The organism is Rhodococcus sp. NS-SX18 (assembly GCF_057367935.1).
In genome coordinates, this window is sequence record NZ_CM170633.1 from 4,452,685 (window position 1) to 4,509,879 (window position 57,195).

Here is a 57,195-nt window from a genome sequence, read left to right on the forward strand (position 1 = left end):
GAGCATGGTCGGACTCGGCAATCTCGATGCCACCGACACCGCCGTCGCCCTCCCGGCGCTGGCCGCGCTCGGGCAGGTGTGGGCGGTGCAGTACGACAACAGCGGTCTCGACACCGCGGTGGTCAGCCGGATGATCGTCGACCACGCGGAGCAGGCCGGGGTGGAACGCGTCGTGCTGACCGGGCACAGCATGGGCGGCATCATCGCCCTCGAGGTGGCCGGGCACGTCGTCGCCGACCCGGACCTGGATCTGCTGGCGGTGATCCTGGACTGCACGCCCGTCGATCTGCACGCGGTGCGGGCCGACAAGCGCGACGCCGGGGAGGATCTGCTGCGCTGGGTGGGGTGGGTGCCCGGGGCGCGTGAGAGCCGCACCCTGCGACTGGTGGTCGAGACCGCCGCCCGCAAGGACCGCTACGTCGTTCCGCATCCGCACGGCTTCCCCACCGTCGATCCCGGTGGGCTGGTCGACGCGGTCACCGAAGTGCTCGAGGACAAGATCTTCGCTCCCGACGTGGCCAGTACCGGGCTGATCGAGTCCCAGTTCGAGGCCATCGTCGCCTCGGGTGCGCTCGACGATCTGGGGGCGCTGGCGTCACGTCGCGGGGACAGTCGCGGTCCGGCGGTGGTCTTCGTGCGGCCCGGGCGCGGCACCGACGACGACGTCGTCGACGTGGACTACAGCCAGCGGGTGCTGTTCGAGCGGGTCGGCGGTTCGAGGGGATCGCTGCTGGTGGTCCGGTTGGCCGGCACCGGGCACGCCGACCCGATCCAGCAACCGCAGGCCTACAACGCCGCTGTCGCCACGAAGATCGTGCCGTTCGTCGATCGGCTCGCCGAACGGGACACCCGGCCGGTGCAGGCGAGCGGGCGGTGACCGACGCCGCGGTCGACATCCGCGCCGCAGTGGATCGTCGGCGCCGAGAGGGTCAGGTGCCGGTGGCGTGCTCGCCCAGGATGGTGGTCAGTTCCTCCGCATACGCGAGCTGGGTGCGCAGACGCGCGCAACTGTCCTCGGCGCGCCGGTGGAACTCCGCCAGCACGCCGCGGGCGTCGTCGGCCGCCTGCCCGGACGTCGCGGCGTCGGCGATCCGATCGAGAGCGGCGAGCAACTCGCGCATCTCCTCGAGGGTGAATCCGAGCGGCTTCATCCGCCGGATCACCAGCAGTCGCCGCACGTCGTCGTCGGTGTAGAGCCGGAACCCGCCGCTGCTGCGGGCGGACGGGGTAACCAGGCCCACCTCGTCGTAGTGGCGGATGGTCTTGATCGACAGTTCGGTGCGCGAGGCCACCTGTCCGATCTGCATATGCCCCGAATCGATGGTCACAGCCGCACCCTTTCCTCCCGGTCCGCCTCCACCGTAGCGAGCCGTCCGACCCTCAATTCGAACTCTACCCTCACCGGAGGGTAGAGTTCCGCGGGTCCCGCGGACGCGACGACGCCGTCCCGTCCGCGCACGGGTGCCTCGCCCGGTTCCCATCCCACCGCTGGAAAGAAGACCCGACTGTGACCACTCCTGCCGGCAGCGCCCCGGCCGTTCCCGAAGCGGACGCCGATCCCGCCCTCTCGGTGCGCGGCGCCCTGCGTGCCCCGAACCGCCTGAAGACCGAGATCCTCGCGGGATTGGTCGTGGCACTGGCGCTGATCCCCGAGGCGATCTCGTTCTCCATCATCGCCGGGGTGGACCCGCGGGTGGGGTTGTTCGCCTCGTTCACCATGGCGGTCACCATCTCGATCGTCGGCGGGCGGCCGGCGATGATCTCCGCTGCCACCGCCGCGATCGCGTTGGTCGTCGCGCCGGTGGCCCGTGAGCACGGCTTCGACTATCTCGTCGCCACCGTCATCCTGGGCGGCATCTTCCAGGTGGCGCTCTCGGCGCTGGGGGTGGCCAAGCTGATGCGGTTCATCCCGCGCAGTGTCATGGTCGGCTTCGTCAACGCCCTGGCGATCTTGATCTTCACCGCGCAGTTGCCACACCTGATCGACGTGCCCTGGCTGGTCTATCCCCTGGTCGCGGCGGGGCTGGCGGTGATGTTCCTGCTGCCGAAGCTCACCTCGGTGGTGCCGGCGCCGCTGGTGGCGATCGTGGCACTCACCGCCGCCGTGCTCGTCTTCGGGTGGGAGGTGCCGAACGTCGGCGACGAGGGTGAGCTGCCCGAGTCGCTCCCGATGCTCTTCGTCCCCGACGTGCCGCTCACCACCGAGACGCTGTCGATCATCGCCCCCTACGCGCTGGCGATGGCGCTGGTCGGCCTGCTCGAGTCGCTCATGACCGCCAAGCTGGTCGACGACATCACCGACACCCACTCGAACAAGACCCGCGAGGGCTGGGGACAGGGCGTGGCCAACCTCGTCACCGGGTTCTTCGGCGGCATGGGTGGCTGCGCGATGATCGGGCAGACCATGATCAACGTCAAGGTCTCCGGGGCCCGCACCCGCATCTCCACCTTCCTGGCCGGGGTGTTCCTGCTGATCCTCGTCGTCGCGCTCGGCGACGTCGTCGCGCTGATCCCGATGGCCGCCCTGGTCGCGGTGATGATCATGGTGTCGGTCGCCACCCTCGACTGGCACAGCATTCACCCCCGCACCCTGAAGCTGATGCCGCGCAGCGAAACCCTGGTGATGCTGGTGACCGTGGTGGCCACCGTCGCAACCCACAACCTCGCGATCGGGGTGATCCTCGGCGTGGTCACCGCGATGGTGCTCTTCGCCCGCCGCGTCGCCCACATGATCAGCATCGAGAAGGTCTCCGAGGCCGACACCGACCACGACGGCACGGTCGACACCCGCGTCTACAAGGTGCACGGCGAGCTGTTCTTCGCCTCGTCGAACGACCTGGTCTACCAGTTCGACTACGCCGGGGATCCGCGCAACGTCGTCATCGATCTCACCGGCGCCGACATCTGGGACGCGTCCACCGTGGCCACCCTCGACGCGATCCGGCACAAGTACGCAGCGAAGGGCAAGCACGTGGAGATCACCGGCCTCGACGGCGCCAGCCTCGAACGCCTCGACCGCCTCTCCGGCCGGCTCGGCGACGGCCACTGACCACCGCTGGGCAGAGCGTCCTCGCCCGATCCGCGGCCCCCACCGGCACCACCCATCACGCTCCCCTCCCCGGTATCTGAGCCTGCTCGAACGCCAGCGCATTGCCACGCTACGGGCCGCTGGACACTCGATCCCGCAGGCGGCCGGGCGCTTGGTCGATCGGCGTCGACTGTCAGTCGTGGCGCACGCACGCGCTACCGGGTGCTCACTTTGATCCCGCCAGGACCGTCTGCTCGACGACACGGATGTTTGGGCGAAGGCGCAGGAAAAGCCGCGCTGCGGTGCGGGAGTGAGCGTCGGACAAGTCCACCTACCGGGAAGTCTTGGTCTTGTTCTTGGCTTTGCCCTGGGCCGTGCCCGCCGTGGGAATCCTCGTCCTGCGGGCGGTACCGGAGGAGGCGGGGACCGCCCCGGCAAGGGCGGCGTGTTGCATGTCGGAAAGCACATCGAACAGCCCTTCCGGGACCTGCGCCAGAATCTCGAGCTGCTCGGCAGTGACCTCGACACCGGGGTCGGGCTCGCAGCTCTTCAGGGCCCTCAGCAGGTAGGCGCGGGCGACGGTGGAGACGGGCAGTTCCTTCTCCGCGGCGAGGGTTTCCAGGCGCGTGTACTCGTCCTCGTTGAGCCGGATCTGGAGGACCTTCGCGCGAGGATTGCGATGGGAGATCTTCGCGGTGGCCGGGATGTCGTAGTCCTCACCCTGCGCGTCGGCTTCGGCGGCGATCCGGGCGATGAGTTCGGCAGGTGGAGTCTTCGTCATCACTGGTTCCTTTCGGTGTACCGACGGAGCAAAGGTCTCTTTCGGAGCGGGAACGCGGTAGCCACCCACAAGGATCCGTCTTCGGGTTCCTCGACGATGACGACGCGTAGGACACGGCCCCGGCTGTCGGAATAGCCGAGAACTTCGAGGGTCATGCCGGAGACGCTGCCCTGCGGGTCGGTGAACACAACTCGGTCGGGGTCGTGCAGCGTCTGGTAAACCCGGAGGCGGGTCAGCTGGTGTTTGTCGCAATGCCCCTGGTCAAGGTCCACGTCCTCGGGTCGGAAGTCGTCGGGTTCCACCACCTAAACTGTGCTACAGATGCGCAGAAATTGTATTACAAAGCGGCGGGGGCGGCCGCGCCGGAACTGCGCTATCGACCGCATCCGTCAAGCCGGACGGGGGGCGTGTCCTCACCCCCAGTTCGCACAACCGACCAACCCCACCACACGGCAACCACGCCGCCACCGACGCCGAGCAACGTGGGTTGACCCCTCGGGTGGACACGGGGTCAGGCGGGGTGCTATCACCGGAACAACCAGCCGGGACCCCGCCCCGGGACGGCCGCGACGTCGGTGACCGTCCCGAGAGGATTAGGATCGGCAGATTTGAGCACCGGTCCTTGGCGCAACCGATCTGATGATCGACAGACTTCGTCAACTCAGTTCTCATCGGTGTGATTTCGTACCAATGCTGGCCGTCGTCCGCGTACTACGCGAGCAGGTCGACCGGCCCTCCGTTTTGAGGGCCAGTCGACCTCCCCTCTGCCCATGCATACTTCGGTCTGCTCGACGACCCGCGGTCGCACCGGCCGTGGAGTGACGGACCTTACTCACAAGGACGCAGGTCTACCTGTCACGGTGCGGTTTCGGACTCAGGGTTGACGGCCGCCAGCGCGGTGTTCAAGGTCTGACTCGGCCGCATCACGGCCACGGTCTTATCCCGGTCCGGCTTGTAGTAGCCGCCGATGTCAACCGGCGCGCCCTGCACCTCGATCAGCTCCCGCACGATCGTGTCCTCGTCCCTGGCCAGCGCCTCGGCCAGCGGGGCGAACTGTTCTGCGAGTTCCGGGTCCTCGGTCTGCGCGGCAAGTTCCTGCGCCCAGTACATCGCGAGGTAGAACTGGCTGCCCCGGTTGTCGAGCTCGCCGGTCTTGCGCGACGGGCTCTTGTTCGTCTCCAGCAGCTTGCCGGTCGCTGCATCGAGCGTGTTTGCCAGGATCTTGGCGCGCTCGTTGCCAGTCTTGATGCCGAGGTCCTCCAGGCTTACGGCCAACGCCAGGAACTCACCGAGCGAATCCCAGCGCAGGTGGTTCTCCTCCACCAACTGCTTGACGTGCTTGGGCGCCGACCCGCCGGCGCCCGTCTCGTACAGGCCGCCGCCCGCCATCAGCGGCACAATCGACAGCATCTTGGCGCTCGTACCGAGTTCGAGGATCGGGAACAGGTCGGTGAGGTAGTCACGCAGGATGTTGCCGGTCGCGGCGATAGTGTCCATCCCGCGGATCAGCCGCTCCAGCGTGTACCGCATCGAGCGCACCTGCGACATGATCTGGATGTCGAGGCCCTCGGTGTCATGATCCTGCAGGTACAGCTCGACCTTCTTGATCAACTCGTTCTCGTGAGGGCGGTACGGGTCGAGCCAGAACAGGACCGGCATACCGGAGTTGCGTGCCCGGGTGACCGCGAGCTTGACCCAGTCGCGGACCGGCGCGTCCTTGACAGTGCACATGCGCCAGATGTCACCCGCCTCGACATGCTGGGTGAGCAGCACCTCACCGGTGTCGACATCGACGAAGTTGGCTTCGCCCTGCTCTGGAATCTCGAAAGTCTTGTCATGCGAGCCGTACTCCTCGGCCTTCTGCGCCATAAGCCCGACGTTGGGGACGGTACCCATGGTCGTCGGGTCGAACGCGCCGTTGGTCTTACAGAAGTTGATGATCTCCTGGTAGATGCGCGCGAACGTAGACTCCGGCATGACCGCTTTCACGTCCTTGGGTCTTCCGTCGGCGCCGTACATCTTGCCGCCTGAGCGGATCATCGCCGGCATCGAGGCATCCACGATGACGTCGCTGGGTGAATGGAAGTTCGAGATGCCGCGGGCGGAATCGACCATGGCCAACTCGGGACGGTGCTCATGGCAGTTGTGCAGATCCTGATTGATTTCGTCGCGCTGCGTGCTGGGCAGCGTCTCGATCTTGTCGTACAGGTCGCCGAGACCATTGTTGACGTTGACGCCCAGTTCGTCGAACAGCTTCTGATGCTTGGCGAAGGCGTCCTTGTAAAAGGTCTTCACCGCGTGGCCGAAGACGATGGGGTGCGAGACCTTCATCATCGTCGCCTTGACGTGGAGGGAGAACATCACGCCCGTCTTGCGCGCATCCTCCATCTGCTCCTCGTAGAAGTCGAGCAACGCCGTCTTGCTCATGAACATGCTGTCCATGATGTCGCCCTCACCCAGGTCCACCTCGGGCTTGAGGACGATCGTCTCGCCGCCCTCGGTCACCAGCTCCATCCGGACCTTGCGCGGCCGGTCGAGCGTCATCGACTTCTCGCCGTGGTAGAAGTCGCCGTGCCGCATGTGCGCGACGTGGCTGCGTGAGGCCATCGACCACTCGCCCATGCTGTGCGGGTGCTTACGGGCGTACTCCTTCACCGCCCGGGGTGCGCGCCGATCGGAGTTGCCCTCACGCAGGACCGGGTTGACCGCACTGCCGAGAATCTTGCCGTAGCGCTCCCGGATGGCACGCTCCTCGTCCGTCTTCGGGGCGTCCGGGAAATCCGGGACCTGGTAGCCCTTGCCCTGCAGTTCCTTGATGGCGGCCAGGAGCTGCGGCACAGACGCGCTGATGTTGGGCAGTTTGATGATGTTGGTCTCGGCCAGTTGCGTCAGACGACCCAGCTCGGCAAGGTTGTCCGGGACGCGCTGCTCTTCCGTGAGGCGGTCGGGGAACTCGGCCAGGATCCGCGCCGGCACCGAGATGTCGCTGGACTCGATCTCGATGCCCGCGGCACCAGCGAAGGTACGCACGATCGGCAGGAAGGCGTAGGTCGCGAGCAACGGTGCCTCGTCGGTCAACGTGTAGATGATGGTCGACTGCTTATCGGCGCTCATTCTTGTCTCGTCTCCCACGTCAGTTCGGTCCGCTTCACGAAGTGCTTTGCGTGCGGTATTGCATCGAGTATCAGGCTACGTGCGAGAACACAAGAACCATATTTACCCGCCAGTAGCGCGAACTCCGCTAACAGGCTCCGACAGCCCGCTGACGGCAAGCATCCGATCGTGCGCCTGCTCTCCCGTGACGCGAACGCGAGTCGGCGCACCCCGGGTGCACGCCCCACCGTGACCGCCGACGGCCGTCCGGCTCAAACCCGGCTGTGGATAGTCCGGTCGGCGGCGGTACCCCTCCCCTGTCGAATTTCCGAAAGCGCCCTTTGTCTCAGTGTGTTCGGTGTGATCATCGCGCTTGCCGCACCGGTCGACTCCTCCGCGCGTTGCCGACCCTCCCGACGTCGAACGATTCGATGATCCGTTGTGACGGTAAGGATTACGGTCGTCTCATCCTCGGCCCGACCCGCCTCGTCGGCATCGCCTGATCAGCATCGTCGGCGTTACACCACCCAATAGTTTTGTCGCTCTACCGGGCCTGTGCATGGGGGCAGGACTGCGTTGACCGTCGCGGCGATCCGGCTCCGCCGCACCAATCAGCAAATCGGCGAGTCGTACGCGGACTCGCTCAGCGCGGGCGAGTGGGACAGTGTTTGTTCTCGTCGGTGTCGGGCTGTTCTGGGCTGTCCCGAACTATTCAGCCGCCGTCGGAACCGGACGGGCAAATCGAACAGGTCGAGCAGTTCCCGGCACAACCGAGCGTGTCGGTCTGTTCAGCGCAGAGTCTTGGACTTTCCGCGCCAGGCGTCATCGAGCTCGACTGTAAGGACGCCGATGCGGCCTACCCCTTCCGCTACGACGGACTGAAACTCATCCTTCCGTCAGGCGACCAGTATCTGTTGTTGCCGGTCGAATGGAGCCGCGATACCGGAGTCGCCTTCCTCCTACCGCGGTCGGAGGCGATCCGCATCGACTTCTTCCCGGCGGAAGTCGCGCCGCCGCCCCACGGTGTGGCTGAGCGCCCGCGCCACGACCCGATGTCAGTCGGGCTTGCGGCCGGTACCGGAACCGGTACCGAGCCGGGCGACCGTGTTGTGCGGCACCAGCACCACCGGGCGGTGACTGTGGTGGACCAGGCGAGCCGAGACCGACTCACCGAGCAACCGGTCGATGCGGGCCATCAGGTCCCGCCGGGGCGTGCCGATGAGGATCATCGCCGCGTCGTGGGCGTCGGCGAGCGCGATCAGCACCTTCGCCGGATCCCCGGCACGACCGTGATACGTCCAGTTTCCGGCCGAGGTGGCCAGCACCGCGCACGCCTGCTCACGCTCGCGGTCCAAGGCCTCGCAGATCCGGGCCTCCCAGTCGTCCGAATCCGGATCGATCGGCAGATCCTCGGTGTCGACGACGTGCGCGACGTGCAGATACGCTCTCAGGCCGGCGCCGAGCTCGATCGCGAACTCCAGGGCCCGGCGGCTGGCCGCGTGCCGGTCGAACCCGACCACCAGGGCGGTCGAGGCCCGCGTCGGTGCGGCGGGGCCGTCGATGCGCCGCGGAACCCGCCAGTCCCACACCTGCGCCTCGGATTTCCGCTCGGAACGTTTGCTCATCACGGCCTCCTCACAGCGCGGCCAGCGCCAGCCCCGCGGCACCGGCGGCGACCGTCGTTCCCAGTGTGCCCAGAGCGTTGGCCAGCGTGGCGGCGTATCGCTGCTGCTGGATCAGCCGCACCGTCTCGAACGAGGCGGTGCTGAACGTGGTGTACCCGCCGCAGAACCCCACCCCGGCGATCGTGACGAGTGATGCAGACGCATCGTGGAACATCACCGCCCCGACCAGCACCCCGAGCAGCAACGAGCCGGTGACGTTGATCGCCACCGTCGCCCACGGGAAAGTCGACGCGAGCCGCGCCCGGATCGCCCCGTCGAGCACGAAGCGCGTCACCGCGCCACCGCTGCCGGCCAGCGCCACCCACACCGTGATCATCGCCCCGACCTCCTGTCCCGCGCCGCGCCCAGCGCGACCCCGACGGCGATTCCGGTCGCGGTGGCAACCAGACCGGCCAGCACGGTGCCGACCGCATAGGAAAGCGCACTCACTGCGTCCCCCGTGGAGCAGCAGATCGGTGTCCACGGCGTGGGTGCTGTAGGTGGTGAACGATCCCAAGGCGCCGGTCCCGGCGCCGAGACGGGCGGGGCGCCGCCACGAGGTGTCGGGGCCGAGCCGGGTGAGCGCCTCGAGCAGCACCCCGAGCAGCAGCGCCCCGACCACGTTGATCACGAAGGTGGTCGCCGGCCATGCGCCGGGCGCGGTCGGAAACAGTTCTTCGAGCCGATAGCGGGCCGTGGTGCCGACCAGCCCTCCGACAGCGACCGCGGTCACCGCGGCCGGACGAAGATGAAGCGCCCGCCTGGGTGCGGCATCGGTAGTGGCGGCGACCGCGGAGGGTGCATCGGAATCGAGCGGCAACCTCGGGTGTGAATCGGTGGGCTCGGCCATCCGAACAGACTCCTTCCTCGCAGGGGGAAGGAACCATCAGCCCCGTGGGCGGGGCGGTTCAGGCCACCGAGACGGTGACCTCGGCGGAGATCCATCGCCGCGTCCGATCGTGCAACCTCGAACGGTCCCATCGTCGGGCGACAGCCGCGGGGAGCATGTTGCCCGAATTCATGATCGTGCACGCACAGTTCACCGGCCCGACGGCGGCCGAGGCCGGGCCACGAACACATCGGTGAAGCACTTCGCCTCGTCGCTCGGGGCGGGACTACCGCACATACCCTGGCATCACGGCCATGTCTCGGTCGACCGGGGCACGAAAGCAGATGCCTCCCGCACGAGTGGGCGGGGCCGCGTCAGCGTGCCTGCGACGACATCGTGAGCAGGAAGTCGGTGCACGCCTCGATCACCTCGTCCTCGCCGAGCGGGCTGTCGCCCTCGAGCCACGCGGTGAGGACCTGGGCGAGGCCGCCGACGACGAAGTGGGCGGCGAGGTCGAGCCGGGGCGTGGAGCTCACCTCGAAGAAGTCCACCGCTTGCGCCGTCACCAGGCCCGCGAACATGCGTGACGACTCGAGTCGTCGGCTCACCAGATGCGGGTTGGCCTGGCTGACGGAGAAGACGAGCCGGCCCAGGCGCGGATCCTCGGCGACCTCGTGGACGATGTTCGCCACGCCGGCGCGGACCACCGCCCGCTCGTCGCGCGGCGCCTCCGTCACCGCCCGCAAAGTGCTCTCGGCGATGCGCTGGATGACGTGGTCGTACACGGCGACGGTGAGTTCGTCGCGGTCGGCGAAGTTCTCGTAGAAGTAGCGTGAGGCCAGGCCGGTCCGCTTGCACACGCCGCGGACGGAGAGCGTGTGATCGCCCTCGGGTCCGCCGAGGATGTCGAGGCCGGCCTCGATGAGCTGCGCCCGTCGTTCCGCCTGCCGCTGTTCTCCCCCGCGTCCTCCGTAGAGCCGTCCTGTCACCATCCGTCCATCTTCGCAGGAGACCTCTTCACCCCGATCATATATGTGAGTACAGTCGTGATCACATTCCGGATGGACGAAGGGATCGACGTTGTGACCACCCTCGAGAAACCCGCGGAGTTCGACGACGTCATGGACGGGCTCGGCCTCATGGCCGGCGCGGCGAACGTCATCATGCAGCTGTCCCACCCCGGCGTCGGCTACGGCGTCGTCGAGAGCCGCGTCGTCTCCGGACGGCTGTTCGACCACCCGATCAAGCGCACCCGCACGACCCTCACCTACCTGGCCGTCGCGGCCACCGGCACCGACGAGGAGAAGACGCTCTACCGCAAGGCCGTCAACTCCGCCCACCGGCACGTCCGCTCCACCGAGACCAGCCCGGTCGAGTACAACGCGTTCGATCCCGAACTGCAGCTGTGGGTGGCCGCGTGCATCTACCGCGGATTCGAGGACGTGCACAACGCGCTCTACGGGCCGATCCCCGCCGAGGCCGTCGACCGGTACTACCGCAAGGGCGCCGCGTTCGGCACAACCCTGCAGGTCGAGCCCGACATGTGGCCCGCGGACCGGGAGGCGTTCGAGGAGTACTGGAACGACGCGCTCGCCGAGGTCGACATCGACGACGTCGTGCGCGAGCACCTCTACGCCATCGCAACCATGCGTTTCCTGCCCCGCCCGGTGTCGCTGCTGTTCGGCCGGCTCAACCTGTTCCTCACCACCGGCTTTCTGCCCCCGATGTTCCGCGACCGCATGCGGCTGCCGTGGAGCCCGCGCGACCAGCGCCGCTTCGACCGGCTCATGCGCACCCTCGGTGCGGTCAACTCGCGGGTCCCGGTGGCGCTGCGCGAAGCGCCCTACCGGCTGCTCATGGCCGATCTGCGCCGGCGGATCCGGACGGGTCGTCCCCTGGTCTAGATCCCTGTGGCCCGGTGCGCAGCCACATCAGCAGCTGCCGGTAGACCTCGTCGTCGTTGAGCAACGTCAGATGATGCGCCGGCGCCCGGTGCATGCCGTCCTCCGTGCGGAAGCCGATGCGCCGGGTCCGGCCGTTCCCCGACGCACTCGGCACGAGGACGAGCCCGTCCCCGAGCAACCGTCCCAGCGGATGCCGCGGACTGCGTGTCAGGGTCGCCGTCACGAAGCAGTGCATCGCCCCGTCGAGCAGCGGCACCTCCCGGCACACGGCGCGGCGCAGGTCGTCCGCGTCGCGACCGGACCAGTCCTCGTCCACCACCGCGCCCCGGTTCAGGTCACGGATGCCGGCGCTGCGCCGTCGCAGCAGCGTCCCGAACGGCTTCGCCTCCGGGATCGCGACGAGCGCCGCGCTCGCATAGTGCACCGCCTGCTCCAGCGGCGCCCCCAGATGCGGGGACCCGAGCGAAACAACTTGCCGCACAAGACGAGTCCACGCCTTCTCGGTGCCGTAGAAGCAGGCACTGCGCGCGACGAGTCCACCCATCGAGTGACCGACGAGCGCGATCTGTTCGACCTCGCGCGGCCACACCCGCACGAGCGTGTCGAGCAACTCCGCCAGCTCGCGACCGTTGGCGGAGATGTGCCGGCCGGTGTTGTAGCGCACGAACACCGATACGCACCCGAGATCGTCGACGAGCCGTTCGCCGTAGGTGCGGCGACCGCCGAACCGCCACGTCGCCTCGGTCTCCATCAATCCGTGCACGAACACCACCACGCGGCCGGCCGCGTGCGGGAACGCGCGGGCGAGGGCGTCGGCCGTGAGCGGCACGGCGCGGCCGTCCACCCGCACCGACATCGGCAGCGCCAGCGGCGATCCCTCCGACTCGAGGACGTCCCCGATGAGGCCGTCGACCGCAGCGATCGCCATCGCGCCGCGAACGGTCTCCGACGGCGCCCGGGCCGCGGTGGACTCCGCGAGCCCGAACTCGGCCAGTCTCCCCGTCGCCGACGCGGCCTCCCGGATGACGGAGTAGACCCCGTCGGTGATCGCGTCGTGCGCGGCCTTGACCGCCAGCGCCGGTGTCCCGACTCCCAGCGCGACCGCCCCGAACACCCGATCGGAGATGCGGCGGTGCACCGCCTGCACGCCGCCGGTCGCCGCACCCACCTCGTCGAGCAGCAACCGAGCCAGCTCCGACGCCTCGGACCGCTCCCCCGTGGCCTTCATGCCTTCAGTGTGGGGGAACGACGCGCCGCTGTCGTCCGAGCGGGAGGATCTCGCGGCGAACGGGTGGTTTCGGACGTCGCCACTCGGCGTTTGCCGCAACCACGGCCCGCTCGACGCGGGACCATCCCGGTCGGTGTGACAACGGCCGCGCGGAGTCTGCTACAGTGTGCGACGAGCTTGGGACGAAGCCGAGAAATCGGCAAAAGCCCAGCGTGCCGATGTAGTTCAATGGTAGAACATCAGCTTCCCAAGCTGAATACGCGGGTTCGATTCCCGTCATCGGCTCTCCAGAAGGGCCCCGGCCGGCGTACTGTGCGCAGCCGGGGCCCTTCGTCGTCGGTCGGACTCGGCGCATGCCCCGCGTGCAGATGCACGGCCTAGCCGACCAGCAGAACTCCGATGAGTGCGATCGCGACGACGAGGATCGTGGAGCCGGCGGCGAGAGCGAAAGGCCGCCACCCGACACCACGCAACACGGACAGCCGGACCCCGGTGCCGAGGGCGAACATCGCGGCGGTGAGCAGCGCGGTCTGGGTCACGCGCGCGGCATCGAGCCACGCCGGTCCGAGAACCCCGGTGGCCCGCACCGCCACGCAGGCGAGGAATCCGATCAGGAACAGCGGCACCAGGGGCGGTCGCTTCGTCTGTGTGGGCGCGGCGGTGCGGCGTCGTGACGCCACCCCGATCCAGGCGACCACCGGCGCCAGCAGCGCCACCCGCGCCAGCTTGACCGTCACCGCAATGGCCAGGGCACCGCCGCCCACCGCCGCGGCCGACGAACCCGCGTCGAGCGCGCCGCCGGCAGCGACCACCTGCGCCACCTCGTGGATCGCGGCGCCGGCCCACATCCCTGCCTGAGTCGAGTCCAGGCCCAGGGCGGCCGCAGCCGCGGGAAGAGCCGGAATCATCACGGTGCCGAAGACGACGACCAGCGCGACCGTGGTCACCAGTTCCCGTTTGCGCGCGTTCACCACTCCGTCGACCGCGGCCGCGGCGGCGGCACCGCAGATCGAGAAGCTGCAGGCGATCAGCAGCCGTTGCGTCCAGCCGATCCCGAGCAACCTGCCGAGCACCATCGACCCGGCGATGCCGAGGCCGACCACGGCAGCGACCACCGCGAGCGTCCCCCACCCCAGTGCCAGCACGTTCGGGAGCAGCAGTTGCAGACCGAGCAGCGCGACTCCGATGCGGAGCAGCCGCCGCGATGCGACGGTCACACCCGGTTCGAAGACCGCCGGCAGGGTCCTCACATTCGCGACCGCTGCGCCGAGCAGGATCGCGATCAGCAGCGGGCTGATCCCGCCGAGCAAGCGTGCCGCGACCACGGCCACTGCGGCCGCGGCGGCAGACAACACCAGTCCGGGTAGCGATGCACGCGCACGTTCGAGCGAGACGTGCCGGGTGATGCCCGTGCCGCGGCCGCCGTTGCGTCCCGGCCCGGCAACCGGGCGCGTGGCCGGCCCGGCCGACGTGTCGTGGTCGGGATCTCTGCGGTCGGTCTCCGCGGCCGCGATGGCACCCTGCACGCTGCACACTCTCTTTCTTCCACGTATCGGCGCGAGAACCCGGCCCGGCCGGGGTCTTCGGCCTGTGGCCGGTTCGTCGTCCTCGCTCGGTGAGCGAGATCTGCCGGTTCGTCACGGACCCATCGCGACGACCGGCGGCTGCGATGAACGGCGCCGCGATCGAGCGGGCCACGTCGAGCGACCCCGCCGAGAGCTGTCCTTGCAGGACCTCGAATGCGACGTACCTCACGGTATCCGGATCCGGCACGGCATACTGTTCCCGTCGGGACACGATCTGTTCCATGTGGGACGCGACGTTCCCGAACCCCGACTTCCGGACCACGCCGATCCACGACGCCACACACCGCCGGTGGGATCGGCGTGAGGTCAGGAGGCGGTGCGGATCAGAGTGGGGACACGTCGCCGGTCCGAAGTGCCTCGGGAAGACACGCGCATCCGTCGGTCCGGGAGTTCGGTCTCATACCGGCACGCCCCCGGCTCCGACGCCGGCATCGATCCGGTGTTCGGCACGCCATTGCCTCGGGCTGCAGCCGAATTCGTTGCTGAACCAGCGGGAGAAGTTGCTCGGGGAGGAGAAACCGAGCAGGTCCGCCACCTCGGTGAGCGAGTAGCGCCGACCGGCGACGAGGTGTTCGGCCAGGTCCACGCGGGTGGCATTGAGCACCGCGGTGTAGTTCTGCCCCGCCTCGGCGAGGTGACGGTGCACGGTACGCCGGTCCACCCCGAGGCTGCGGGCGACCTGTTCGACCGAGCATCGCCCGGTGGGCAGCAGCAGTTCGATCAGCTCGCGCACCCGGGTGACGAGCATCGCCTCGGGCCGGGTATCGAGGGTGTCGAGGTACCGGCGCGCATACGGACCGATGGAGGGACCCGACATGGCGTTGGGCGCATCGAGATCGCTTGTGTAGAGGACGATTCCGGTGAACTCCTGGTCGAACTTGACCATGGGTCCGAACACCTCGAGGTGGGTGCTGGTGTTCTCGGGGGCGAGGTGGGTGAAGCAGACCGCCAGTGGCTGCCAGCGGCCGCCGCGGAAATCGCGCAACAGCCCGTGCAGGACCCCCATCACCAGTTCCATGGCCTGCCGGGTGTCGGCGGGCTCGCCCAGCTCGAGCGTCACCCGGATGGTCGCCACGTCCTCGGCCTCGACCAACCGCATCCGCAGGGCCTCGTTGTACATGTGCTGATAGCGCATCAGGAACTTCAGCGCGCTGCGGACGTCGGGTTCCTCCCGGAGGACCAGACTCACCGGGCCGAGGCTGGCGAAGCGCCGTCGCTCGACGAGCCGCAGCCCGAAGTCGGGGCAGCGGGCCGCGGCCGCCGAACGTTCCAGCAGACGCGCGATCGCGACGGCGGGGATCCACCGGTCCGGCAACCCCAAACCGGTGGGATCGAGCCCGACGCTGCGCAGCAACGGCGTGGGGTCCATTCCCAGCGACGCGCACAGGTCGGCATACCCGGTGATGGCGGCGTAGCGGGCCAACGGCTTCATGTCCGACCCCACATCCCGTCCCAGAGGGAACAACCTAGGTCACCTCAAGATACGCCGGCCCGGGTCGCGACACGCCCGGGCAGGTAGTGATCGAAATGGTCGGCGGGAGCATCGAGAACCACGAGCACCGGGCGCATCGGAGGCTGGTCCGCAGCCCGGGCGGACGGTGGCATGCGTCGACGATCGTCATGGCCGTCGTCCGGGTTCGCGGAGGAAGGCCTCGATGACCGGGGCGAGTCGGGCCGCGTCGGTGATCAGTTCGATGTGCCCGCCGGCGTGCCGGTGCAGGGTGGCGTGCGGCAGCAGTCGGTGCAGGATGTGGGCGTTGGCGATCGGGACGATGGGATCGTCGGTGCCGGCGACGATCAGGGTGGGCTGGCGGATGGCGGGAAGCAGCGGCAGGCTGGTCCACACGGCGCCGGCGAGCAACTGGTGCAGGTAGCCGATCGCCGATCCGGTCCGGGCCTGGGCGCCGAAGAGGGCAGCGATGTCGTGACTGTGCTCTGCCGCGGTGCCGCCGTAGATCCGGCCGGCGATCGCCGCGGCACGGCCGGGGTCGGTGAACCGGCGACCGGTGAGCATCTTGGCGAGCACCCGGGGGTGTCCCGGCACCATGAGCGCCCCGGTGGCAGTGGCGACGAGCACGAGACGCCGGCACCGGCGCGGGTTCTGGAAGGCGAACTGCTGGGCCAGCGCCCCGCCCCAGGACAAGCCGAGCACGTCCACCGTGCCGATGCCGAGCCGGTCGAGCACCCGCCCCAGGAGCCGCGCGAGGTAACCGAACCCGTAGGGCGCGAACGAGGGCGGCGACGCCCCGGCGCCGGGGACGTCGAACCGGACGATCGTGGCGGCCGGATCGAGGGCGGCGACGAAGGGGTCGAGCACCTCGAGCCCGGCGCCGATCCCGTTGCACAGCACCAGCGGCACTCCGAACCCGTGCCGGACGTGGACCCGGATGCGTTGCCGGCCCACGGCGATCTCGTGCCGCGTGGTACGAGCGTCGTCGGTCATCGGTAGACGATGACGACCTCGGCGACGCACACCGGCCGCACCCCGCCCCGGATCTCGTAGGTGAGGGTGAACACTGCCTCGATGCCGGCGGGCTTCTCCGCCGCGGCGGTGAGGGTGACCGTGGCGCGCAGTTCCGATGCGACCGGGACCGGTGCAGGAAACCGGACCTTGTTCGTCCCGTAGTTCACTGCCATACCGAGGTCGTCGAAGGCGAGTACCTCGGCGAGCACGATCGGTGTCAGCGACAGGGTGAGGTAGCCGTGAGCAATGGTGGTGCCGAACGGTCCGGCCGCGGCCCGGTCGGGCTCGGTGTGGATCCATTGGTGGTCTCCGGTGGCGTCGGCGAACCGGCCCACCTGTTCCTGGGTGATCTCGCGCCAGTCGGTGCGGCCGAGCTCGCGCCCGACCAGATCGAGCAGCGCCCGCGGGTTGTCGAGTGTGGTGGTCATGATGTGGCCTCCTGGGTGGGTCAGCTGTGGTGGACGTAGGTGCCGGGAGCGGCGTCGAGCGGGGAGTGGGTGGCACCGCCGACGGCGGCGGGTGCAGGAACGGTGGGGCCGCTGCGTGCGGCGAGCCAGGCGGCGTAGTCGGGCCACCAGGAGTCTCGGGTGACCTCCGCGCGGTCGAGCCACTGCTCCGGGGTGTCCGCGTCGACGGGCCCGACCCGGAAGGACGCCTTGGGATTTCCGGGTGGATTGACCAGCGCGGCGACGTGCCCGCTGGTGGAGAGCACGAACCGGGTGTCGGCACCGCCGAGCAGAGCGGCGCTGCGGTAGCAGCCCTGCCACGGCGATATGTGGTCGGCGATACCGCCGATCACATATGCGTCGGCGGTGACCGCGCCGAGGTCGATCGGGGTACCCGACAGCTCCATCGAGCCGGGGGCGGCCAGCGCGTTGGTGACGCCGATGCGGACCAGGTCGCGGTGCAGGCCGGCGGCCATGCGGGTGGTGTCGGCGTTCCAGTGCAGCACGTCGAACGGCGCGGGCGGGCGGCCCTGCAGATAGTTGTTGACCCAGTAGCGCCACACCAGGTCGGTCGGGCGCAGCCAGGCGAACACCTCGGCCAGCTCGTCCCCGTCCAGGTAGCCCCTGGACTGCGAGCGTTCGATTGCGGTCGCGGCGGTGCGTTCGTCGAGGGCGGCGGCTGCGAACCCGGCTCGCGCCTGGTCGAGCACGGTCACCGCCAGGGTCAGTCCGGCAACGCGGTCGCCGTGCCCGGTGGCAGCCAGGTACGCGGCGGTCGTCGCGGCCAGGATCCCGCCCGAACAGCTGCCTTGCAGGTGCGTGCGGTCGGTCCCGGCGATCGCCTGGACGGCGTCCATCGCCTCGATTATCGCTGTGACGTACGTGTCGAGGTCCCAGTCCCGATGTTCTGCGTGAGGGTTGCGCCAGGAGATGGTGAACACCTGCTGGCCCCGGGCGACGAAGTACTCGATCATGCTGCGGCCGGGGGCGATGTCGGTGATGTAGTACTTGTTGATCACCGGCGGCACCATCAGCAGCGGCACCTCGTGCACGGTGGCGGTTTGCGGCGCGTACTGGATCAGCTCGAACACCGGGGTCCGCAGCACCACCGCCCCGGGTGTGACTGCGACGGTCTCGCCGAGGGTGTAGGCACCGGGTTCGACCATGGCGGGCACCCGCGGCTTGGTGGCCATGTCGCGGGCGAATGCACGCGCCCCGCGCAGCGCGGACAGTCCACCGGTGTCGATCAGCGCCTTCCATCCGAGCGGGTTGAGCAGCGGATTGTTGCTCGGCGCGAGGCCCTCGACGAGGTTGTCGAGCACGAACCGCAGCCGTTCGGTGTCGCGCCAGTCCAGGTCGGCCTCGGCGAGCAGGGCATAGGCGGTGTCGGCGGTGGCGAGGTAGGCCTGCATGCTGCGGCGCAACCACGGGTTGTGCTGCCAGGCCGGGTCGGCGAATCGCTTGTCGCCCTTGGCGGGTGCGCGGTCGACGCGGCCGGTGGCGACGGCGGCGAGCTCCCTGGCCAGGGTGCCGCCGCGGTGCGCGAGCGTGCCGGGGCGGGTGGCCAGCTTGCCCGCGAGCCGGGCCCAGCCTCGGTCGGGGAGCATCCGGCCGGCCAGGCCGCGGGCCGAGCCGGCCAGCAGCAGGTCAAGCGGCGCGGCGGGCTCGTCGGAGCGGTGCACGGTCTCGGTGATGGTGGGGGTGGTCATGCTCGGTTGCTGCTGCTTTCGAATGTGGGGATGGTGATGTCGCGGCGCAGGATCTTGCCGGTGGGTCCTTGCGGGAGGGAGTCGAGGATCCATACGTGGCGCGGATACTTGTAGGCGGCGACCCGCTGCTTGACGAATTCGACGATCTCGACGGGGTCGGCGCTCGTGCCGGCCCTGAGCGTGACCGCGGCGCCGATCTCCTCGCCGAGGCTGTCGTGCGGGATGCCGACCACCGCGGCCGCCGCCACGGCAGGGTGCTCGTAGACGACCTCCTCGACCTCGCGGGGGTAGACATTGAACCCACCGCGGATGATGAGGTCCTTCTTGCGGTCCACGATGTAGAAGTAGCCGTCGGTGTCGATCCGGCCGATGTCGCCGGTGGAGAACCACCCGGCGGCGTCGATCGCGGCCGCGGTCGCCTCGGGCAGGTTCCAGTAACCCTTCATCACGTTCGGTCCCGCGATCTGGATCTCACCCGGTTGGTCGGCCTCGACCTCGACACCGGCGCCGTCCACCACGCGCATCCGCACCCCCTCGATCGGGGTGCCGATCGAGCCCGCCTTGCGGACGCGGTTCGGGTGGTTGAACGAGGCGACCGGCGAGGTTTCCGACAGTCCGTATCCTTCCAGGATCACCGCGTCGAAGGTCCGCTCGAAGTCCTCGAGAACCGCCACCGGCAACGACGCACCGCCGGACACGCACACTCGCAGGCTCGCCGTCGCCGCCGCGTCGAATTCCTCTGCGACACCCAGCATCGCGGCGTACATCGTCGGCACGCCCTCGAAGACGGTGACCCGGTCGCGGGCGATCACCTCGAGCGCGGTCCGCGGGTCGAACCGCGGCACCAGGGTGAGCATGGCCCCGACGAGGACCGAGGCGTTGAGCCCGCACGTGAGCCCGAAGACGTGGAACAGCGGCAGTGCGCCCATCACCACGTCGTCGGCGCCGATCTGGATCAGGGTGCGGGCGGTCACCTCGGCATTGCCGGCCAGTCCGGCGTGGGTGAGTTCGGCGCCCTTGGGCTTGCCGGTGGTGCCCGAGGTGTGCAGGATCACCGCGGTGTCCTCACCCGCCCGCGTCACCGGGGCGGCCTGCGCAGGCAGGTCGGCGATCAGCCGGGCGAGGGCGTCGTCGTCCACCAGCCACAACCGGGCGTCGGCCACATCGGCCGCAGCGCGGGCCTCCTCGGCGAACACCGGGGTCGCGAACAGCGCCGCCGCGGCGGTGTTCGTCAGGAAGAACTCGATCTCGCGGGCCTTCAGCAGCGGGTTCATCGGCACCGCGACCGCCCCGCGACGCAGAATGCCGTAGAACACGATCGCGAACGCCGCGGTGTTGGGCAGCATCACCGCGACCCGGTCACCGGGTGCGATCCCGGCCCGTTCGAGCAGGGTGGCTACCCGTGCGGCGGCCGCGTCGAACTCCGCGAACGACAGCGTGTCCTCGCCGCACCGCAGCGCGGTCTTGCCGGGGTAGTTACGCGCCGAGAAGACAAGGTTGTCACTGAGGTTGGTCATGTGGTGGGTCTCCGGTGTGATTCGAGAACGGGTCGTTGTCGGCTGGGGTGTCCTTGCGGGCGCGGGAGGGGCACGCACAGCGCCGGAGCCCAGCGGATGGAGCCGAGCACCCCGGTCAGCCACGCCGTGCGTGCAGCGGCGGGCGGGATGGGTGTCGACAGGGCGAACCACCCCCTGGGTTCGTTCGGACGAGCGGTCGGCGCGCCGGTGTTCACAGCCCGAGATCCCGTCCGATGATCTCCTTCATGATCTCGTTGGACCCGGCCCAGATCTTGGTGACCCGCGCGTCCTTCCATGCCCGCGCGACCCGGTATTCGTTCATGAACCCGTAGCCGCCGTGCAGTTGCACGCAACTGTCCAGAATCTGGTTCTGCACCTGCGAGCTCCACCACTTGGCCTTCGCGGCGTCCACCGCGGTCAGCCGGCCTTCCGTATGCGCCTGCACGCACCGATCGACGAATGCCTGTGCCACCTCGAGCGTGGTGACCAGTTCGGCGAACAGGAACTTGTTGTACTGGAACGAACCGATCGCCTGGCCGAACGCCCTGCGCTCCCGGGCATAGTCCAGAGTCTCGCCCAGGATCGCCTCGGCGTGCGCGAGATTCGATACCGCCGCGCAGATCCGCTCCTGCGGCAGCATTCGCATCATGTGCGCGAACCCGCTGTCGACCTCGCCGATCACGTTCGCCGCGGGGACCCGGACGTCGGTGAAGAACAACTCGGCAGTGTCGGACTCGGGTTGACCGACCTTGTCCAGCTTGCGGCCCCGTTCGAAGCCCGCCATACCGGTCTCGACCGCAAACAGGGTGATGCCCTTGGCCTTCTTCTCCGGGCTCGTCTTCGCTGCCACGATCACCAGGTCGGCGTGGTAACCGTTGGTGATGAACGTCTTGGAACCGTTGAGGATCCAGTCGTCCCCGTCGCGGCGGGCCGTGGTCTTCAGCCCGGCCAGGTCCGATCCCGCGGCAGGTTCGGTCATCGCGATTGCTGCGACCAGTTCACCGGTACAGAACCCCGGCAGCCACCGCTGCTTCTGTTCTTCGGTGGTCAGCTCCACCAGATACGGCGCCACGATGTCGTAGTGGATTCCGAAACTCGACGCGATCGCCGCACTCACCCGCGAGAGTTCCTCCCCCACCACCGCGTTGAACCGGTAGTCCCCTGCCGCGCTGCCTCCGTACTGTTCGGGTACCTCCAAACCGAGTAGGCCGAGCTTGCCCGCCTCGATCCAGATCTCGCGGTCGATGAACCGCTGCTCGATGATCCGCTCGTGCTCCGGAATCAAATGGCGTTGCGTGAAATCACGGACCGTGTCACGAAAGGCGAGGTGGTCGGCGGCGTAGATGGTCCTGGTCATCGGTCTTCCTGGTGGGGGTGGCGACGGTGGCGTCCGAGCACGCCGGGCAGGTAGCTGCGCCTGCCGGCGACATCGACGATCCCGGGGCTGGTGATGCGGCCCCGTCGAGTGCGGGATTCGATCGAGAACCCATGCGGGTCTTCGGGGTTGCGACTTCACAGTAGCCGAACCGCCCTCGTCGCACTTATCCCACCGGGTCGGCAAACTGTTCAGATCGGGACAGGCGCGTTCCTGCGCCGACGGCACTGTATGCCGCACGACTCCGACGCGCACCCTGCAGCCCCCCGTCGGCGCGATCGACCGACACCGCCCCGTACTACGCCCTCCACAGTGCCAGGGAAGCGATGTCGGCATCTCAGACCCGTCGATCCGGACGCAATCGAACCCGACGTCTCGAAGTGAATAGTTGATGTCCCACCAAGAGAAGTAATACCGGGAATGTGCGGGTAATGTTAGGTCCATCACAAGAGGAGCAGGCCGGTGACCGACCCCACAACCCGAACCGACGCAACCGCTTGAGCGTGAATACTGTTACACCTCAGGATTTTTCGATCAAGTAGCCGTCAGGACGCGCAGGGTCCGGGACCGACGAGAGAGATCCGCGGGGCACACATCGTTCGTTTCCATGAGCGATCCACCGGCCGGCCCGGACGCGATGGCGGCGCCCATCGATGTCGGCGGCCACCCGACACCGTACTCCACCCCAATTCTTCTAGGAGACAAAGAAATGTCTGTCACGAGCGAGACGCCCCGGCGGGCCCGAACGGTGACCCCGTTCCGGGTCGAGCCATTGACCGCCACGATCGGCGCGGAGCTGTTCGACGTGAACCTGGGGGAGGTGTCCCGCGACGACGCGCTGTTCGCCGAGCTGCAGGCCCTGCTGCTCGAGCACAAGGTGCTGTTCTTCCGCGACCAGGACATCACCCGTGCCGAGCACGTCGCCCTGGCCGAGCGGTTCGGCCCGCTCGAGGATCACCCGGTGGCCGGCAGCGACCCCGACCATCCCGGACTGGTGCGGATCTACAAGGACCTCGACAGCCCGCCCGAGCACTACGAGAACGCCTACCACTGCGACGCCACGTGGCGGGTGAACCCTCCGATGGGTTCGGTGCTGCGCGCCGTGGAGATCCCGCCGGTCGGCGGCGACACCATCTGGGTGAACATGGTGCAGGCCTACGCGCGGCTGCCGCAGTCGGTGAAGGACCGGATCGAGGGACTGCGCGCCCGGCACAGCATCGAGGCCAGCTTCGGCGCGAACATGCCCGTCGAAGCACGCCACGCGCTCCACGGGCGGTTCCCCGACGCCGAGCACCCAGTGGTGCGCACCCATCCGGAAACCGGCGAGAAGATCCTGTTCGTCAACTCCTTCACCACCCACATCGTCAACTACCACACCCCCGACAACGTCCGTTTCGGGATCGACTACGCGCCCGGCGCCGGAGATCTGCTGCGCTACCTGATCAGCCAGGCCGCGATCCCGGAATATCAGGTGCGGTGGCGCTGGACACCCGGCAGCGTCGCCATCTGGGACAACCGGTCCACGCAACACTATGCGGTGCAGGACTATTGGCCCGCGGTCCGCAAGATGGAACGCGCCGGCATCGTCGGCGACCCCACTTTCTGAGCCCCTCTCACCCTCCCACCCTCACGACAACTCCGATCGGAGCAGCACCATGCACTTCCACGACGACGCCCTGTTTCCCGAGAACCAGGAGAAGCTGGTCATCACCGTCGCCCCCTACGGCCCCGAGTGGGACATCGACGACTTCGCCGAGGATCTGCCACTGACCATGGACGAGCACGTGCAGAAGGCGGTGGACTGCTACAACGCCGGCGCCACCGTGCTGCACATCCACGTCCGTGAACTCGACGGCAAGGGTTCCAAGCGGCTCTCGAAGTTCAACGAACTGCTGGCACGGCTGCGCGAGGCGGTGCCGGAGATGATCCTGCAGGTCGGCGGCTCGATCTCGTTCGCCCCCGAAGGCGAAGGCGCGGACGCGAAGTGGCTCTCCGACGACACCCGCCACATGCTCGCCGAACTCGACCCCAAGCCCGACCAGGTCACCATCGCGATCAACACCAACCAGATGAACATCGTCGAGCTGATGACCGCCGACGACATCGCCGGCACCTCCTTCGAGCGCCCCGAGGTGTACGAGGCGTACCGGGAGATGACCGTCCCGGCCGGGCCGGCCTGGGTCGAGGAGCACCTGCGCCGGCTGCAGGCGAACGGCATCCAGCCGCACTTCCAGCTCGCCAACATCGCCCAGCTCGAGACCGTCGAGCGGTTGATCCGCCGCGGCGTCTACACCGGCCCGCTGATGGTGACCTGGGTCGGTATCGGCGGCGGCTTCGACGGTCCCAACCCGTACAACATGATGGAGTTCATCCGCCGCACTCCCGACGGCGCAGTGCTCACCCTGGAAACCCTGATGCGCAGCGTGCTGCCCGTCAACACCATGGCCATCGCGATGGGCCTGCACGCCCGCTGCGGCACCGAGGACACCCTGTGGGGTCGCAAGGGCGAGAAGATGACCTCCGTCGCCCAGGTCGAACAGCTCGTCCGCATCGCGAACGAACTCGGTCGTGAGGTCGCCACCGGGAAGGAGGCCCGCGAGATCTACCGCCTCGACGAGCACTACACCGGCGCCGAGGAGACCCTCGCCAAGATCGGCTTCGCGCCCAACCGCCGCCCCGGTCAGCGCGGCTTCACCCAGCACGCCTGACGCGGCATCCGCGTGCCCGGTGGGCGCGACGCCGCAACCCGGTGCCGCGCCCCCGGATGCGCGAAACCCCTTCCCACCCACCGTCACCATCATCGGTTCCACCTCGACCTTCGCGCTCGTCCCCTCACCTCGACTTAGGAAGATCATGTCGTCTGTCATCACCACCGCGCCGGAGCAGTCCGCGGCTGTCTCGGCGCCGTCGCGCCGCAGCGGGCGGTCCCGGTTCTACCCGTGGCTCGTGTTCGCGCTCACCTTCGGACTGCTGCTTTCGGACTACATGTCCCGGCAGGTCCTCAGCGCGGTGTTTCCGTTCCTGAAAGCCGAATGGGCGCTCTCGGATTCGCATCTGGCATCGCTGAACAGCGTGGTCGCGTTGATGGTCGGGTTGCTCACCCTGCCGCTGTCGATGCTGGCCGACAGATGGGGCCGGGTGCGCAGCCTTGTCGTGATGGCCGCGTTGTGGAGCGTGGCGACCCTGCTGTGCGCGGTGGCGGGCTCCTACGAACAGATGCTCGGCGCCAGATTCCTGGTCGGGGTCGGTGAGGCCGCCTACGGCAGCGTCGGTATCGCGGTCGTGCTCAGCGTGTTCGCACCGCGGCTGCGGGCCTCCCTCTCGGGTGCGTTCATGGCCGGCGGTTCGTTCGGGTCGGTGATCGGCGTCGCATTCGGTGGGGTCATCGCTGTGCAGCTGTCCTGGCGCTGGTCCTTCGCGTCGATGGCGATCTTCGGGCTGGTCCTGGTCGCGCTGTTCTGGGCGCTGGTCAGCGAGCGCAAGCTCGCCCGCCACGCGGTCGACGACGACGGGGCAAACCCCACCGACGCCGCCGCGCCGGGCAGCGCGGCACGTGCCCCGATCTCGAGCCTGTTCACCAACCCTGCGGTGCTGTGCGCCTACATCGGTGGCGGCCTGCAGATGTTCACCGCCGCCGCCCTGATGGCGTGGCTGCCGAGCTACTTCGGCCGCTCCTACGGGCTGGCCGCGGACAAGGCCGCCGCGACGGCAGCGATCTTCGTGCTGCTCATCGGCGCCGGCATGATCGTCTGCGGCATCTTCGCCGACCGGATCGCCCGCATCGACCCCGCCCGCAAGTGGACAGTCGCGATCGCGATCAGCCTCGCCGCCGGAGTGCTGCTGATCGTCGGGTTCCAGCTGCCGGTCGGCACCGCGCAGCTGGTGCTGCTCGGACTGGGGGCGTTCTTCTCCGCCGGCTCCACCGGCGCGGTCACCGCCATGGTCGCCAACCTGACCCACCCCACCGTGCGGGCGTCGGCGTTCGGCACCACCACCCTGGCCAACAGCCTCCTCGGACTCGCCGCGGGCCCGTTCGTGGTCGGCGTCCTCGCGGACAGGATCGGTCTCGCCGAGGCTCTGCAGCTGGCGCCGCTCGTCTACCTGGGCGCGGTCGCGGTGCTGCTGGTCGGCAAGCGCGTCTACCCCGCCGGCGTCCGAAAGCTCGCCACCCTGTCCGCCGCCCCCGCGCAACGGACCGGAACCGGGCAGTGACCACTCTCCACCCCGTCGCGGCGGATCTCGTCGGCGAGCGCGCCGAGGCTCCGCAGCCCCGACCGGCCCCCCTCGAGGGCTGATCCCGGACCGTGGCGGCGAACCCCCTGGGGTTCGCCGCCACGGTCGCCGTTCCGACGTCGGGCCCATGGTGGCAGCTGGCGGCCGTCGCCGTCCTGCTCGATGGAACGTGGAGCCCAGCACACCGCATCTTTGTCTAGTCAGACTTGACTTGATCCGTCTAGTTCGAATAGAATACGCTGGTGACGAGGCGTAGGGACATCTTGAAGCGCCTCCGCACCGCCGCCGAGTCCGCAGGCCTCCCCATCGAAGTCACCGAGGGCGGGCGTCACACCATCGTCGACATCGACGGCCTCGTGATCCCAGTCCCGCGCCACAACGAAATCAAGGAACTGACTACGACGGCGATCTACAAGGAGGCCGCCGTCAAGCTCGGAAAGAACTGGTGGAAGAAGTGAAGTACACCGCGCAAGTGACCCGCGACGACGGATGGTGGTCGGTCCACGTGCCCGAGGTGGACCGCACCACCCAGGCCCGCCACCTGCGCGAGGTCAAGGAGATGGCGGCCGACCTCGTGCACATCATGACGGGATCGCCGGTCGACGAAATCGAGATCGAGATCGAATTGCCCGAAGACCTGGCGGCCGCGGTTCGTGAATTCCACGCGGCCCAGCACGCCGCGGAGGAAGCACGCGCCCGCGCAGCGTCGGCGCAGGTCGCAGCGGCCCGAGCACTTCAAGCGCGCGGTGCAACCCTCCGCGACATCGGGGAGGTGCTGGGCGTGTCGTTCCAGCGCGTCCACCAGCTGGTGAACTCCTGACCCACCGGCCCACGACGGCAGCGTTCTCCTCGAAAGGAGGCAGGAAGCGCCGCGGGCCGAACAGCATGCGTCGCATCAAGCGCCTCTTCGTACCACTTGTCGATCCCGGCGACCTGCGTGAGGAGCTCCGCGCGTGCGGATACCGTGGACCCGACACGAACAGGTCAGGGAGCACCGGATGATCACGCGGACGAGGTTCTTCTCCGTTCATCTCTCGCGGTCGGCGCGATCGGGGCCTCCCCCGGACCCGCCGCCTCCGCCGGCGCCGTCGTCGGGCCTGTGGTGGCAGCTGGTGGCCGTCGCCGTCCTGCTCGGGGGTCTGGTGGTCGCCCTGGCGCTGCAGACCCCGACGTCGAGCACCCTGTCCTACAGCGACTTCGTGGACCGGGTCGACGCCGGCACCGTCCAGCAGGTGACGATCGACGACCGCGGATCGGCCTACGGAACCCTCTCGGACGGAACGGAATTCGTCACCCAGCTACCGACCGCACTGAACCTCGCCGGGCTCGACGCGAAGCTGCGGGCGAAGCAGGTCCAGGTCAGCGCGGAACAGACCGACGACAGCCCGTGGGCTGCGATTCTGCTCAGCATGCTGCCCTTCGTCGTGTTCGCGGGGCTGTTGCTGTGGGTCGGCCGCCGGGCGCAGCGCGCCTTCAGCGGCGGCGCCGGAGGTATCGGGGGCATCGGCGCGTTCGGCCGCTCGAAGGCCCGGGTCATCGAGGCGAACCGGCCGACGACCCGCTTCGCGGATGTCGCCGGGTACGACGGAGTCAAGCAGGAGGTCAGCGAGGTCGTCGACTTCCTGCGGGATCCGGAGAAGTACGCGGCCGCCGGCGCGAAGGGCCCCCGCGGGGTGCTGATGATCGGCCCGCCGGGCACCGGCAAGACGCTGCTGGCCCGCGCGGTGGCGGGCGAGGCGGAGGTGCGCTTCCTGTCCGTCACCGGCTCCGAGTTCGTGGAGATGTTCGTCGGTGTCGGCGCCTCCCGCGTGCGGGACCTGTTCGAGCAGGCCCGCAAGAGCCCGCCGTCGATCATCTTCATCGACGAGATCGACGCCATCGGCAGCAAGCGCGGCGTGGGGACGTACGCCGGGAACGACGAGCGGGAACAGACGCTCAACCAGTTGCTGGCCGAGATGGACGGCTTCGACCAGAGCGTCGGCATCGTGGTGCTGGCAGCGACGAACCGTCCGGAGGCGCTCGATCCGGCCCTGCTGCGGCCGGGCCGGTTCGACCGCACGGTGGTGATCCCCCTGCCCACCCAGTCGGAACGGGCCGCGATCCTGGCGGTGCACCTGCAGGGCAAACATCTCGGACCCGACGTCGACCTGAACGTGCTCGCACGGGCCACCCCGGGCTTCTCGGGTGCGGACCTGGCGAACCTGGTCAACGAGGCCGCCATCAACGCCGTCCGGGACGACCGCACCGTCATCTGCGCCGACGACCTGTCGTCCGCGCGTGACCGCCTGCTGCTCGGGCGCCGCGAGAGCGCCAATGCCCTGCTCCCCGAGGAACGGGCCTCGGTGGCGGTCCACGAATCGGGCCACGCGTTGCTCGCGGCCCTGTGCCCGCACGCCGACCCGGTGGCGAAGGTGACGATCCTGCCCGCGGGCATGGCGCTGGGATCGACCCAGCAGCTGCCCGAGGTCGAGCGGCACCTCTACAGCGAGGGGTATCTCAACGATCTGCTCACCGTCCGGGTCGGTGGGCGGGCCGCGGAGCTCGTGGTGTTCGGGGAGGGATCGACGGGCGCCGCCGACGATCTGAGCGGCGCGACCCGCATCGCCGTGCGCATGGTGCGGGAATTCGGGCTGTCCGAGGCGTTCGGCCCGGTGGGGTACGGCTCCGGCGACCCCAACTATCTGCATGCCGACACCAGTGAGCGCAGCCTCGTGCGGCCCTACTCGGAACACACCCAGCAGCTCGTGGACCGCGAGGTCGCCCGGCTGCTGCGGGCCGCCGAGGAACGGGCCGTCGCGCTCCTGACGCAGCACCGGGCGGCGCTGGACCGCCTGGCCGCGATCCTCGTCGAGGAGGAGACCGTCGACGGCGGCGTCGTACTCGACGTGCTGCGGGCGGAGGCGGACGGCGCCCGGCCGCAGCGCCTCGGCACCACCTGAGCGGCGCGCGGGCCGGAATCGCATCTTGCCGACATGATTTGCCGGGCGGCGGGGAAACCGGTCTGCATGGCACCTCTCCCCGACCCCGCGACGATCCGGCGCTACCGCATCCACGCGACTCCCGACGGTCACCGGTGGGTGATCGGCACCCACGATCCGTCGCTCGGCATCGACTTCGGGCCGGGCCCGGAGGCGGAGACCTGGGCGCAGGAGGCCTGCGCCGACCTCGAATCTCCGCCGCCGCACAGCCTGTACAACTGGCGGCCGGTGCCCCCGGGGCTCACGGGCTCGCGGTTCGGTCCCGAGCGGGGCATGCCCGGGCCGAGGAGATGACCCCCGGGCGCTGATCCCCGGCGTGGGCCTACCGTGAACGACGTGGACGCCCGTGCTCTCGTCACCGCGGCCCGCGTCGCCCGGCTGGCCACGACCGGGCCGGACGGACGGCCGCACCTCGTGCCGATCGTGTTCGCGCTCGTCGACGATGCGCTCTACACCTGCGTCGACGACAAGCCGAAGACGACGCGGCGGTTGCGACGCCTGCGCAATATCGAGAACGACCCGCGGGTGGCCGTGCTCGTCGACCACTACGACGACGACTGGTCGCGGCTGTGGTGGATCCGTCTCGACGGCACCGCCACCGTCCACGACCCACGCTCGGAGCTCGGCTCGTCCGGTCTCGACGCGCTGGCCGTCAAGTACGCGCAGTACCGCGCGGCGCGCCCGTCGGGACCGGTGCTCCGGATCGACGGGCTGCGCTGGCGGTCGTGGTCCGCGTGAGGCGACTCAGCCGATCGGGCGACGCCACGGCCCGGTGATCGCGAGGGTCAGGCCGGGTGACTGGATGTTGACGAACAGGGTCCTGCCGTCGGCGCTGAAGGCCGGCCCGCAGAACTCGCTGTCGTTGAGTTCGTTGCGCGCGATCGTGAACGGCCGGCCCTCGGCGGTGACGCCGATGAGGTGGCTGATGCCGTCGCCGTCCTCGGCGAGGATCACCCCGCCGTACGGCGAGACGGTGATGTTGTCGGGACCGTCGTAGTTGCCGGTGTCCACGGACGGGTCGGGGTTGACCCCGAACAGCGTCTTCAGCGTCACCGTCTGCGAGGCCGGATCGAAGAACCACACCTGGCCGTCGTGTTCGGCGACGCTGCCGTCGCTGGTTCGGGCGTAGCTGGCGACGAAGTAGGCGCCGCCGTCGCCCCACCACTGCCCCTCGAGCTTGCGGCTGCGGGTCACCTGGTCGGCGGCGAACTGCTCGCGTACCGGGGTGGTGGCGGCATCGCGGTCGGGAACGTCGACCCACTGCACGGCGTAGCGCACACCCGGCTCGGTGGCCTGCGACAGGTCGGGCACGTGCGCGCCGCCGTCGAAGCAGACCATCGCCTGCAGGCTGCCCGCGGTGTCACCGCCGGGCGACTGGGCGAGTTCACGCAGGGCGCCCGGGCCGGCCCGGAAACCCTGCGGAGGGCTCCACCGGTAGAACAGGCCGTTGGGCTCGTCGGCGTCCTCGGTGAGGTAGATCGCGCCGGTGGCCGGGTCCACGGCGACGGCCTCGTGCGCGTACCGGCCGAGGAACTTCAGCGGCACCGGGCTTCTGCCGCGGTTGGCGTCCTGACTCGCGGGATCGACCTCGAAGACGTAGCCGTGATCGAGCGTGAATCCCTTCGAACCGGCCCGGTCCTCGGTCTCCTCGCACGTCAGCCACGTGCCCCACGGGGTGATGCCGCCGGCACAGTTGTTCACGGTCCCGGCGAGGCTGACGTACTGGCCGGTGCGCTGCCCGTTCGGCCCCACGGTGACGGTGGTGGTGCCGCCGCGCGCGCCGGGGTCGTAGGTCAGACCGTCGACGACGGGCACCCCGAACGGCTCGTCCTTGCCGATCTCGTGGTTGGTGACGATGGTGGAGCCGTTGCCGTGCGCGAACACCCCGTTGGCGTCGGGATCGCTGGGGACGGGCGTGCCGTCGTCGAGGGTCGTCTCCCCGGAGCGCGACACCACGGTGTACGAGAAGCCTACGGGCAGAGCGAGAATGCGCTGGGGATCCGGGACGAGCGGGCCGTAGCCGATCGCCCCGCCCGGCACTGCGGACGCGAGTCCGGGACGGACGAGGGCCTCGACGCTGCCGGCGAGGGCCACGCCGAGTCCGGTCAGTGCGGTGCGCCCGAGGAATCCCCGGCGATTCAGTGGTGCCGTCGTCACGGTTTCCGATACCTCCATCGATGCGGTCGGGTCCTCCGGACCGTAGGTGCCGGAAAGCCCGGTTCCGTGGACGGCGGGTGACCGCGAATCGAACCGGAGGCGAACGTCGCGGAGTCGGTCAGGCGACGTCGGAGTCGACGGGCAGCCCGGCGAGTCGCCACTCGAGCACACCGTCGGCGGCGCGCCGGGCGGGCACGCCGTGGGTGCGCAGCAGCCGGACGGCGTCGTGGGCGAGCACGCAGTACCGGCCGCGGCAGTAGGCGACGATCTCCCGGTCCGCCGGCAGTTCGGCGAGCCGCTCGGTCAGCTCGTCCAGTGGCACGTGCAGTGCGCCCGGCAGGTGCCCCGCGGCGTACTCGGCGGCGGGCCGCACGTCGAGCAGGACCACCTCGCCCGTCGCGAGGCGGTGCAGCAGTTCCTCGGTGTCGACGGCGGTGGTGTCGTCCGGGCCGAGGTAGGCGCGCCGGGCGAGTTCGGTGTGCGGGCGGTGCCGCTGGGCCACGCGGCGCAGGGTGTCCCACAGTTCGGCAACGTCGTCCCCGGCGAGCGAGTAGAAGATGCGTTTGCCGTCGCGGCGGGACCGCACCAGCCCGGCCCCGCGCAGGGTCTGCAGGTGCGCCGAGCAGGTGCTCACGCCGAGGGCGGCGGCAGTGGCGAGCTCGTCGACGCTGCGCGGTCCCTGCGCGAGCAGGTCGAGCAGTTCCAGGCGTGCGGGGTTGCCGAGCACCTTGCCGACGGCGGCGAACTCGGTGTACAGCGCGCCCTTGGCGGCTCGGTCAGCCACGGGTGGGTCCCTCCTGTGGGGTGCGGGTGGGCCGGGGGTGCGTTTCGTACATGCGCACCGCGACGATCAGTCCGGACAGGGCGGTCAGCGTGGCCACGACCCACACGGCGGCGTGGATGCCGAACGCGTCGGCGACGATACCGGCCAGCAGGGCGCCGGCGGCGAAGCCGCCGTCGCGCCAGAGCCGGTACACGCCCACGGACCTGGCCCGCCAGGCGGGATGGGCGACGTCGCCGATCGAGGCCAGCAGGGTCGGGTAGACCAGCGCGGTGCCCGCACCGAGCGCGGCCGCGGCGATCGCCCACGGCAGGAAAGAGTCCGAGACGGCGATGACGGCCAGAGCGAGCGCCTGCAACCACATGCCGGCGACGATCATCCACTTGCGGCCCCACCGGTCCGACAGCGCCCCGGTGACCAGCTGACCGACTCCCCACACGGCCGGGTACAGCGCCGCGAGGACGCCGATCCGGCCGACGGACAGGCCGGCCGCGGCGAACAGGATCGGGAACAGCCCCCACGCGAGTCCGTCGTTGAGGTTGTTGACCAGCCCGGCCTGGCTGGCCGAGGACAGGGCCGGTTCCTTGAAGCTGGTCTGGACGAGCACCTGCCGGTCGGTGAGCTTGTCGTGCAGGTGGTCGTGGCGTCCGTCGGCGCGGGCGACGTGGCCGACGGCTTCGAGACGCGCGTGTTCGCGGGTCTCCTTCACGGCGAGGGTGGACAGTCCCAGGCCGAGGGCCGCGAAGGCGATGCCGAGCAGGAACGGCGCGGGCCGCAGACTGTAGACCTCGGCCAGGTAGCCGGTGGCCAGCGCGGTCGCGGCGACCGCGGCGTACCCGGCGGCCTCGTTCAGTCCCATCGCGAATCCCCGCCGGGCCGGGCCGACGAGGTCGATCTTCATCACCACGGTGGTGGACCAGGTCAGTCCCTGGCTGATGCCGAGCAGCACGTTGGCGAAGATCACCCAGCCCCACGAGGGTGCCCAGATCAGCAGCAGCGGTACCGGGAGGGCGACCAGCCAGCCGGTGACGAGCACCGGTTTGCGCCCGTACCGGTCGGAGAAGGTGCCGGCGAAGTAGTTGGTGATCGCCTTCGACAGCCCGAAGACGAGGATGAACGACAACCCGGCGGTGTAGGCGCGGATGCCGAACTCCTCCTCGGCGAGCAGCGGCAGCACGGTGCGTTCCTGGCCGAGCATGCCGCCGACGAGCGCGTTGACGACCACCAGCAGCGTGAACTGGGCGAGGTTGCGGCGCAGGCCCAGTCCGATCTGCTGATCGAGCGGGGTGGTGGGGGGCATGGAGGTGTTCACGAGCGCCTTCCGGGACCTGTCGGGACGTACCGTTACAACATTCTACGGAATTATGGAATGTACCCGGGTGCCTCTGCCGCGAGCCACCATCCCGCGTGGGCGAGGTTCACGCCCCGTCGACGGCGGTCATCCCGGCCGCGAAGCACAGCGGCAGGCACAGCACCAGCCAGGTGGCGGCGCCTGAGAGACTCGCCGTCACCGCAAGCGCGATCAGACCCACCGAGGAGGCGGTGTCGAAACCGAGACCGAACAGGAACCCCAGCACGTAGACGTGGCGGGGTGGCGCACCCGGCGCAGCGGTGCGGACAGGACCCGGGCCGCCGCGGACGAGTGCACCTCGTCGGTGCCGGACCGGCGGGCGGCGAGCGTGCCGCGCAGCGCGACCGCGTTGACACCGGCGACGAGCAGCAGGAAGACGCCCGCCACGGCAGCACCGAAGGCCCCCAGGACCGTGGCCGTCGTACCCTCGCCCGCCAGCAGACCGGTGACCGACCCGATCCCGGCGACGACCGCCAGTGTCGCCGGCAGCATCACACTGCTGTGCCCGAGACTGAACGCCGGTCCCACCCCGACGCGACGATGCCCCTCGGCCTCCTTGTCTACGGTCGTCTGCCGAAACCCGCCGCGATGCCCGACGCCCGTGGGCCGACCGCGAGTTCGCCGACCCCACCGCCCGTGGGCGGTCCCGGTGGGTCAGTGCAGGCTTTCCGCGTGCCGGACCGTCGTCTCGAGGTGCCGGTCGACGCTGCGCAGATCGAGGCGCGCGTCGGCCAGGAGGTCGAGAATCTCGAGGAGCGCAGCCTCGGCGGAATCGCCGTGGGAATGCCGGTCGATCCGCCCGAACTCCTCGCTCAGCTGCTGGATCCGCCGGTCGAACGCGTGCAGATCCGCGCGCAACTGCGAGGCCTGCCGGGCCAGCTCGGGAGTACTCATGGGCGGGACCGTCCTTCGAGTCGACGCGCGGGGTGTGCACTCATCGTGGTGGACCGGGTTCTCCGGCGCCACAGATTCGGCCGACGCCGGCTCTCCCGGATCGACTCGGGTAACCACGTGCTCGATCCTTGCGCGAGTGGGATAATCACGGCCGAGCGACCTGGAAAGCACCGCGGGAAGGCGTGGCGAGATGGATCCGGGACGGCACAGCTTCGGTGTGTACAGGTGGTCGGACGAGCATCTGGACCGGCTGGTGCAGGAGAACCCCACGGACGCCGTGCCCGAGCGGAGCGGGCAGGTCCACGCCGCCCGGATCGAACTGGCCCGCAGACGCGCCGGCGGAACGTTCGACTGGACGTGCCTCGTCGAGGACCCGAGCGATCCGGATCGCCGTCTCGATCCCCTGGTCCTGTCCCTGCCGACCGGCGTGACCGAGGAGCAGGTGCACACGGCCCTGCTGGCCCGCGCGCGCGTCCTGTACGGGCCGCACGTGCTGATCCGGCACATCTGTGCCCGCGACTGATCCCTCGCGACGGACGGCCCACGCTCACGGCCCGTCGAAGGTCGTGAACCCCACCTCGGACAGCGACGTGCGGAAGCGGTCGCCGGCCGGTCCGAGCCGGGTGATCCACACCAGCACCTCCGACATCGGGGCCGCCGTCGCCGCCACCGGGATGCGCGTGACGCCCTCGTCGAGCGTGGCGGTGCCCACCACCTGCGACAGGTGGAGCGGACCGCCCCCGTCCGGTGCCGTCCGGATCTCGACGTGCGTACCGGCGCTGAGGCTGTCGATCCACACCTCACCGAGCCGCACCGGTTGCGCGAACGCGACGGTCAGGCCCAGTCCGGCCCGTCCCGCGGGGAGCTGACGCGGATACAGTTCGGTGCTCCACGCCGTGTTCGGGTTCCCGTCGACCGCGAGGTCCGCCGTCACGGCGTTGTCCGCCGCGCCTTCCTGCGCATGGGCACGCACCGCGCGGGGCACGACGGGGACGGTGGTCCCGCCCACCGTCGGCGGCGACGCGGCGACGATCACCGGAAGCGTCGTCGGCGCCGCCGACTCGGCACGCGGTCCGCTCAGCGCGGTGCCGGCCACCCAGCCGACCGCGGCGAGGCACGCCACGCCCACGAGCGCCACCACTGCCGGCACCGCTGCGCTGCGCCGGGCGGTGGTGGCCGGGGACGGTTTCGGTTCCCGTACGGGCGCCGCGATCCGGGCCACCGGTTCCGGACGGTCCGGCGGTGCCCCCGGCAGCAGCCGCCCCAGTCGCTCGGCGAACACTGCTGCGGTCCGCACACTTCCGTCGACCGCCTCGTCGGCCAGTGCCCGCATCGCCGGTGCACTACCCCGGTCTCCGAGCATGCACTTCAGGGCCGCGCCGAGACCGGCGACATCGGTCGTCTCGTCCGCACCGGGCAGCGTCGCGGGGAAGGCCAGGACCGCGGCGCCGGACTCGTCGACCCGGATGCGCACGGGGTCGTCGAGGCCCAGGATCGTCGACTGCCGATGCGCGGTGCGCACCGTCTCGGCCAGTCGGAGCACCGTGCGCGCCGCGACGGCCGGATCGGGACGGTCCCCGGCGACGTCGTGCAGCGACCGGCCCGGCGTCCATTCGGACACGACCACGCAGCGGGCGGCGTCGTCGGCGACGTCGAAGACACGGGCCGCCGACCCCACCCGGGCGAACGCAGCCGAGGCCGTGCGCACACACAGCGCGTGGAAGAAGGCACCGTCGTCGCCCGCGGGGCGCGGGGCGACGGTCAGCGCGACGGTGCGATTCATGACCGTGTCGTGTCCGCGCCAGCACTGCAGGCCGACCGTGTTCCCGGCCCCGTCCACCAGCCGGTAGCGTCCGTCCGCGACGAGCGACCCGGCCCCCACCGGCTGCCGGTCCGGCGGCTCACCCGGAGTCGCGCCGTCCTGCTCGGTCATCGACGATCCCTCCCCCGGATCCGGGTCCCTGGCCGTCATTGTCCATCGCGGCGCTGCCGGATGGGCATGATTTCGGTGTCGGCGCGCCGGTCGGCAGTTGCCGCACTGCCGTCACCGGTCAGCGCGCCGGAGTTCCTGCCGCGTCCGCCTCAGCGATCCTGAGCCGGGCGGCGTTCCGGCAGCACGCGGAGACGATCGAGCAGGCGCGCGAAGTCGTCGTCACCCGACGGTTCGGCAGGCGGGTCGATCGACAGGCCGTCGCACAGCCCGCCGTACCAGGAGCCGAGGACCTCCGGCAGCTGCGCGTAGGTGCCGCACGGCACGAGGGCATGCAGGACGTCGTCGGTCATCAGCGGCGCCATCTCGGCCCAGCGCTGGTCCCGGGCGAGCGCACCGAGCCGTTCGCCGAGGCCGGCCAGACCGTGCATCTCCAGGGTGCGCCGGTAGGCGGGGGTGGAGTACAGGAACGCGAACTCCGAGCGTGCGGCGTCGGTGGCGGCGGCGACGGCGGCGTCGTCGCGTCCGGTGATCGGTTTGGGCACAACCACGACGCGGGGACCGCCGTCGTCCCGGCCGGTGCGGTCGGCACCCTCACGCAGCGCCGGCAGCACCCGCTCGCGCAGGAACAGCGGATGCGAATTCGTGGGGTGGGTGACGAAGCCGTCGGATCGCTCCCCGGCGAGCACACACATGCGCCGGTTGACCCCACCCGTCCACAGTTGCGGGGCCGCGACGTCGAGCGGACCCGGCCGGAAGTACGGCTGCAACCGGTCGAACGTGTAGTGGGTTCCGCTGTGCGACAACGGCGCTCCGGTGGCGAAGGCATCGAAGATCGCCCGTAGGGAGTCGAGGTAGTCACGCAGCTGCGCGGCAGGATCGCTCCAGGGCATCGAGAACCGGCCCACGATGTTGCCGCGGACCTGCGTCGCGATCCCGAGCTGGAAACGGCCCCCGGAGAAGCGGGCCAGCTCCCAGGCGGAGCACGCGGTGACCATCGGGCTGCGGGCGAACGCCACCACCATGCTGGTCCGCACCGTCAGCCGCGACGTGTGCTCGAGGGCCAGCGCGCACACCGCGAACGGGTCGCGCACCGTCTCCGACACGTGCACGGTGTCGTAGCCGAGGGCCTCGATCCGGCGCACCCGCTCGGCCACCCGGCTCAGCGGTGTGTCCGCCGGCAGCGATGCCACCACTTCCATCTCGGGACCTCGTGTCGATCAGAAGAGGACGATCCCGCGCAGGTTCCGTCCCTCGTGCATGTCGGTGAACCCCTGCGCGATGTCGTCGAGCTTGTAGGTGGCAGTGACCAGTTCGTCGAGCTTCAGCTTGCCGGAGGTGTACAGCTCGATCATCCACGGGATGTCGGCGGTCGGGGCGGAGGCGCCGAACAGCGAACCCTGCAGCCGCTTCTGGTACAGCACCAGCTCCATCGGACTGATCGGGATACCGACGTCGGTCATCGCACCGAGACCGGTGACCACGCACGTGCCGGCCTTGCGGATCGCGGCGAACGCCTGCGCGATGTGCTCGCCGGTCGTAACACCCACGGTCACGATCGCGGCATCGGCACCCTGACCGTCGGTGAAGGAGCGGGCGATCTCCGTCGCCTCGGCCATATCGGCGACAGCGTGCGTCGCGCCGAACCGCAACGCGCTCTCCCGCTTGAACGGCACCGGGTCGACGGCGATGATCCGGGCCGCGCCGGCGTGGGCGGCGCCCTGGACGGCGTTGATCCCGATCCCGCCGACGCCCTGCACGATCACGGTCTGCCCCGGATACACCTCGGCGGAGTTGACCGCCGCACCCCAGCCGGTGCCGACACCGCAGCCGAGCAGGCACAGCTTGTCCAGCGGCAGGTCCTTGTCGACCTTGACCGCCGAATCGACGCTCACCGTGGTGTATTCACTGAAGGTGGACAGGCCGCAGGTCTGCGCGACCGGTGCCCCGTCGAGACTGAGCCGGAAGCTCGCCGGGTCGTCGGGCCGGCTCCCGGTCATGATCGCCGCACCCCGATCGCACAGGTTCTGCAGTCCCTTGGCGCACCACCGGCACCGGCCACACGCGGCGAGGAACGAGAACACGACGTGGTCGCCTTCGCTCCAGCCGGATGTTTCCGGCCCGACCTGCACGACGACGCCGGCGCCTTCGTGACCGCCGCAGATCGGGTAGCTGCCGACAGCGTGGTCACCGGTGGCGATGTGGTCGTCGGAGTGGCACAGTCCCGCCGCCACCATCTTCACCGTCAGTTCGCCGCGCCGCGGCTCGTCCAGTTCGAGGTCGGCGATCTCGTACGTGCCGGGTGCCTGGCGGATGATCGCGCCGCGGGTTCTCATCGGGTTCCTCCGGGGTGTGGGACGGTGTCGGGTTCGGTCCGGTGTCAGGGGGTGACCTGGGCATCCATCGCGGCGCGGTAGCCGTCGCCGTACGGCGGCAGCATCCCCCACTCGCGGCGCGGATCCAGATCGGGTGCGACGAACACCGTTCGGGCGTGGCTGAATTCGAGGAATCCCTCGCGGCCGTTGTAGTGTCCCGTGCCGGAGGCGCCGACCCCGCCGAACGGTGCGTCGAGCATGCCCGGATGCATCATCACGTCGTTGATCGTCACGCCCCCGGAGGTCGTGGACTCGACCACGGTGCGCTGCTCGTCGGCGTCCCGGCCGAAGTAGTACAGGGCCAGCGGTTTCGGCCCGGCATTGATCTGCGCGATCACGTCCGCGAGATCGTCGTAGGTGCGCACCACCAGGGCCGGTCCGAAGATCTCCTCCTGCGAGATCGCCGCGGCCGCCGGCGGGTCGACGACCAGCCGCAGCGGGCGGCGCCGGTCGGTCGCGTCGATCGGCTCCGCGGGCACGGTCTCGATGCGCGCCCCCCGCTGTTCGGCGTCGCGGATGTAGCCGTCGATGCGTGCGGCGTGCCGATCGGTGACGACAGCTGTGGCGTCGGCGTTGCCGGTGGCGGTGGGCAGCAGTTCGAGGTAGGACTCGCGGACCGCGGCGACGAACGCCTCGAGGCTCTCCGAGGGGACGTACACGGTGTCCGGGTTGACGCACAGCTGACCGGCATTGGTGGCCTTGCCGACCGCGATCCGGTGCGCGGCGGCGGTGAGATCGGCCGAACGCCCGACGATCGTCGGGGACTTGCCGCCGAGCTCGAGCGTGACGGGCACCAGGTTACGGGCGGCGTTCTCCAGTACCGAGCGGCCCGCGGTCTGACCGCCGGTGAACACGATGTGGTCGAACGGCAACGCCGTGAGGGTCTGCGCGACGTCGGGACCACCGGTGACGACCGCGACGTCGACGGGGTCTAGGAACTCGGCGGCCGCCTCGGCCAGCACCTGCGCGGTGCGGGGGACGAGTTCGGACGGCTTGAGCACAGCCCGGTTCCCGGCTGCCAGCACCCCGGCGAGCGGGCTGAGCAGGGTGAACACCGGCGCGTTCCAGGTGCCGATGATCGCCACCGAACCCTTCGGCTGGTACTGCACCGAGGCGGTGGCACCCAGCTGGTCGTACGGGGCGAAGGCCGACCGCTGCTCGGGTTGCATCCACTCCTCGAGGTGATCGCGCGAGTACTTCAGCGCGGCCAGCGAACCGAGCACGTCGTTGACGGTGGAGTATCCCGGGTGTCGGCCGCCGAAGTCGGCGTCGATCGCCTCGACGATCTGTCCGCGCCGGGCGACGAGCATGTCGATCACCCGCTGGATCCGGGCGCGGCGCTCCGCCGCGGAGCTGGTCCGTCGTGCGCGAAACTCCTTCTGCTGGTTCTCGAGCAGCGCGTGCACGTCGGTGCCGATGGTTGCGGTCATGGCGCGGATGCTATGAGCGGTGCCGAACGGCCCCGGGCGCAGTCCCGTTGAGCGAGACCGCCCGCTCGGTCCGCCGAGTTCGAGGCGTGCGCCGGCGCGGGTATCCGCGCACTCGTCCCCGGCCCGCGGCGTTCCGGCTCGAGTTCGTCGTCGCGGCCAACCGCCGGGGCGAGGTCCGAGGCGACGGCGATTTCGACGAGGCCGCCCGGTGGGTGGCACGCTCGCTCATCAGTCCTGCCACGGTGCCCGGCCCTGCCCTCGGCCCCGCCCTCGGCCCCGACGACGAGGCGGCCGTGCGACGGTACGTGCATGCGGAGCTGCCCTCGTCGCGCCCTGTCGACCGGCAACCGGCGACCGGCGGGAGATCAGGCGCCGGGCGGCGGTCCGTCGAAGCCGTTCGCCCAGTACCGGCCGCGTAGGGACAGGTCCAGCAGCATGTGCGTGACGTCCTCGAGAGGAAGGACGGGCGGGTCCGACTCGATCCACCATCGCAGGACCGAGATCTGCTCGCCGACCCAGGCCCGGGCGAGAACGTCGACGTCGATGCGCGGGGTCACACCGTGGGCGTCCGCACGCTTACGGAAGATTCGTGCGACGACCTCGCTGCGGTCGTCCATGAACTCGCGCAGGGCACGGCCGTCGCCTTCCCCGCGCAGGATCACCCGGTACACGTCGCGCTCCTCGGCGGCGTGGCGGAACATCTCCAGGACCGGCTTGCCGGTGAACCCGGCCGACGAGTCCGTGACGAGCGGGCGCAATCGCTCGTTCAACTCCGCGATGAGATCCGCGACGATCTGCCCGAACAGGTCGTCCTTGTCGGTGTAGTGACCGTAGAAGGTGGCGCGACTGAGATCGGCTCGTTCGGTGATGTCCTCGACGGTGACGGCACCGTAGCCGCGATCGAGCACGAGAGCCACGAGCGCATCGCGCAACAGTCGCTTGGTGCGACGCACCCGGCGGTCTTCCGCTGCCATTGTCGGCTCCCTTCCCGTTACCAGGACGACCATGCTAGCGCAAGCCTTGACACCGACACCAGTTCCATACATCGTGTCCAATAACAGTCACTCTGTCCGCGAAGGAGCGGAAATGAACCTCGGCATCTATCTCAGTCGCAGCAGTACGTACTGGCCCGAGCACGAAGCCGTGGTGTGCGGCGACGAGCGCTGGACGTACCGCCGCCTGGAGGGCTCCACCAACCGACTCGCCTCGGCACTGGTCGGACGGGGACTCGAACCGGCACACGCGGTCGCCACCTTCGCCGGCAACCGCCCGCAGCTGGTGGAGACCGAGATGGCCCTGTGCAAGGCCGGACTGCTCCGCGTGCCGATCAACGCGCGACTCGGGGCCGCCGAGGTCGCCCACGTGCTACGGGACGCGGCCGTGCGCATGCTGTTCGTCGACGCCGAGCACGTCGAGACCGCGCTGAAGATCGTCGCCGACGCAGGCACGGGCTGCACGGTCGTCGACTACGACGACAGCTGCGACGACGCGGTGCACTACAGCGACCTGCTGGCCGAGGGCGACGAGCGCCCGGTGGCGATCGAGGTCGATCCCGAAGTCCCCGCAGTCCTGAACTTCACCTCCGGCTCGACCGGAAAACTCAAGGCCGCGGTGCAGACCCACGGCAACCGCCTGGCCAACATGCGCAAGCGGCTGATGACCCCGGACAGCTCGCTCGGCGTCGGCGAGCGCTACCTCGCGCCCGGACCGATCACCCACGCCTCGGGTATGGGTCTGCTCGCCTCCCTCTCCCGGGGATCGACCGTCGTGATCCTCCCGCACTGGGACACCGCATTGTTCCTGCGCACCCTCGAGTCCGAGCGCATCACCTCGACATTCATGGTGCCCACCATGCTCAATCTGGTGCTCGACCACCCGGAGGCCACCACCACCGACTACTCGAGCCTCCGATGTGTGCGTATCGGTGGGGCGCCCGTCTCCCCGCAGCGCCTGCGGGACGCCGTCGACCTGTTCGGACCGGTCGTCGCCCAGGGGCACGGTCAGGCTGAAACAACGAGTGGGATAACGGTACTCACGCCGGACGATGTACAGCGAGGAATCGGCTCCGACCCCGAGCTCCTGCTGTCGTGTGGACGCGCGGTGTTCGACACCGAAGTCCGGGTGGTCGACGACGAAGGCCGGCCCGTGCCGGCAGGCGAACTCGGTGAGATCGTCGTGCGCGGCCCGGACTGCGTGCACGAATACTGGCACGAACCGGAACTGTCGGCGGAGACCTTCCGCGACGGATGGGTCCACACGGGCGACATCGGGCGCCTGCGGGACGACGGTTACCTGTTCATCGTCGACCGCAAGAAGGACATGATCATCTCCGGCGGGTTCAACATCTACTGCAGCGAGGTCGAGGCCGCCCTGTACGAGCACCCCGACGTGTCCGAGGTCTGCGTCGTCGGCGTCCCCGACGAGCGGTGGGGCGAGGCCGTGAAGGCCGTCGTCGTGCCGCGCCCCGGCATCGAGCCGACGGAAGCCGCACTGATCGACCACTGCGCCCAGCGGCTCGCCGGGATGAAGAAACCACGCTCGGTGGACTTCGTCGAGTCCCTTCCGATCAACCGCAACGGCAAGGTCGACCGCCGCGCCGTGCGCGACGCCTACTGGTCCGGCGCCGAGCGCCACGTTCACTGACCGCGTTCACTGACAAGGACACTTCATGTCGTTCACCCTCACCCCGTCCTACGACGACCATCCGCGGCTCGCGACGCTGGTTCCGCGCCTGCGGGACTACCTCGACGGCGAACTCGCCGAGTACGAACACCGACTCGGCCTGGGACCGGAAACTCGGTACACCCGTGAGCAACTCGAACCGGTGTGGCGGCGCAGCCGCGAACTCGGGTTCTACGGGATCCATCTGCCCCCGGCCCTGGGCGGTCAGGCCCTGTCCTACACCGAACTCGCCGTCCTCAAGGAGGAGGTGGGGGCCAGCGGCCGGATCCTCGCCCACTCGGTCCTCGGTGACATGGGCGGGCCGCTCCGCGTCGGGTCGATCTTCGGCGTGGCCACGGACCACCAGCTCGAGAAGTACCTGATGCCGGTGCTGCGCGGCGAGCGGGCGTGCTGCTTCTCGCTGACCGAGGAGGACGCGGGATCCGACGTCCGACGGATGCGCACCGTCGCCACCCCCGACGGGGACGGCTGGCGTTTGACCGGCCGCAAGGTGTTCTCCTCGGCCGGTCCGTTCGCCGACTTCTCCGTGCTCGTCGCGCGAATGGCGCCCACCGGTGACAGCGAGGTCTATTCGGCCTTCCTGGTCGACCTCGACTCCCCCGGCTGCACCGTCGTCGACGGCGACCTGCCGATGTCCGGCCAGCACGTGGAGAGCGACATCGTCCTCGACGACTGCTACGTCGGGCCCGAGCAGCTGCTCGGCTCCGTCGGCGACGGTCTGCGAATCGGGTTGGGACGCGTGACCGTCAACCGGCTGCTGCACTGCCCGACGGTGCTGGGCAGCGCGCGGCGCGCGCTGGAACTCACCGTCGACTTCGCGAAGACGCGGCACGTGCAGGGTGCACCCCTGGCGGCACTGCAGTCGATCCAGCACAAGATCGCCGACATGGCCACCGACTACTACGCGGCCCGGAGCATGACCTACGACGCCCTCGCCGCGCTCGACGCCGGTACACCGCCGCGCGTCGAGGCGTTCATGTGCAAGCTGTTCGTTGCCGAGCACGCCTTCCGCATCGCCGACGAGGCCGTGCAGATCCACGGCAAGGCGGGCATGGTCCGCGGGGCCGAGGTCGAATGGCTGTTCCGGCGGCTGCGCATGTTCCGCATCCTGACCGGGTCGTCCGAGATCCAGAAGAACGGGATCGCCAAGCAGTTGCTCGCACAGCCGGCCGGCGAGAAGGGAACGGCATGACCAGCCCACTGTCGAGTCCGAAGGCGGCCACCCCCGCGACCGCGGCGGCCAATCGGGCCGTGCTGAGCACACTGGATTTCGCCGACCGGCGTTCCTTCGACGACGCTCGCCGCGGATTCGTCGCCACGATCAACCCGCCGGTGATCCGCGCCGAGAACGGCCGGGTGGTATGGGATCTGACCCGGTACGACTTCCTCGACGGCGACTGCCCCGAGACCGTCAACCCCAGTCTGTGGCGGCAGGCGCAACTCACCGTGCAGCACGGCCTGTTCCGGGTCACCGATCGCATCCATCAGATCCGTGGCTTCGACATCGCGAACATGACGATCGTCGAGGGAGACACCGGATACGTGGTGATCGATCCGCTGCTCATCCCGGAGACCGCCGCAGCCGGCATGCGACTCGCCCGAGAACACCTCGGGGACAAGCCGATCCGTGCGATCGTCTACACCCACAGCCACACCGATCATTTCGGTGGGGTCAAGGGTGTGGTGTCGGCCGAGGAGGTGGCCCGCGGCGACGTGCGGATCGTCGCGCCGTCGGGCTTCATGGAACACACCGTCAGCGAGAACGTCCACGCCGGCAACGCGATGAAGCGGCGCGCGCAGTACATGTACGGCTCGCTCCTCCCGGCGGACGACCGGGGTGTCGTCTCGGTCGGCCTCGGAGCCGCACTCGCCGACGGTGCACCGACGCTGCTCGCTCCCACCGACCTCGTCGCCGAGACGGGTACCGAGATGGTGCTCGACGGGGTGCGGATCGTCTTCCAGTACACCCCGGACAGCGAGGCTCCGGCGGAGATGAACTTCTTCCTTCCGGACCTGCGGGCGTTGTGCATGGCAGAGAACGTCTCTCACAACATGCACAACCTCTACACCCTGCGCGGCGCTCAGGTACGCGATGCCGCAGCGTGGAGCGACTACATCCGCGACGCCCTCGATCTCTTCGGCGACCGGACCGATGTGCTGTTCATCAGCCATCACTGGCCGGCATGGGGACGCGCGACGATCCGCGAATTCATGGAGAAGCAGCGCGATCTGTACCGCTTCATCCACGACGAGACGTTGCGGTGGGCGGCGCGGGGACTGAACGCGGCCGAGATCGCGGAGAGACTCGAACTTCCGCCCGCCCTGGCGAACTACTGGTCCAACCGCGGCTACTACGGAACCCTCGAACACAACGTCAAGGCGGTCTACCAGAAGTACCTGGGCTGGTTCGACGCCAACCCGGCGAACCTGCACCCCCACCCGCCCGCCGCGGCGGCGGAGCGGTACGTGGAGTTCATGGGGGGTGCGGACGAGGTGCTCCGCAAGGCACGGGCGTCGTTCGAGGCCGGCGACTACCGGTGGGTCGCCGAAGTGGTCGGCCGGGTCGTCTTCGCCGACCCGGAGAACGAGGATGCGCGCGCCCTGCAGGCCGACGCGTTCGAGCAGCTCGGATACCAGGCGGAGGCGGCGTCGTGGCGGAACTTCTACCTGACAGGTGCGCAGGAACTACGCTCGGGCGTCGCCTACGGCGGGGGCGGTGGGGCGCGTGGCGACATGCTCACGGCGATGACCACCGAGATGCTGCTCGACCACCTGGCGGTCCGGCTCGACGGCGCAGCAGCCGCCGCATGTGACGCCCATGTGGCACTCGATGTGGACGGCGAGGAGCGGATCTTCGTTCTGGTGCGCCACGGCGTGCTGGTCCACAGCCGCCGTCCGCAGCGCGCCGACGTGGACGCGACCGTCGCGCTGTCGCGACCGGTGCTGGCGCGGCTGGTGCTCGGGGCACTCACCACAGCCGACGCCGAGGCCGCAGACCACGTCCACGTATCCGGTGACGTTGCGGCGTGGCGGGTGCCGTTCGACCTGCGCGACAGGTTCGATCCGGCCTTCCCGATCGTCACCCCTAGGATACTCGGTCGAATGAAAGCTGTTGTTTCATAACCATTTTCATCGACCGCTTCCTTGCTATGCGACGCTCGTCACAGTAAGCTGAGTGCAACACGGGACGGTGTACGACTTCGACACCTCGTGACGATCGGCCGGAATGCGCCGCCCTTCCGTCGGGCCACCGACGACGAACGCGAGCCCGATGCCGATCGGACTACCAGACGACCGGGCCACCGATCGAGGATCGGGACGAGCCGAGGAGGATGCATGGCGACCATTCGAACCCCCAGTCCGACTGCCACGACATCGGACGTGAACCCGCCCGGGTACACCCGTCGACGCGCCCTCGCCGTCCTCGTGATGATCGTCTTCTTCATGATCATCAACTTCGGCGACAAGGCCGTCCTCGGTCTCGCGGCGGTGCCGATCATGAGCGAGTTCCGGATCGACCGCAGCATGTTCGGACTGATCGCCAGCTCGTTCTACCTGCTCTACAGCATCGCCGGCATCGTCGTCGGTTTCGTCTCCGCCCGCGTCTCGAGCCGGCTCCTGCTGTTCTCGATGGCCATGATGTGGACCGTCGCCCAGATTCCGGTGCTGCTCGTCGCCACCGTCCCGGCGCTGGTGGCGGGCCGGGTCCTCCTCGGCGCCGCGGAGGGCCCGGCCACGCCCATGTCCATGCACGCCCTGTACAAGTGGTTCCCGCCGCACAAGCGCGGGTTGCCGTCGGCCCTGCAGATCAGTGGTGCAGCGCTGGGAGTCCTCATCGCCGCCCCCCTCCTGACATGGCTCATCAGCGATCACGGTTGGCGGGCCGCGTTCATCGCACTGGCCGTCGTGAGCGGGTTGTGGGGCATCGCCTGGCTCGCGATCGGCAAGGACGGACCGTTCGACCGGGACACTCGGCACGGGCACGGCGCTGCGACCGGGAAGTCGGGTGCAGCGGGCAATCCGAAGATCTGGAAGATCCTGGTGAGCGGCACGTTCCTCGGCAGCGCGGCGAGCGCATTCGGCGGACACTGGGCCATGGCGGTCAACTCCGCATGGCTCCCCGAATACCTGCACACCACAATGCAATTCGGGCCCGGAGATGTCGCCGGTGTGATCAGCGCGATCTCCGGCACGAGCCTGGTGCTGCTGCTCACCATCTCCCCGCTGTCCGACCTGCTCCTACGTAAAGGCCTGTCGGTGCGCTGGGCGCACGGGGCATTGCAGGGCATCGCCGTGACGATCGCCGGGATCGCGATGGTGCTCGTCCCGTTCGCGGACGGGTCCGCGATCCGGCTCGTACTCATCGTGATCGCGTTCAGCGGCTCGGCCGTCGCATTCCCGCTCCACTACATGACGGCGGCTGCGGTCGTGCCGCCGGCCAAGCGCGGCGCCGTCTTCGGCATCCTCGCCGCCACCGGCACCCTCCCCGGCCTCGTCGCCCCGTACATGACCGGCCGGATCGTCGACGGCGGAGCGACGGTCGTCGCGGGATACGGCACCGCGTTCACCCTCGCCGCCGTCGTCATGATTGCGTGCGGCGTGTATGCCGTCGCAGCCATTCGTCCCGCCCACGATGCGCATCGGCTGTCCCGAGTCGGGACGACCGGCACCGCGGACGACACCACGGCCGGCCCGGCGTGACCGCACACCGCGGCAGCGAAGCGGCCCGCGCCTGCGCACGCCTCCGCTCTCGGAACTCCCGTGGACTCGCAGCCCGACCGATCCCACCGACGTGCGCCGGTACCTGAGCGCATTCTCGACCCCGCTCGCGGCGTGCTTCGATCTCCAACCTCGTCGCTCGTTCCTTCGGATCCTCCGGATACTTCCTCGGCGCTCCCATGAATCTCGCCCTTCCGTGTGATGAGACCCGCCACCAGAAGCGAGGCACATCACTGGTATCCGGTGCTCGGCTACGCCGTGACGGTGGAACCGCCGCTACGAAGGCTCACGTCCACCCTCACCGGCCGGCGTTCCCACCACGCCGAGCCGAAACAGCTCGTGCTCGCCCGCGAAGCCCTTCAACGGGTACCTGCCGGCCGGCTCCGCGGCGACCGCCGCACTGTCCAGGCGGCGCATCGCCGCACCGTCGACGAGCACCTCACCCGGTCCGGCGACCGAGGCGATGCGGCTGGCCCGGTTGAGCGGTCGCCCGATCCAGTCACCGGCACTGCGCACCGCCGTGCCCCACACGATCCCGGCATGCAACGGCGGCAGACCCTGCCGCTGCGCGGCCGCAAGGAGCTCTATCGCTACCGTGGCCAGAGCCGTCGGGTCGGCCGACAGCAGCATCACCGCATCCCCGACCGTCTTGACGAACCGCACCGGCGGGGCCACCACATCGGTGGTCAGCACATCGAGCCGATCGGCCGACGCCCCCAGCTCGCTAGGGGACAGCTGCTCCCCCAGCGTCGTGAACCCGACCAGATCGGCGAAACACGCCGCGACCTGCCGCGCCTCGGGATCATGGTGGTTCATCGCCTGCGCGTGGATCTGCTGCCGCAGAGACTGCCCCCAGCCGGGTGGTGACGGCGCGAGCGAGCAACCGGGACTGAAACTCGGCGAACCGGCGTATCTCATGGGCCTGGCGCAGCGCCCGCTCGGGATGCTCGGGGTCGGCGGCGCGCTGCGACGCCGCACTCGGTAGCGGGAATCGAACTCGACGGCAGACTCGATTCGTACAGAGGTCGGCACGGTCGGGACGCCGACCTCTTGCCGACCGGAACCGGTGGGCCGGGTCCGAACATTGCGCGCGCACAGCGGTGAGACGTTGCCTGCGTTCCCGGGCAGGCCGGGCACCGGGTCAGCCTCGAACGCACGGTCGTCACGCGCCCACCTGAGGATCGTCGAACGGCACACTGGCGCGACACCGCGCGAGCACCAAGGGGCCGGTCCCCGTGCCGGCGCCACCCAAGGTCTTCACTTTCACGCCGACGACCGGCCGTCGCCGTCACCCCGACGACCCGATCCATACAGAACAACAGCCCACACTGACTACTGTGAACCCGAGCACCTCGTCAGCCGACAGAGGAGAACACTCATGCGCACCTTCGTCCATCTGGTCCTATTCGCGTGTGCCATCGCGGTAGCGGTCGGGGCCTTCCTTCCCCTCGTCGGCGGAATACAGCCGAGCGATGTCACGCTGGTGGATCTGCGCGACGGCTTCCCCGCCGAGTTCACCTTCGAGCAGGTCGAGACTCAGGCCGTGCGGTTCTACCAGTCGATGACGGCCTTGCTGTTGCTGGCCGCGATCCTGCTGCTGATCGCTGCGCTGGTGGGGTCACGCGCGGTCGGGTGGCTCGGCGTGATCGTCGGGATCGGTACCACCGCCGTGTTGCTGTGGCGGCTCGACGACAGTTTCGGGGACTTCGTCCGCGACAACTACGCCGACTTGCTCAACGATCGCTGGGGGCTGTATCTCGTCGGCGGCGGTCTCCTGCTCGCTCTGCTGGCCTTGCTGGTGCCGAAGGAACGGTCGACGGTGTGAAGCCGACGGTGTGGAGTACTTCCGATCTCCCGGCAGTCGACAGGAACCCCTGACAAGTTCCTTCTGTCAGGCAAGCCCGACAGTTCCCGGAACAGGCACGATACCTCCCCGAAGGGTCACCGCCCGCGGTGCCGACGTGCCGCGGACGAGTCCGCCCAATGTTCCCACGCGGCCTGTCGCGTCATTCCCACCAACTCCGCCACCTGCGCCCAGGACGCCCCCTCGGCGCGCAGACGCCGCACCGCGTCGTCCAGCACCGCGGTCACCGCCTGCTGCCGGGCCGCCAACCGGTCGAGCTGTTCGAGCGAATCGAGCACCGCCGCCGTCGCCGACACCTCGTAGATGTGCCGTACCCATTGCTCCTCGAGCCTGTCCACCGTCCGGGAGCTCGGACGCGGTGCCGATCCCGCACCGATCCGCACCGCCGTCTCACCCAGCCAGGGACAGTGCAGGCACTTCGCCCGCCACGCGTGCGCCCCGCCTCCGATACCGTCGGCACTCGGCACCTCCCGCCCGGCCGCGTCCTCGCACCGGATCGTGCCGATATACGGCCCCTCTCCGGGGATCAGCAGCTCCCACTCCGGCAACGGTCTCGCCATCCCGTCAGGCTCCGCTCACCCGGTCGCGCCGTCAACCACCCGGCCATCGAAAGTCGAGTCGATCGGTGAGAGGAAGGCGCGGTCGACGCCCTCGCCTGCTCTCGGATCGGAGCGCATCTCGAGGCGATGGAGCCGTCAGCTGCTCGGTGACCCTCGGTCCGGCGATCGCTGTACTCGTCCCCGCTCCGGTCCCAGCAGGTTCACAGCCTGAGCCCACCATTTCCCCAGCATCGCTTCGTAGCGTGAACTCGACCGAATGAACGGAGAGGACACCGGTATGAGTTCACGGCACACCCACGACGGCGCCGAGCCGCACGAGCACGACCTCGGGCTGGGGCACGACCTGAAGACGATGCTGTCGCGCCGCCGGATGCTGGCCGTCTTCGGCGCGGCCGGCACCGCGGCACTCGCTGCGTGCTCGACGGGAGGGTCGACGTCCACCTCGGCATCCGCGTCGGCCACCACCGCGGCGAGCACGACCACCGCCGCGGGCGAGTGCGTGGCCGCCGCACCGCAGGAGACCGCCGGCCCGTACCCCGGCGACGGATCGAACGGCCCCAACGTCCTGATCGAATCCGGGATCGTTCGGCGGGACATCACCACCAGCTTCGGCAGCTACACCGGCACCGCCGAGGGCGTACCGACGACCGTCACGCTGCACCTGCAGGATCTGGCCGCCGACTGCGCCGCCGGCGCGGGCATGGCGGTCTACCTGTGGAATTGCGACCGCGACGGCAACTACTCGCTCTACAGCGAGGGTGTCACCGATCAGAACTACCTGCGCGGCGTGCAGGTGGCCGGGGCCGACGGCACCGTCTCGTTCACGTCGATCTTCCCGGCCTGCTACTCGGGCCGCTGGCCGCACATCCACTTCGAGGTCTATGACTCCCTCGAGGTCGCCGTCGCCGGTGACAACGCCCGGCTCACTTCGCAGATCGCGTTGCCACAGGACGTGTGCGAGACGGTGTACGCGCAGGCCGAAGGCTATTCGCAGAGCACCCGCAACCTCACACAGATCAGTCTCGACTCCGACAACGTCTTCGGAGACGGCTGGGACGCCGAACTCGCCGCCGTGACGGGCAGCGTCGACACCGGCTATGCGGTCGACATCACGATCGGTGTCGCCGAGAAGTCGGCGAACGTCCAGTCCGACGTACCCCCGCAGGGCGGGATGGGGGCAGGCCCGGGAGGCGGCCGTCCGGCAGGTCCGCCGCCCGGGCAGTGACGGGCGGGATCCACACCGATTCGGCGTCCTTTCGCGCCCCGACCGCTCCATTTCGGCCCTGCCCTGCCGGGGTGCGACGGCGGCAGACTCGCCTCATCGCCGCCGCCCCGGAAAGGACCCCCCGTGAGCGCCCCCTCCCTGACCCAGCACACGACGACCCTGCGTTTCCTCGATCCTGCCGACGGCACTCCGCTCGGCTGTGTCGCGACCTGGCCGGACCACCGGTTCACCCTCACCGACGTCGTCGACGTCCTGCGGCGCTTCGGCCTCCACGTGAGCGATCACCGGCCACTGGGTGAGCCGGGGACGCACCACTTCACGATCGCGCCGTCCGCGACCGCCGCTCCGGATCCCGAGGTACTCGAGCTGATCGCGGACGCGTTCGTCGCGGCCACCGAGGGCCGCACCGAGATCGACGACTTCTCGATGCTCGTTCTGCAGGAGAGCATCTCGTGGCGGTGGGTCGACTTCGTCCGGGCGGCCGTCCGGTTCCTGGCCCAGGCGGGGATCGGCCTGTCCCCGGCGTACATGCTCGGTTGCCTGACGGCCACTCCCGGCTTCGCGGCGGACCTCGCCGCGCTGTTCGACGCCCGGTTCCGGCCCGGACTGCCCGACCGGGACCGCGCCGCCGCCGCCACGGCCGCGGCGGTGGCCGGCCACATCGATCGCGCCGCGACATTCGACCTCGACCGGACCCTGCGAGGGCTGCGCTCGTTCGTGGACGCGACCCTGCGTACCAACTGGTTCCAGAGCGGGGGCGCCAAACCGTACGCGTCGTTCAAGCTCGATCCGTCCGCGCTGAGCGTCGGCGGTGCGGTCGTGCCGATGCGGGAGATCTACGTCCACTCCCCCGACGTGGAGGGTGTGCATGTGCGGGCCGAGCTCGTCGCGCGGGGCGGGCTCCGCTTCTCGGAGCGCCCGGAGGACTACCGCACCGAGGTCCTCGGGTTGATGGCGACCCAGGCCGTCAAGAACGCGCCCATCGTCCCCGGCGGCGCGAAGGGCGCGTTCGTGATCCGGCCCGGCTCCGGCGCGAACCTCACCACCGCCTACACCACGTTCGTGCGCGGCCTGCTCGACGTCGTCGACAACATCGTCGACGGATCACCCGTCACCCCGCCCGACACCGTCGCCTACGACGGTGTCGACGCCTACCTGGTGGTCGCCGCCGACAAGGGCACCGCCCGCATGTCCGACACCGCCAATGCCGTTGCCGCCGAATACGGTTACTGGCTCGGCGACGCCTTCGCCTCGGGCGGCTCGGCCGGCTACGACCACAAGGCCATGGGCATCACCGCCCGCGGCGCGTGGGTGGCCGTGCGGCACCGCTTCGCCGAACTCGGCCACGACGTCGACACGCAGACCTTCACCGTCGCGGGCATCGGCGACATGTCGGGTGACGTCTTCGGCAACGGCATGCTGCTCAGCGACCGCATCCGCCTCGTCGCCGCGTTCGACCACCGGCACATCTTCCTCGACCCCGACCCGGACCCGGCCGCCTCCCACCGCGAGCGCGCCCGGCTGTTCGGGCTGCCGCGATCGTCCTGGGCCGACTACGACCCCGCGCTGATCTCCGCGGGCGGCGGCGTGTGGCCGCGCACCGCCAAGTCCGTGCCGCTGTCCGCGCCCGCCCGCGCCGCCCTCGGGACCGACGCCGAGGCGCTGACCCCCGACGAGCTGATCGTGGCCGTCCTGCGCGCGCCCGTGGACCTGTTGTGGAACGGCGGTGTCGGCACGTACGTGAAGGCCTCCGGCGAAACGCACGGCGACGCCGCCGATCCCGCCAACGACCGCGTCCGGGTCGACGCCCGCGACGTGCGGGCCCGCATTGTCGGGGAGGGCGGCAACCTCGGCTTCACCCGCGCCGCCCGCATCGAGTACGCGCGCTGCGGCGGCCGCTGCGACGGCGACTTCATCGACAACGCCGCCGGCGTCGCCACCTCCGACCGGGAGGTCAACATCAAGATCGCGGTCGACCGTGCGGTGGCGGCCGGGACGCTGGCGCCCGGGCAGCGGGAGAAGTTGCTCGCCGCGGTCACCCACGACGTGGCGGAAGCGGTGCTCACGGCCTCCCGCGATCAGGTGCTCGCCCTGGGATGCAGCGAGCACGACGCCCCGGCGCTGCTCACCCAGCACGAACGCCTGATCGACGACCTGGCGCGGACCGGCCGGATACCCCGGAACGACGAAAGTCTGCCGACCGCGGACGAGATCCGGGAGCGGCGGCGGGCAGGCACCGGCCTGCTGCGACCGGAGCTGGCGGTGCTGCTGGCGCAGTCGAAGAACGTCGTCGCGAGCGAGCTGGCCGCGTCGTCGCTGCCGGACTCCGCCGCCTGCGCCCCGTGGGCGGAGAACTACTTCCCTGCCGAAATCGTCGCCCGTGCCGGAAGCGGCGTGGCCGAGCACCCCCTGCGCCGGGAGATCGTCGTCGCGTCGCTCGCGGACGAACTCGTCAACCGGCTCGGCCCCGGCGCGCTGTACCGGTTCGAGGAACGCTTCGGCGCCGCCACCGAGGACTCGGCGCGCACCTACGTGGTGGTCAGCCGGGTGCTGCACACCGAGGACATCCGGGCCCGGATCCTCGCGGACGGGTCCGACGCACGCAGTACGGTGGCGGAGCTGAGCGCGCTCGCGCGCGTCGTCGAGGCCGAGATGACCTGGTTGCTGCGCCACACCGCGCGCCGAACGCTCCGCGATGTGCTCGCAGGGACGGGCGACGAGACGGACACGCCGGAGGCTCTCGTCGCGCTCTTCGCCGCACCCGTCGCCGAGGCACTGGGCGAGCGACCCTCCGCCGAGGACTGCCGCGGCGCCTTCGCGAACGCCGCGGTGGCGCTGCGCCTGGGCATCGATCCTGCTCGTGTCGCCGCGGCCCGGGACGTACTGATCGGCAGCCTTCACATCCGTTGGCTTCTGGACGGTTTCGCCACCCGCGTCCGCGGTTCCTACTGGGAGGCCATGGGTGCGGCGGCCCTGCGCGACGAGATCGCCGACCGCCTCGACGCGCTCGTCGTCACCGCGCTCGACGGCGGTGCCGCGGATCTGCCCGATCGAGCGCACCGGCTCGTGCGGCTCCTCGACCGGCTCCGCGGCGAGGACGCGGTGGACACCGCGCGGCTCGCCGTGATCGCCGGGGAGTTGCGCCTGCTCGACCGCTGAGAGTGTGTCTCTTATGGATCGTCTCTTGCGTGCGGCATGACGCATGTCGTGGATGATGCGTTGCGTTCCCGGGACCCGGCCCCGGCACCGGGATGTGCAGCGCGGTCGGTGTCCCGGGCCCCGATACGCCACCGCAAGCCGCGCCGCGGTTCGTCGCATCGCCTCGCCTCATCCCCTACGGACAGAATCCGCGACCCCACTCAGGTGGGGCAGGGAGGAGAGAACCATTCGGGGCGTACAGCGGGTCGAGAACACCCGCGCGGCGGGCAGGCCGTACCCGCAGGAGGATGAAACTCCTTCTGCCACAACCTCTCCTGGATGCTCCCCACTACGAGCAGGTGGGGCAGCGGGCGACCAGGTCGGCGCGCATGCCCAGACTCACCGCAGCATCGACCACGCGCGGCCACATCCGCGGCTCCGCGAGCGCGAAGTCCTGTACCGCGCCGCGCGAGTCGGCCGGTACCTCGATCCGGTCCTCGGTGCTCCACAACGCCAACGCAGGACCGTTGGAATGCGCGGCGTCATAGTAGACACCGTGGATACGCCGTCGGGCCACGGGCTGATCCTCGTAGATCGTCCGCGCCCACTGCTGGGTGCGCGGGCGCGGATAGTCGCCGGTGGCCAGCGACGGCAGCGCACCGATGTGCATCGCCGCGCCCTGCCCGCGCAGGTCGAGCACGGGGACCGGGGCGGTCGGTCGCAGCAGCGCCACCCGGTAGCGCGGGCACACCGCCGCCGCAGGGAAATCCCCGAAGACCTCACCGAGCGCCGTGGCCAAGTTGCCGGCGACGTACAGCACCGACCGCCCGTCCGGACACGTCCGCGGCGCACCGTCGGGGGCCGGCAGATGCGGGTCCAGTCGGTGCAACGGCCCGAAGCGCCGGTGGGTGGTTCCGTTCGGGGTGTGCGGGGACGGGTGGTAGATGCGGCACCAGCGCCACCGGTGGCCGGGGCTCGGTTCGCGCCACCGCCAGACCCATGCTCGTCCGCCATGCAACGGTCGCGTCGGTGCGGGAAGTGGGGCTACCACGCGGCTGCGGTGCCGGCCTCGGCCGCCCGCACGACGTCGTCGATGCGCCCGGCGGCGAGCGCTTCGGCCGGGGTCGCGCCGTCGAGGTCGGTGTTCACCTTCAGGGCCCATTCGGTCAAAGACACCGCACCCCCGGGAAACACCCGACTCACCTGGGCCAGGCCGGGCACGAAGCCCTGCTCGGCGTCGGCGTCGAACTGCCACGACGGCAGCCGCCACTCCCGGCCCTTCTTCACCCCGATCAGATCCCCCGCCTTGAGACGATCGAGGACCGCCTGCTCGGATACCTCGAGCAGCTCCGCGGCCTCCGGTCGGGTCAGGGACTCCGCCACCACCGCGCGGCGGGCCCGATACTGCCGGCGCAGGTTCTCCAACGCGGCGTGTCTACGCTCGGCCGGGGACGGACCCCGCCCCCACAACCCTGCGTCCAGCCCCTCACCCTCGTCCCCGACCACGCCGAGCACGAAACTCTCCCGCTCCGCCTCCGGCACACTGCCGAGCACGTCCTTCAACACCGCGGAAAAGCCCGCTGCACCCCGCGCCGAAGTCGTGGTACCTGCAGCGCCGGGCGCGGGCGGCGTCGTCCGCGGGGTCGACGTGCGGGACTTCGCCCCGGCCGCCCGACCCGTGTCCTTCGTGCGCGCGGTCGAGGCCGACCCGGTGTTCGTACGACCGGTCCGCTTCGTGCTCATATCCCCAGGCTACGCCTCTGAACAAGATAAACAAGAAAACAAAGCAAAGGAGGAGACTGTCTCGGCTCGACGATGTGGATGCGCATCGACTTCCCTGGAGCTTCCCGGGGGTCGGATTCGGGATCGGCGGACCACCCGAACTTGTCGAGGCACCATGACACTCCTCGCCGCGCTGCGCCGACACTTTCAGGTGCACGCACGAACTGCCTGGTCACGGCTCTTCCTTCCACGATGAGGCCGGTGAGCTAAGGCGCCGCTTCTCCGATCAGCAAGGCGAGCAGCAGCTCTGCCCGGACGCGGGCATCACCGAGGTCCACACCGAGCACCTGCTCCGCCTTGGCGATCCGGCTGCGCAGGGTGTGCCGGTGTATCTCCAGGGCGGTGGCCGCCGCCTCCCATTGCCCGTTCGCCTCGAGGAAGGCCCGCAGCGACGCGACGAGCCTGGTCCCGCGGCCGCGGTCGTAGTCGGCGAGGGCGGACACCGTGGAGGCGGCGACGGATTCGAGGACGGCCCGCACCGCCGGGGACGCGAGCAGGGCGGTTCCGTGCGTGGCGTCGAACTCGACGATGCGGCGCGTCGCGTCCGCCGCGGCCACGGCGTGCTCGGCCTGTTCGAGGGCGCGGCGGGTGTCGGCGAGCCGGTGCGCGGCGCTGAGCCCGCCACGCAGGGTGCGGGCCTGCGGCGGGGACAGGTCCGCCAGCAGCGCCGTCACGTCGGACAGCGTGTCCTCACCCCGCAGCAGCACGGTGAGCGCCTCGTCCTCGCTGCGCGCGTACAGCGGACGCTGCCGGGCACCGAGACCGGCGTCGAGCACGCGCCGCACGTCGGCCGCGGCCGGGGTGTGCAGCTGCAGGATCCGGATCCGGCTGCGCGCGCCGGCCGCGTCGGCGAGATACTCCGCAGCGTCGCCGGAGTCGAGGACACCGGCGACGAGCAGTCCGAACACCCTCGCGCCCAGCGCGTTCCGTTCTGCACGCAGCCGTCGCGGTTTGTCCAGCTCGAGGGTGACGAGGGAGACGGCGTGGCCGATGAGGACGAGTTCGACGTTCTCGAGCGGCCGGTCGGCCTGCACGGCCAGGTATCCGCTGACGACGCCGGCGTGCGTGACCGGCTGCACGGTCAGCGTCCGGCCGGGCCGGCTCGCGGTGACCGAGCCGGCGCCGTCCGGGCGCAGCTCCGAGATCTGCTCCGCCAGCTCCGCCGCGGCCTCGGGGTGGGCGACCACCTCCCCGGTGCGCTCGTCGAGATAGGCGACGGCGGTGTGAGTGGCGACGGCCAGTTCCCGCACGATCGCCGGCACCCCGCCACGCAGCACGGCACGGGTGATGCGCACCTGGGTGTCGGCCGCGCGCCGCACGAGTTCGTACTGCTGTTCGGCGAGCCGGGCGGTGACGGCACGGCTCACGGCGGCGAACGGCGTCGTGTACGGCACCTCGAGCAGCGCCAGCCCCACCGCGTCGGCCGCCTCGAGGACCGCCGGCGGAATCCGCTCGTGCGACAGGCCGGTGCC

50 protein-coding genes, 1 tRNA gene, 1 pseudogene and 1 riboswitch (2 of these 53 cut by a window edge) are annotated in these 57,195 nt (G+C 69.8%); of the genes and pseudogenes, 20 read left to right on the forward strand and 32 right to left on the reverse strand.

Features of this window, described 5'->3' with window-relative positions; genetic code table 11:
* Positions 1–877, forward strand: the 3' portion of a protein-coding gene (locus AC2IPW_RS20330; protein WP_486375511.1) for an alpha/beta fold hydrolase. The gene continues 287 nt to the left of window position 1, outside the view; 877 of the gene's 1,164 nt are visible here — the last part of the coding sequence; the start codon falls outside the window, past its left edge; its stop codon occupies positions 875–877.
* Between the two features lie 52 nt (positions 878–929).
* Here AC2IPW_RS20330 and AC2IPW_RS20335 read toward each other — a convergent pair whose 3' ends face one another.
* Positions 930–1,307, reverse strand: coding sequence for a MerR family transcriptional regulator (locus AC2IPW_RS20335; RefSeq protein ID WP_234575075.1), 378 nt, complete (start codon positions 1,305–1,307; stop codon positions 930–932).
* A 200-nt stretch (positions 1,308–1,507) separates the two neighbouring features.
* Here AC2IPW_RS20335 and AC2IPW_RS20340 point away from each other — a divergent pair, with 200 nt between their 5' ends.
* Entirely contained in the window at positions 1,508–3,049 is a 1,542-nt protein-coding gene (locus AC2IPW_RS20340; protein ID WP_486375512.1) for a SulP family inorganic anion transporter, read from the forward strand.
* Between the two features lie 310 nt (positions 3,050–3,359).
* Here the strand turns inward: AC2IPW_RS20340 and AC2IPW_RS20345 are convergent, their stop codons facing one another.
* The 7 genes and pseudogenes from AC2IPW_RS20345 to AC2IPW_RS20375 form a co-directional block, all read right to left on the reverse strand.
* Positions 3,360–3,809: a hypothetical protein gene (locus AC2IPW_RS20345; RefSeq protein ID WP_234574761.1), complete on the reverse strand. Its 450-nt coding sequence runs from the start codon at positions 3,807–3,809 to the stop codon at positions 3,360–3,362.
* The gene (locus AC2IPW_RS20350) at positions 3,809–4,111 is read right to left on the reverse strand and encodes a hypothetical protein (protein ID WP_486375513.1); all 303 of its coding nucleotides are present in this window, start codon (positions 4,109–4,111) and stop codon (positions 3,809–3,811) included. Before AC2IPW_RS20350 ends, AC2IPW_RS20345 begins: the two co-directional genes overlap by 1 nt.
* A gap of 553 nt (positions 4,112–4,664) precedes the next feature.
* Entirely contained in the window at positions 4,665–6,923 is a 2,259-nt protein-coding gene (locus tag AC2IPW_RS20355; protein WP_486375514.1) for an NADP-dependent isocitrate dehydrogenase, read from the reverse strand.
* Between the two features lie 1,034 nt (positions 6,924–7,957).
* Positions 7,958–8,527, reverse strand: a complete 570-nt coding sequence (locus tag AC2IPW_RS20360; protein WP_371382311.1) for a universal stress protein — start codon at positions 8,525–8,527, stop codon at positions 7,958–7,960.
* A gap of 10 nt (positions 8,528–8,537) precedes the next feature.
* Positions 8,538–8,903 (reverse strand): fluoride efflux transporter FluC, encoded by a 366-nt coding sequence (locus AC2IPW_RS20365; RefSeq protein WP_003934619.1) that lies wholly within the window; start codon positions 8,901–8,903, stop codon positions 8,538–8,540.
* Positions 8,904–9,074: 171 nt separating this feature from the next.
* Positions 9,075–9,416 (reverse strand): annotated as a pseudogene (locus AC2IPW_RS20370) (CrcB family protein); the annotation flags it as partial.
* Between the two features lie 20 nt (positions 9,417–9,436).
* A riboswitch (Fluoride riboswitch) is annotated at positions 9,437–9,524 on the reverse strand.
* A 245-nt stretch (positions 9,525–9,769) separates the two neighbouring features.
* Positions 9,770–10,387: a TetR/AcrR family transcriptional regulator gene (locus AC2IPW_RS20375; RefSeq protein ID WP_003934622.1), complete on the reverse strand. Its 618-nt coding sequence runs from the start codon at positions 10,385–10,387 to the stop codon at positions 9,770–9,772.
* 90 nt (positions 10,388–10,477) lie between these two features.
* Here AC2IPW_RS20375 and AC2IPW_RS20380 point away from each other — a divergent pair, with 90 nt between their 5' ends.
* Positions 10,478–11,299, forward strand: coding sequence for an oxygenase MpaB family protein (locus AC2IPW_RS20380; protein WP_486375515.1), 822 nt, complete (start codon positions 10,478–10,480; stop codon positions 11,297–11,299).
* Here AC2IPW_RS20380 and AC2IPW_RS20385 read toward each other — a convergent pair.
* Positions 11,250–12,527 carry an esterase/lipase family protein gene (locus AC2IPW_RS20385; RefSeq protein WP_486375516.1) on the reverse strand — a complete coding sequence of 426 codons (1,278 nt, stop codon included), beginning with the start codon at positions 12,525–12,527 and terminating at the stop codon, positions 11,250–11,252. The genes AC2IPW_RS20380 and AC2IPW_RS20385 overlap by 50 nt on opposite strands.
* A gap of 214 nt (positions 12,528–12,741) precedes the next feature.
* Between AC2IPW_RS20385 and AC2IPW_RS20390 the strand changes: the two genes are divergently transcribed.
* A tRNA-Gly gene (locus tag AC2IPW_RS20390) sits at positions 12,742–12,812 on the forward strand.
* A gap of 92 nt (positions 12,813–12,904) precedes the next feature.
* Here the strand turns inward: AC2IPW_RS20390 and AC2IPW_RS20395 are convergent.
* The 7 genes from AC2IPW_RS20395 to AC2IPW_RS20425 form a co-directional block, all read right to left on the reverse strand.
* Positions 12,905–14,062, reverse strand: coding sequence for a YeiH family protein (locus tag AC2IPW_RS20395; protein WP_486375517.1), 1,158 nt, complete (start codon positions 14,060–14,062; stop codon positions 12,905–12,907).
* 448 nt (positions 14,063–14,510) lie between these two features.
* The gene (locus AC2IPW_RS20400; RefSeq protein ID WP_450120636.1) at positions 14,511–15,545 is read right to left on the reverse strand and encodes an AraC family transcriptional regulator; all 1,035 of its coding nucleotides are present in this window, start codon (positions 15,543–15,545) and stop codon (positions 14,511–14,513) included.
* 186 nt (positions 15,546–15,731) lie between these two features.
* Positions 15,732–16,556 carry an alpha/beta fold hydrolase gene (locus tag AC2IPW_RS20405; protein WP_289378233.1) on the reverse strand — a complete coding sequence of 275 codons (825 nt, stop codon included), beginning with the start codon at positions 16,554–16,556 and terminating at the stop codon, positions 15,732–15,734.
* Positions 16,553–17,005: a MaoC family dehydratase gene (locus AC2IPW_RS20410; protein ID WP_416061787.1), complete on the reverse strand. Its 453-nt coding sequence runs from the start codon at positions 17,003–17,005 to the stop codon at positions 16,553–16,555. The genes AC2IPW_RS20405 and AC2IPW_RS20410 overlap by 4 nt, the downstream gene beginning before the upstream one ends.
* A gap of 20 nt (positions 17,006–17,025) precedes the next feature.
* Positions 17,026–18,732 (reverse strand): PHA/PHB synthase family protein, encoded by a 1,707-nt coding sequence (locus AC2IPW_RS20415; protein WP_486375518.1) that lies wholly within the window; start codon positions 18,730–18,732, stop codon positions 17,026–17,028.
* Positions 18,729–20,249: a long-chain-fatty-acid--CoA ligase gene (locus tag AC2IPW_RS20420; protein ID WP_289378236.1), complete on the reverse strand. Its 1,521-nt coding sequence runs from the start codon at positions 20,247–20,249 to the stop codon at positions 18,729–18,731. The genes AC2IPW_RS20415 and AC2IPW_RS20420 overlap by 4 nt, the downstream gene beginning before the upstream one ends.
* Positions 20,250–20,460: 211 nt before the next feature.
* Entirely contained in the window at positions 20,461–21,606 is a 1,146-nt protein-coding gene (locus AC2IPW_RS20425) for an acyl-CoA dehydrogenase family protein (protein ID WP_054371221.1), read from the reverse strand.
* Positions 21,607–22,333: 727 nt separating this feature from the next.
* On the opposite strand from AC2IPW_RS20425, the gene AC2IPW_RS20430 reads away from it, so the two are divergent.
* The 8 genes from AC2IPW_RS20430 to AC2IPW_RS20465 all read left to right on the forward strand — a co-directional run bounded on the left by AC2IPW_RS20430 (position 22,334) and on the right by AC2IPW_RS20465 (position 29,573).
* On the forward strand, positions 22,334–23,230 hold the full coding sequence (locus AC2IPW_RS20430) for a TauD/TfdA dioxygenase family protein (RefSeq protein ID WP_486375519.1): 897 nt from the start codon (positions 22,334–22,336) through the stop codon (positions 23,228–23,230).
* A 49-nt stretch (positions 23,231–23,279) separates the two neighbouring features.
* Positions 23,280–24,332 (forward strand): beta-keto acid cleavage family enzyme, encoded by a 1,053-nt coding sequence (locus tag AC2IPW_RS20435; RefSeq protein WP_234574800.1) that lies wholly within the window; start codon positions 23,280–23,282, stop codon positions 24,330–24,332.
* A gap of 145 nt (positions 24,333–24,477) precedes the next feature.
* A complete protein-coding gene (locus tag AC2IPW_RS20440) occupies positions 24,478–25,836 on the forward strand; it encodes an MFS transporter (protein WP_486375520.1) in 1,359 nt (452 codons plus the stop codon).
* 263 nt (positions 25,837–26,099) lie between these two features.
* A complete protein-coding gene (locus AC2IPW_RS20445) occupies positions 26,100–26,315 on the forward strand; it encodes a hypothetical protein (protein ID WP_486375521.1) in 216 nt (71 codons plus the stop codon).
* A gap of 14 nt (positions 26,316–26,329) precedes the next feature.
* Entirely contained in the window at positions 26,330–26,677 is a 348-nt protein-coding gene (locus AC2IPW_RS20450; RefSeq protein ID WP_237211358.1) for a hypothetical protein, read from the forward strand.
* Between the two features lie 178 nt (positions 26,678–26,855).
* Complete coding sequence (gene ftsH / locus AC2IPW_RS20455; protein WP_486375522.1) at positions 26,856–28,796, forward strand: ATP-dependent zinc metalloprotease FtsH; 1,941 nt, start codon at positions 26,856–26,858, stop codon at positions 28,794–28,796.
* A 66-nt stretch (positions 28,797–28,862) separates the two neighbouring features.
* The gene (locus AC2IPW_RS20460; protein ID WP_450120629.1) at positions 28,863–29,129 is read left to right on the forward strand and encodes a hypothetical protein; all 267 of its coding nucleotides are present in this window, start codon (positions 28,863–28,865) and stop codon (positions 29,127–29,129) included.
* Between the two features lie 33 nt (positions 29,130–29,162).
* Positions 29,163–29,573: a TIGR03668 family PPOX class F420-dependent oxidoreductase gene (locus tag AC2IPW_RS20465; RefSeq protein WP_486375523.1), complete on the forward strand. Its 411-nt coding sequence runs from the start codon at positions 29,163–29,165 to the stop codon at positions 29,571–29,573.
* A 6-nt stretch (positions 29,574–29,579) separates the two neighbouring features.
* On the opposite strand, the gene AC2IPW_RS20470 is transcribed toward AC2IPW_RS20465, so the two are convergent.
* From AC2IPW_RS20470 to AC2IPW_RS20495, 6 genes are all read right to left on the reverse strand, one after another.
* Entirely contained in the window at positions 29,580–30,992 is a 1,413-nt protein-coding gene (locus tag AC2IPW_RS20470) for an alkaline phosphatase PhoX (protein ID WP_486375524.1), read from the reverse strand.
* A 118-nt stretch (positions 30,993–31,110) separates the two neighbouring features.
* Complete coding sequence (locus AC2IPW_RS20475) at positions 31,111–31,776, reverse strand: ArsR/SmtB family transcription factor (protein ID WP_450120626.1); 666 nt, start codon at positions 31,774–31,776, stop codon at positions 31,111–31,113.
* The gene (locus AC2IPW_RS20480; protein WP_486377040.1) at positions 31,769–33,073 is read right to left on the reverse strand and encodes an MFS transporter; all 1,305 of its coding nucleotides are present in this window, start codon (positions 33,071–33,073) and stop codon (positions 31,769–31,771) included. The genes AC2IPW_RS20475 and AC2IPW_RS20480 overlap by 8 nt, the downstream gene beginning before the upstream one ends.
* A gap of 118 nt (positions 33,074–33,191) precedes the next feature.
* A complete protein-coding gene (locus AC2IPW_RS20485; protein WP_486375525.1) occupies positions 33,192–33,305 on the reverse strand; it encodes a hypothetical protein in 114 nt (37 codons plus the stop codon).
* Positions 33,296–33,616, reverse strand: a complete 321-nt coding sequence (locus AC2IPW_RS20490) for a hypothetical protein (protein WP_486375526.1) — start codon at positions 33,614–33,616, stop codon at positions 33,296–33,298. Before AC2IPW_RS20490 ends, AC2IPW_RS20485 begins: the two co-directional genes overlap by 10 nt.
* A 162-nt stretch (positions 33,617–33,778) precedes the next feature.
* Positions 33,779–34,018, reverse strand: coding sequence for a hypothetical protein (locus AC2IPW_RS20495; RefSeq protein ID WP_416061798.1), 240 nt, complete (start codon positions 34,016–34,018; stop codon positions 33,779–33,781).
* 190 nt (positions 34,019–34,208) lie between these two features.
* Between AC2IPW_RS20495 and AC2IPW_RS20500 the strand changes: the two genes are divergently transcribed.
* Entirely contained in the window at positions 34,209–34,541 is a 333-nt protein-coding gene (locus AC2IPW_RS20500; RefSeq protein WP_416061799.1) for a hypothetical protein, read from the forward strand.
* 24 nt (positions 34,542–34,565) lie between these two features.
* Here AC2IPW_RS20500 and AC2IPW_RS20505 read toward each other — a convergent pair whose 3' ends face one another.
* The 5 genes from AC2IPW_RS20505 to AC2IPW_RS20525 form a co-directional block, all read right to left on the reverse strand.
* On the reverse strand, positions 34,566–35,951 hold the full coding sequence (locus tag AC2IPW_RS20505) for a protein kinase family protein (RefSeq protein ID WP_486375527.1): 1,386 nt from the start codon (positions 35,949–35,951) through the stop codon (positions 34,566–34,568).
* A gap of 149 nt (positions 35,952–36,100) precedes the next feature.
* Positions 36,101–37,150, reverse strand: coding sequence for a TIGR03617 family F420-dependent LLM class oxidoreductase (locus AC2IPW_RS20510; protein ID WP_486375528.1), 1,050 nt, complete (start codon positions 37,148–37,150; stop codon positions 36,101–36,103).
* A gap of 18 nt (positions 37,151–37,168) precedes the next feature.
* Positions 37,169–38,284 carry an NDMA-dependent alcohol dehydrogenase gene (locus AC2IPW_RS20515; protein WP_486375529.1) on the reverse strand — a complete coding sequence of 372 codons (1,116 nt, stop codon included), beginning with the start codon at positions 38,282–38,284 and terminating at the stop codon, positions 37,169–37,171.
* A 44-nt stretch (positions 38,285–38,328) separates the two neighbouring features.
* Entirely contained in the window at positions 38,329–39,762 is a 1,434-nt protein-coding gene (locus AC2IPW_RS20520; protein WP_486377041.1) for an aldehyde dehydrogenase family protein, read from the reverse strand.
* 356 nt (positions 39,763–40,118) lie between these two features.
* Positions 40,119–40,727, reverse strand: coding sequence for a TetR/AcrR family transcriptional regulator (locus tag AC2IPW_RS20525; RefSeq protein ID WP_486375530.1), 609 nt, complete (start codon positions 40,725–40,727; stop codon positions 40,119–40,121).
* A 112-nt stretch (positions 40,728–40,839) separates the two neighbouring features.
* Here AC2IPW_RS20525 and AC2IPW_RS20530 point away from each other — a divergent pair, with 112 nt between their 5' ends.
* The 4 genes from AC2IPW_RS20530 to AC2IPW_RS20545 all read left to right on the forward strand — a co-directional run bounded on the left by AC2IPW_RS20530 (position 40,840) and on the right by AC2IPW_RS20545 (position 47,136).
* On the forward strand, positions 40,840–42,396 hold the full coding sequence (locus tag AC2IPW_RS20530) for an acyl-CoA synthetase (RefSeq protein ID WP_486375531.1): 1,557 nt from the start codon (positions 40,840–40,842) through the stop codon (positions 42,394–42,396).
* Positions 42,397–42,421: 25 nt separating this feature from the next.
* Positions 42,422–43,627: an acyl-CoA dehydrogenase family protein gene (locus AC2IPW_RS20535; RefSeq protein WP_486375532.1), complete on the forward strand. Its 1,206-nt coding sequence runs from the start codon at positions 42,422–42,424 to the stop codon at positions 43,625–43,627.
* Positions 43,624–45,558 (forward strand): alkyl/aryl-sulfatase, encoded by a 1,935-nt coding sequence (locus AC2IPW_RS20540; protein ID WP_486375533.1) that lies wholly within the window; start codon positions 43,624–43,626, stop codon positions 45,556–45,558. The genes AC2IPW_RS20535 and AC2IPW_RS20540 overlap by 4 nt, the downstream gene beginning before the upstream one ends.
* A gap of 213 nt (positions 45,559–45,771) precedes the next feature.
* Positions 45,772–47,136: an MFS transporter gene (locus AC2IPW_RS20545; protein WP_486375534.1), complete on the forward strand. Its 1,365-nt coding sequence runs from the start codon at positions 45,772–45,774 to the stop codon at positions 47,134–47,136.
* A gap of 294 nt (positions 47,137–47,430) precedes the next feature.
* On the opposite strand, the gene AC2IPW_RS20550 is transcribed toward AC2IPW_RS20545, so the two are convergent.
* Positions 47,431–47,970: an adenylate/guanylate cyclase domain-containing protein gene (locus tag AC2IPW_RS20550; RefSeq protein ID WP_486375535.1), complete on the reverse strand. Its 540-nt coding sequence runs from the start codon at positions 47,968–47,970 to the stop codon at positions 47,431–47,433.
* Positions 47,971–48,532: 562 nt separating this feature from the next.
* Between AC2IPW_RS20550 and AC2IPW_RS20555 the strand changes: the two genes are divergently transcribed.
* Positions 48,533–48,979: a hypothetical protein gene (locus tag AC2IPW_RS20555; RefSeq protein WP_486375536.1), complete on the forward strand. Its 447-nt coding sequence runs from the start codon at positions 48,533–48,535 to the stop codon at positions 48,977–48,979.
* A 116-nt stretch (positions 48,980–49,095) separates the two neighbouring features.
* On the opposite strand, the gene AC2IPW_RS20560 is transcribed toward AC2IPW_RS20555, so the two are convergent.
* A complete protein-coding gene (locus AC2IPW_RS20560; RefSeq protein WP_486375537.1) occupies positions 49,096–49,578 on the reverse strand; it encodes a hypothetical protein in 483 nt (160 codons plus the stop codon).
* A 277-nt stretch (positions 49,579–49,855) separates the two neighbouring features.
* Between AC2IPW_RS20560 and AC2IPW_RS20565 the strand changes: the two genes are divergently transcribed.
* Entirely contained in the window at positions 49,856–50,803 is a 948-nt protein-coding gene (locus tag AC2IPW_RS20565; protein WP_486375538.1) for an intradiol ring-cleavage dioxygenase, read from the forward strand.
* Positions 50,804–50,926: 123 nt separating this feature from the next.
* On the forward strand, positions 50,927–53,962 hold the full coding sequence (locus AC2IPW_RS20570) for an NAD-glutamate dehydrogenase domain-containing protein (RefSeq protein ID WP_486375539.1): 3,036 nt from the start codon (positions 50,927–50,929) through the stop codon (positions 53,960–53,962).
* 328 nt (positions 53,963–54,290) lie between these two features.
* Here the strand turns inward: AC2IPW_RS20570 and AC2IPW_RS20575 are convergent, their stop codons facing one another.
* The 3 genes from AC2IPW_RS20575 to AC2IPW_RS20585 all read right to left on the reverse strand — a co-directional run.
* On the reverse strand, positions 54,291–54,830 hold the full coding sequence (locus AC2IPW_RS20575; protein ID WP_486377042.1) for an RES domain-containing protein: 540 nt from the start codon (positions 54,828–54,830) through the stop codon (positions 54,291–54,293).
* 155 nt (positions 54,831–54,985) lie between these two features.
* Complete coding sequence (locus AC2IPW_RS20580) at positions 54,986–55,507, reverse strand: helix-turn-helix domain-containing protein (RefSeq protein ID WP_486375540.1); 522 nt, start codon at positions 55,505–55,507, stop codon at positions 54,986–54,988.
* Positions 55,508–55,929: 422 nt separating this feature from the next.
* Positions 55,930–57,195, reverse strand: partial view of a PucR family transcriptional regulator gene (locus AC2IPW_RS20585; protein WP_486375541.1) — the 3' portion only. It continues 237 nt past the right edge of the window; 1,266 of the gene's 1,503 nt are visible here — the last part of the coding sequence; the start codon falls outside the window, past its right edge; it ends in the stop codon at positions 55,930–55,932.

Bases quoted from the DNA above. Each gene is read 5' to 3' on its own strand.
- AC2IPW_RS20335 (WP_234575075.1), bottom strand. From the start codon at position 1,307: ATGCAGATCGGACAGGTGGCCTCGCGCACCGAACTGTCGATCAAGACC.
- AC2IPW_RS20345 (WP_234574761.1), bottom strand. From the start codon at position 3,809: ATGACGAAGACTCCACCTGCCGAACTCATCGCCCGGATCGCCGCCGAA.
- AC2IPW_RS20355 (WP_486375514.1), bottom strand. From the start codon at position 6,923: ATGAGCGCCGATAAGCAGTCGACCATCATCTACACGTTGACCGACGAG.
- AC2IPW_RS20360 (WP_371382311.1), bottom strand. From the start codon at position 8,527: ATGAGCAAACGTTCCGAGCGGAAATCCGAGGCGCAGGTGTGGGACTGG.
- AC2IPW_RS20365 (WP_003934619.1), bottom strand. From the start codon at position 8,903: ATGATCACGGTGTGGGTGGCGCTGGCCGGCAGCGGTGGCGCGGTGACG.
- AC2IPW_RS20375 (WP_003934622.1), bottom strand. From the start codon at position 10,387: ATGGTGACAGGACGGCTCTACGGAGGACGCGGGGGAGAACAGCGGCAG.
- AC2IPW_RS20385 (WP_486375516.1), bottom strand. From the start codon at position 12,527: ATGAAGGCCACGGGGGAGCGGTCCGAGGCGTCGGAGCTGGCTCGGTTG.
- AC2IPW_RS20400 (WP_450120636.1), bottom strand. From the start codon at position 15,545: ATGAAGCCGTTGGCCCGCTACGCCGCCATCACCGGGTATGCCGACCTG.
- AC2IPW_RS20405 (WP_289378233.1), bottom strand. From the start codon at position 16,556: ATGACCGACGACGCTCGTACCACGCGGCACGAGATCGCCGTGGGCCGG.
- AC2IPW_RS20410 (WP_416061787.1), bottom strand. From the start codon at position 17,005: ATGACCACCACACTCGACAACCCGCGGGCGCTGCTCGATCTGGTCGGG.
- AC2IPW_RS20415 (WP_486375518.1), bottom strand. From the start codon at position 18,732: ATGACCACCCCCACCATCACCGAGACCGTGCACCGCTCCGACGAGCCC.
- AC2IPW_RS20420 (WP_289378236.1), bottom strand. From the start codon at position 20,249: ATGACCAACCTCAGTGACAACCTTGTCTTCTCGGCGCGTAACTACCCC.
- AC2IPW_RS20425 (WP_054371221.1), bottom strand. From the start codon at position 21,606: ATGACCAGGACCATCTACGCCGCCGACCACCTCGCCTTTCGTGACACG.
- AC2IPW_RS20430 (WP_486375519.1), top strand. From the start codon at position 22,334: ATGTCTGTCACGAGCGAGACGCCCCGGCGGGCCCGAACGGTGACCCCG.
- AC2IPW_RS20435 (WP_234574800.1), top strand. From the start codon at position 23,280: ATGCACTTCCACGACGACGCCCTGTTTCCCGAGAACCAGGAGAAGCTG.
- AC2IPW_RS20440 (WP_486375520.1), top strand. From the start codon at position 24,478: ATGTCGTCTGTCATCACCACCGCGCCGGAGCAGTCCGCGGCTGTCTCG.
- ftsH (WP_486375522.1), top strand. From the start codon at position 26,856: ATGATCACGCGGACGAGGTTCTTCTCCGTTCATCTCTCGCGGTCGGCG.
- AC2IPW_RS20460 (WP_450120629.1), top strand. From the start codon at position 28,863: ATGGCACCTCTCCCCGACCCCGCGACGATCCGGCGCTACCGCATCCAC.
- AC2IPW_RS20480 (WP_486377040.1), bottom strand. From the start codon at position 33,073: ATGCCCCCCACCACCCCGCTCGATCAGCAGATCGGACTGGGCCTGCGC.
- AC2IPW_RS20490 (WP_486375526.1), bottom strand. From the start codon at position 33,616: ATGCTGCCGGCGACACTGGCGGTCGTCGCCGGGATCGGGTCGGTCACC.
- AC2IPW_RS20495 (WP_416061798.1), bottom strand. From the start codon at position 34,018: ATGAGTACTCCCGAGCTGGCCCGGCAGGCCTCGCAGTTGCGCGCGGAT.
- AC2IPW_RS20500 (WP_416061799.1), top strand. From the start codon at position 34,209: ATGGATCCGGGACGGCACAGCTTCGGTGTGTACAGGTGGTCGGACGAG.
- AC2IPW_RS20505 (WP_486375527.1), bottom strand. From the start codon at position 35,951: ATGACCGAGCAGGACGGCGCGACTCCGGGTGAGCCGCCGGACCGGCAG.
- AC2IPW_RS20510 (WP_486375528.1), bottom strand. From the start codon at position 37,150: ATGGAAGTGGTGGCATCGCTGCCGGCGGACACACCGCTGAGCCGGGTG.
- AC2IPW_RS20515 (WP_486375529.1), bottom strand. From the start codon at position 38,284: ATGAGAACCCGCGGCGCGATCATCCGCCAGGCACCCGGCACGTACGAG.
- AC2IPW_RS20525 (WP_486375530.1), bottom strand. From the start codon at position 40,727: ATGGCAGCGGAAGACCGCCGGGTGCGTCGCACCAAGCGACTGTTGCGC.
- AC2IPW_RS20530 (WP_486375531.1), top strand. From the start codon at position 40,840: ATGAACCTCGGCATCTATCTCAGTCGCAGCAGTACGTACTGGCCCGAG.
- AC2IPW_RS20535 (WP_486375532.1), top strand. From the start codon at position 42,422: ATGTCGTTCACCCTCACCCCGTCCTACGACGACCATCCGCGGCTCGCG.
- AC2IPW_RS20540 (WP_486375533.1), top strand. From the start codon at position 43,624: ATGACCAGCCCACTGTCGAGTCCGAAGGCGGCCACCCCCGCGACCGCG.
- AC2IPW_RS20545 (WP_486375534.1), top strand. From the start codon at position 45,772: ATGGCGACCATTCGAACCCCCAGTCCGACTGCCACGACATCGGACGTG.
- AC2IPW_RS20550 (WP_486375535.1), bottom strand. From the start codon at position 47,970: ATGAACCACCATGATCCCGAGGCGCGGCAGGTCGCGGCGTGTTTCGCC.
- AC2IPW_RS20555 (WP_486375536.1), top strand. From the start codon at position 48,533: ATGCGCACCTTCGTCCATCTGGTCCTATTCGCGTGTGCCATCGCGGTA.
- AC2IPW_RS20560 (WP_486375537.1), bottom strand. From the start codon at position 49,578: ATGGCGAGACCGTTGCCGGAGTGGGAGCTGCTGATCCCCGGAGAGGGG.
- AC2IPW_RS20565 (WP_486375538.1), top strand. From the start codon at position 49,856: ATGAGTTCACGGCACACCCACGACGGCGCCGAGCCGCACGAGCACGAC.